Origin of the sequence: Ralstonia sp. RL (assembly GCF_001683835.1) — a bacterium.
Classification (GTDB): domain Bacteria; phylum Pseudomonadota; class Gammaproteobacteria; order Burkholderiales; family Burkholderiaceae; genus Ralstonia; species Ralstonia mannitolilytica.
In genome coordinates, this window is sequence record NZ_LWRX01000059.1 from 111,696 (window position 1) to 165,579 (window position 53,884).

61 protein-coding genes (2 of these 61 only partly in view) are annotated in these 53,884 nt (G+C 67.1%); 36 read left to right on the forward strand and 25 right to left on the reverse strand.

All coding sequences use genetic code 11. The annotated features are described in order from the left end of the window. Positions 1–814: the 5' portion of a M20 family peptidase gene (locus tag A6M56_RS06790; RefSeq protein ID WP_062738119.1), read on the reverse strand. It extends 698 nt beyond the left edge of the window; the window shows 814 of its 1,512 coding nt (coding positions 1–814); its start codon is at positions 812–814; its stop codon lies beyond the left edge, outside the window. Positions 815–1,003: 189 nt separating this feature from the next. Here A6M56_RS06790 and A6M56_RS06795 point away from each other — a divergent pair, with 189 nt between their 5' ends. Both A6M56_RS06795 and A6M56_RS06800 read left to right on the forward strand, forming a co-directional pair. Continuing rightward, on the forward strand, positions 1,004–2,422 hold the full coding sequence (locus A6M56_RS06795; protein WP_045218610.1) for an aminotransferase-like domain-containing protein: 1,419 nt from the start codon (positions 1,004–1,006) through the stop codon (positions 2,420–2,422). A gap of 62 nt (positions 2,423–2,484) precedes the next feature. Beyond that, entirely contained in the window at positions 2,485–2,919 is a 435-nt protein-coding gene (locus A6M56_RS06800) for a DUF3005 domain-containing protein (protein WP_102079264.1), read from the forward strand. Positions 2,920–3,028: 109 nt separating this feature from the next. Here the strand turns inward: A6M56_RS06800 and A6M56_RS06805 are convergent, their stop codons facing one another. The 3 genes from A6M56_RS06805 to A6M56_RS06815 are packed head-to-tail and all read right to left on the reverse strand — an operon-like array spanning position 3,029 to position 5,123. After that, a complete protein-coding gene (locus A6M56_RS06805; protein WP_045218614.1) occupies positions 3,029–3,808 on the reverse strand; it encodes an enoyl-CoA hydratase-related protein in 780 nt (259 codons plus the stop codon). Beyond that, entirely contained in the window at positions 3,805–4,239 is a 435-nt protein-coding gene (locus A6M56_RS06810) for a MarR family winged helix-turn-helix transcriptional regulator (protein ID WP_045218616.1), read from the reverse strand. The genes A6M56_RS06805 and A6M56_RS06810 overlap by 4 nt, the downstream gene beginning before the upstream one ends. Then, on the reverse strand, positions 4,236–5,123 hold the full coding sequence (locus A6M56_RS06815; protein ID WP_062738117.1) for an alpha/beta hydrolase family protein: 888 nt from the start codon (positions 5,121–5,123) through the stop codon (positions 4,236–4,238). The genes A6M56_RS06810 and A6M56_RS06815 overlap by 4 nt, the downstream gene beginning before the upstream one ends. Before the next feature lie 115 nt (positions 5,124–5,238). Here A6M56_RS06815 and A6M56_RS06820 point away from each other — a divergent pair, with 115 nt between their 5' ends. Continuing rightward, a complete protein-coding gene (locus tag A6M56_RS06820) occupies positions 5,239–5,595 on the forward strand; it encodes an ArsR/SmtB family transcription factor (RefSeq protein ID WP_045218620.1) in 357 nt (118 codons plus the stop codon). Continuing rightward, positions 5,579–6,535: an SRPBCC family protein gene (locus A6M56_RS06825; protein ID WP_102079263.1), complete on the forward strand. Its 957-nt coding sequence runs from the start codon at positions 5,579–5,581 to the stop codon at positions 6,533–6,535. The genes A6M56_RS06820 and A6M56_RS06825 overlap by 17 nt, the downstream gene beginning before the upstream one ends. Here A6M56_RS06825 and A6M56_RS06830 read toward each other — a convergent pair. Next, positions 6,525–6,650, reverse strand: coding sequence for a hypothetical protein (locus A6M56_RS06830; RefSeq protein WP_257983856.1), 126 nt, complete (start codon positions 6,648–6,650; stop codon positions 6,525–6,527). The two genes, A6M56_RS06825 and A6M56_RS06830, sit on opposite strands and share 11 nt — an antisense overlap. Then, the gene (locus tag A6M56_RS06835; protein ID WP_045220282.1) at positions 6,647–7,030 is read right to left on the reverse strand and encodes a tautomerase family protein; all 384 of its coding nucleotides are present in this window, start codon (positions 7,028–7,030) and stop codon (positions 6,647–6,649) included. Before A6M56_RS06835 ends, A6M56_RS06830 begins: the two co-directional genes overlap by 4 nt. A gap of 102 nt (positions 7,031–7,132) precedes the next feature. Here A6M56_RS06835 and A6M56_RS06840 point away from each other — a divergent pair, with 102 nt between their 5' ends. Further along, complete coding sequence (locus A6M56_RS06840; RefSeq protein ID WP_045218623.1) at positions 7,133–7,987, forward strand: LysR family transcriptional regulator; 855 nt, start codon at positions 7,133–7,135, stop codon at positions 7,985–7,987. 3 nt (positions 7,988–7,990) lie between these two features. Here A6M56_RS06840 and A6M56_RS06845 read toward each other — a convergent pair whose 3' ends face one another. Continuing rightward, entirely contained in the window at positions 7,991–9,112 is a 1,122-nt protein-coding gene (locus A6M56_RS06845; RefSeq protein WP_045218626.1) for a beta-ketoacyl-ACP synthase III, read from the reverse strand. A 225-nt stretch (positions 9,113–9,337) separates the two neighbouring features. On the opposite strand from A6M56_RS06845, the gene A6M56_RS06850 reads away from it, so the two are divergent. The 4 genes from A6M56_RS06850 to A6M56_RS06865 all read left to right on the forward strand — a co-directional run bounded on the left by A6M56_RS06850 (position 9,338) and on the right by A6M56_RS06865 (position 12,136). Next, positions 9,338–10,012, forward strand: a complete 675-nt coding sequence (locus A6M56_RS06850; protein WP_045218629.1) for a histidine phosphatase family protein — start codon at positions 9,338–9,340, stop codon at positions 10,010–10,012. A gap of 45 nt (positions 10,013–10,057) precedes the next feature. Beyond that, a complete protein-coding gene (locus A6M56_RS06855) occupies positions 10,058–10,822 on the forward strand; it encodes an SDR family oxidoreductase (RefSeq protein WP_045218631.1) in 765 nt (254 codons plus the stop codon). A gap of 36 nt (positions 10,823–10,858) precedes the next feature. Then, the gene (locus A6M56_RS06860; RefSeq protein WP_045218634.1) at positions 10,859–11,761 is read left to right on the forward strand and encodes an MBL fold metallo-hydrolase; all 903 of its coding nucleotides are present in this window, start codon (positions 10,859–10,861) and stop codon (positions 11,759–11,761) included. A 99-nt stretch (positions 11,762–11,860) separates the two neighbouring features. Then, positions 11,861–12,136, forward strand: coding sequence for a CppA family protein (locus A6M56_RS06865; RefSeq protein WP_045218635.1), 276 nt, complete (start codon positions 11,861–11,863; stop codon positions 12,134–12,136). Here the strand turns inward: A6M56_RS06865 and A6M56_RS06870 are convergent. Beyond that, entirely contained in the window at positions 12,133–12,999 is an 867-nt protein-coding gene (locus A6M56_RS06870) for a LysR substrate-binding domain-containing protein (protein ID WP_045220284.1), read from the reverse strand. The genes A6M56_RS06865 and A6M56_RS06870 overlap by 4 nt on opposite strands. Positions 13,000–13,101: 102 nt before the next feature. On the opposite strand from A6M56_RS06870, the gene A6M56_RS06875 reads away from it, so the two are divergent. The 3 genes from A6M56_RS06875 to A6M56_RS06885 all read left to right on the forward strand — a co-directional run bounded on the left by A6M56_RS06875 (position 13,102) and on the right by A6M56_RS06885 (position 15,129). Beyond that, positions 13,102–13,728 carry a LysE family transporter gene (locus A6M56_RS06875; RefSeq protein WP_045218637.1) on the forward strand — a complete coding sequence of 209 codons (627 nt, stop codon included), beginning with the start codon at positions 13,102–13,104 and terminating at the stop codon, positions 13,726–13,728. Between the two features lie 158 nt (positions 13,729–13,886). Continuing rightward, a complete protein-coding gene (locus A6M56_RS06880; RefSeq protein ID WP_102079262.1) occupies positions 13,887–14,447 on the forward strand; it encodes an HdeD family acid-resistance protein in 561 nt (186 codons plus the stop codon). Between the two features lie 13 nt (positions 14,448–14,460). Further along, positions 14,461–15,129: a phosphoribosyltransferase gene (locus A6M56_RS06885; RefSeq protein ID WP_045218641.1), complete on the forward strand. Its 669-nt coding sequence runs from the start codon at positions 14,461–14,463 to the stop codon at positions 15,127–15,129. Positions 15,130–15,143: 14 nt separating this feature from the next. Here the strand turns inward: A6M56_RS06885 and A6M56_RS06890 are convergent, their stop codons facing one another. The 5 genes from A6M56_RS06890 to A6M56_RS06910 all read right to left on the reverse strand — a co-directional run bounded on the left by A6M56_RS06890 (position 15,144) and on the right by A6M56_RS06910 (position 19,709). Further along, positions 15,144–16,370: an MFS transporter gene (locus tag A6M56_RS06890; RefSeq protein ID WP_045218644.1), complete on the reverse strand. Its 1,227-nt coding sequence runs from the start codon at positions 16,368–16,370 to the stop codon at positions 15,144–15,146. A gap of 737 nt (positions 16,371–17,107) precedes the next feature. Beyond that, a complete protein-coding gene (locus A6M56_RS06895; protein WP_102079261.1) occupies positions 17,108–18,133 on the reverse strand; it encodes an AI-2E family transporter in 1,026 nt (341 codons plus the stop codon). After that, positions 18,130–18,792, reverse strand: coding sequence for a DUF1345 domain-containing protein (locus tag A6M56_RS06900; RefSeq protein WP_045218648.1), 663 nt, complete (start codon positions 18,790–18,792; stop codon positions 18,130–18,132). Before A6M56_RS06900 ends, A6M56_RS06895 begins: the two co-directional genes overlap by 4 nt. 86 nt (positions 18,793–18,878) lie before the next feature. Further along, on the reverse strand, positions 18,879–19,184 hold the full coding sequence (locus A6M56_RS06905) for a hypothetical protein (protein ID WP_045220289.1): 306 nt from the start codon (positions 19,182–19,184) through the stop codon (positions 18,879–18,881). Between the two features lie 126 nt (positions 19,185–19,310). Then, positions 19,311–19,709 carry a hypothetical protein gene (locus A6M56_RS06910; RefSeq protein ID WP_045218649.1) on the reverse strand — a complete coding sequence of 133 codons (399 nt, stop codon included), beginning with the start codon at positions 19,707–19,709 and terminating at the stop codon, positions 19,311–19,313. A 445-nt stretch (positions 19,710–20,154) separates the two neighbouring features. On the opposite strand from A6M56_RS06910, the gene A6M56_RS06915 reads away from it, so the two are divergent. Then, a complete protein-coding gene (locus tag A6M56_RS06915; protein WP_164491372.1) occupies positions 20,155–20,322 on the forward strand; it encodes a DUF6726 family protein in 168 nt (55 codons plus the stop codon). Here the strand turns inward: A6M56_RS06915 and A6M56_RS06920 are convergent. Next, complete coding sequence (locus A6M56_RS06920; RefSeq protein WP_045220291.1) at positions 20,312–20,881, reverse strand: GNAT family N-acetyltransferase; 570 nt, start codon at positions 20,879–20,881, stop codon at positions 20,312–20,314. The genes A6M56_RS06915 and A6M56_RS06920 overlap by 11 nt on opposite strands. Positions 20,882–21,034: 153 nt before the next feature. Between A6M56_RS06920 and A6M56_RS06925 the strand changes: the two genes are divergently transcribed. Further along, complete coding sequence (locus A6M56_RS06925) at positions 21,035–22,012, forward strand: DedA family protein/thiosulfate sulfurtransferase GlpE (RefSeq protein ID WP_062738109.1); 978 nt, start codon at positions 21,035–21,037, stop codon at positions 22,010–22,012. A 373-nt stretch (positions 22,013–22,385) separates the two neighbouring features. On the opposite strand, the gene A6M56_RS06930 is transcribed toward A6M56_RS06925, so the two are convergent. From A6M56_RS06930 to fliF, 6 genes are all read right to left on the reverse strand, one after another. Beyond that, on the reverse strand, positions 22,386–23,939 hold the full coding sequence (locus tag A6M56_RS06930; RefSeq protein ID WP_102079260.1) for a flagellar hook-length control protein FliK: 1,554 nt from the start codon (positions 23,937–23,939) through the stop codon (positions 22,386–22,388). 33 nt (positions 23,940–23,972) lie between these two features. Further along, positions 23,973–24,437: a flagellar export protein FliJ gene (gene fliJ, locus A6M56_RS06935; protein ID WP_045218654.1), complete on the reverse strand. Its 465-nt coding sequence runs from the start codon at positions 24,435–24,437 to the stop codon at positions 23,973–23,975. 106 nt (positions 24,438–24,543) lie between these two features. After that, positions 24,544–25,983, reverse strand: coding sequence for a flagellar protein export ATPase FliI (gene fliI, locus A6M56_RS06940; protein WP_045218656.1), 1,440 nt, complete (start codon positions 25,981–25,983; stop codon positions 24,544–24,546). After that, positions 25,973–26,710, reverse strand: coding sequence for a flagellar assembly protein FliH (fliH, locus tag A6M56_RS06945; protein ID WP_045218657.1), 738 nt, complete (start codon positions 26,708–26,710; stop codon positions 25,973–25,975). The genes fliI and fliH overlap by 11 nt, the downstream gene beginning before the upstream one ends. 35 nt (positions 26,711–26,745) lie before the next feature. After that, positions 26,746–27,738 carry a flagellar motor switch protein FliG gene (fliG, locus tag A6M56_RS06950; RefSeq protein WP_045218659.1) on the reverse strand — a complete coding sequence of 331 codons (993 nt, stop codon included), beginning with the start codon at positions 27,736–27,738 and terminating at the stop codon, positions 26,746–26,748. Further along, positions 27,735–29,561, reverse strand: coding sequence for a flagellar basal-body MS-ring/collar protein FliF (fliF, locus tag A6M56_RS06955; RefSeq protein WP_045218661.1), 1,827 nt, complete (start codon positions 29,559–29,561; stop codon positions 27,735–27,737). Before fliF ends, fliG begins: the two co-directional genes overlap by 4 nt. A 234-nt stretch (positions 29,562–29,795) precedes the next feature. Between fliF and fliE the strand changes: the two genes are divergently transcribed. The 3 genes from fliE to A6M56_RS06970 all read left to right on the forward strand — a co-directional run bounded on the left by fliE (position 29,796) and on the right by A6M56_RS06970 (position 31,229). Next, on the forward strand, positions 29,796–30,131 hold the full coding sequence (gene fliE / locus A6M56_RS06960; RefSeq protein ID WP_045218664.1) for a flagellar hook-basal body complex protein FliE: 336 nt from the start codon (positions 29,796–29,798) through the stop codon (positions 30,129–30,131). Positions 30,132–30,300: 169 nt separating this feature from the next. Further along, positions 30,301–30,723, forward strand: coding sequence for an organic hydroperoxide resistance protein (locus tag A6M56_RS06965; RefSeq protein WP_045218667.1), 423 nt, complete (start codon positions 30,301–30,303; stop codon positions 30,721–30,723). Positions 30,724–30,785: 62 nt separating this feature from the next. Further along, entirely contained in the window at positions 30,786–31,229 is a 444-nt protein-coding gene (locus A6M56_RS06970) for a MarR family winged helix-turn-helix transcriptional regulator (protein ID WP_045218669.1), read from the forward strand. A 22-nt stretch (positions 31,230–31,251) separates the two neighbouring features. Here A6M56_RS06970 and A6M56_RS06975 read toward each other — a convergent pair whose 3' ends face one another. The 4 genes from A6M56_RS06975 to A6M56_RS06990 all read right to left on the reverse strand — a co-directional run bounded on the left by A6M56_RS06975 (position 31,252) and on the right by A6M56_RS06990 (position 35,205). Further along, positions 31,252–31,608: a flagellar protein FliT gene (locus A6M56_RS06975; RefSeq protein WP_045218671.1), complete on the reverse strand. Its 357-nt coding sequence runs from the start codon at positions 31,606–31,608 to the stop codon at positions 31,252–31,254. A gap of 53 nt (positions 31,609–31,661) precedes the next feature. Next, on the reverse strand, positions 31,662–32,090 hold the full coding sequence (gene fliS, locus A6M56_RS06980; protein WP_045218673.1) for a flagellar export chaperone FliS: 429 nt from the start codon (positions 32,088–32,090) through the stop codon (positions 31,662–31,664). 50 nt (positions 32,091–32,140) lie between these two features. Further along, positions 32,141–34,192: a flagellar filament capping protein FliD gene (fliD, locus tag A6M56_RS06985; RefSeq protein ID WP_102079259.1), complete on the reverse strand. Its 2,052-nt coding sequence runs from the start codon at positions 34,190–34,192 to the stop codon at positions 32,141–32,143. 185 nt (positions 34,193–34,377) lie between these two features. Next, positions 34,378–35,205 carry a flagellin N-terminal helical domain-containing protein gene (locus A6M56_RS06990; protein WP_045218676.1) on the reverse strand — a complete coding sequence of 276 codons (828 nt, stop codon included), beginning with the start codon at positions 35,203–35,205 and terminating at the stop codon, positions 34,378–34,380. A 408-nt stretch (positions 35,206–35,613) separates the two neighbouring features. Here A6M56_RS06990 and A6M56_RS06995 point away from each other — a divergent pair, with 408 nt between their 5' ends. Then, positions 35,614–36,249 carry a LuxR C-terminal-related transcriptional regulator gene (locus A6M56_RS06995; RefSeq protein WP_045218678.1) on the forward strand — a complete coding sequence of 212 codons (636 nt, stop codon included), beginning with the start codon at positions 35,614–35,616 and terminating at the stop codon, positions 36,247–36,249. A gap of 22 nt (positions 36,250–36,271) precedes the next feature. Here the strand turns inward: A6M56_RS06995 and A6M56_RS07000 are convergent, their stop codons facing one another. Then, on the reverse strand, positions 36,272–38,131 hold the full coding sequence (locus A6M56_RS07000) for a putative bifunctional diguanylate cyclase/phosphodiesterase (RefSeq protein ID WP_373271718.1): 1,860 nt from the start codon (positions 38,129–38,131) through the stop codon (positions 36,272–36,274). A gap of 361 nt (positions 38,132–38,492) precedes the next feature. Here A6M56_RS07000 and fliL point away from each other — a divergent pair, with 361 nt between their 5' ends. The 18 genes from fliL to A6M56_RS07090 all read left to right on the forward strand — a co-directional run. Then, the gene (gene fliL, locus A6M56_RS07005) at positions 38,493–38,993 is read left to right on the forward strand and encodes a flagellar basal body-associated protein FliL (protein WP_045218681.1); all 501 of its coding nucleotides are present in this window, start codon (positions 38,493–38,495) and stop codon (positions 38,991–38,993) included. Position 38,994: 1 nt separating this feature from the next. Further along, on the forward strand, positions 38,995–40,002 hold the full coding sequence (gene fliM, locus A6M56_RS07010; protein WP_045218683.1) for a flagellar motor switch protein FliM: 1,008 nt from the start codon (positions 38,995–38,997) through the stop codon (positions 40,000–40,002). Further along, positions 39,992–40,444: a flagellar motor switch protein FliN gene (gene fliN / locus A6M56_RS07015; RefSeq protein WP_045218685.1), complete on the forward strand. Its 453-nt coding sequence runs from the start codon at positions 39,992–39,994 to the stop codon at positions 40,442–40,444. Before fliM ends, fliN begins: the two co-directional genes overlap by 11 nt. A gap of 68 nt (positions 40,445–40,512) precedes the next feature. Further along, positions 40,513–40,908 carry a flagellar biosynthetic protein FliO gene (gene fliO / locus A6M56_RS07020; RefSeq protein ID WP_062738105.1) on the forward strand — a complete coding sequence of 132 codons (396 nt, stop codon included), beginning with the start codon at positions 40,513–40,515 and terminating at the stop codon, positions 40,906–40,908. Next, positions 40,905–41,654, forward strand: a complete 750-nt coding sequence (fliP, locus tag A6M56_RS07025) for a flagellar type III secretion system pore protein FliP (protein ID WP_045218688.1) — start codon at positions 40,905–40,907, stop codon at positions 41,652–41,654. The genes fliO and fliP overlap by 4 nt, the downstream gene beginning before the upstream one ends. Before the next feature lie 12 nt (positions 41,655–41,666). After that, entirely contained in the window at positions 41,667–41,936 is a 270-nt protein-coding gene (fliQ, locus tag A6M56_RS07030) for a flagellar biosynthesis protein FliQ (protein ID WP_045218690.1), read from the forward strand. Positions 41,937–41,969: 33 nt separating this feature from the next. Next, positions 41,970–42,758 carry a flagellar biosynthetic protein FliR gene (gene fliR, locus A6M56_RS07035; protein WP_045218692.1) on the forward strand — a complete coding sequence of 263 codons (789 nt, stop codon included), beginning with the start codon at positions 41,970–41,972 and terminating at the stop codon, positions 42,756–42,758. A 422-nt stretch (positions 42,759–43,180) separates the two neighbouring features. Next, positions 43,181–43,891 carry a beta-ketoacyl synthase chain length factor gene (locus A6M56_RS07040; RefSeq protein WP_045218695.1) on the forward strand — a complete coding sequence of 237 codons (711 nt, stop codon included), beginning with the start codon at positions 43,181–43,183 and terminating at the stop codon, positions 43,889–43,891. Then, a complete protein-coding gene (locus A6M56_RS07045) occupies positions 43,876–44,682 on the forward strand; it encodes a lysophospholipid acyltransferase family protein (RefSeq protein ID WP_045218698.1) in 807 nt (268 codons plus the stop codon). The genes A6M56_RS07040 and A6M56_RS07045 overlap by 16 nt, the downstream gene beginning before the upstream one ends. After that, positions 44,657–44,914, forward strand: a complete 258-nt coding sequence (locus A6M56_RS07050) for a phosphopantetheine-binding protein (RefSeq protein WP_045220295.1) — start codon at positions 44,657–44,659, stop codon at positions 44,912–44,914. Before A6M56_RS07045 ends, A6M56_RS07050 begins: the two co-directional genes overlap by 26 nt. 44 nt (positions 44,915–44,958) lie before the next feature. After that, positions 44,959–45,204, forward strand: coding sequence for an acyl carrier protein (locus tag A6M56_RS07055; RefSeq protein ID WP_045218700.1), 246 nt, complete (start codon positions 44,959–44,961; stop codon positions 45,202–45,204). Positions 45,205–45,220: 16 nt separating this feature from the next. Further along, positions 45,221–45,850, forward strand: coding sequence for a COG4648 family protein (locus A6M56_RS07060; protein WP_373271717.1), 630 nt, complete (start codon positions 45,221–45,223; stop codon positions 45,848–45,850). Continuing rightward, positions 45,847–47,532 carry an ApeI family dehydratase gene (locus A6M56_RS07065; RefSeq protein WP_102079257.1) on the forward strand — a complete coding sequence of 562 codons (1,686 nt, stop codon included), beginning with the start codon at positions 45,847–45,849 and terminating at the stop codon, positions 47,530–47,532. The genes A6M56_RS07060 and A6M56_RS07065 overlap by 4 nt, the downstream gene beginning before the upstream one ends. After that, positions 47,529–49,241, forward strand: a complete 1,713-nt coding sequence (locus A6M56_RS07070; protein ID WP_102079256.1) for a glycosyltransferase family 2 protein — start codon at positions 47,529–47,531, stop codon at positions 49,239–49,241. The genes A6M56_RS07065 and A6M56_RS07070 overlap by 4 nt, the downstream gene beginning before the upstream one ends. After that, the gene (locus A6M56_RS07075; protein WP_062738255.1) at positions 49,234–50,826 is read left to right on the forward strand and encodes an HAL/PAL/TAL family ammonia-lyase; all 1,593 of its coding nucleotides are present in this window, start codon (positions 49,234–49,236) and stop codon (positions 50,824–50,826) included. The genes A6M56_RS07070 and A6M56_RS07075 overlap by 8 nt, the downstream gene beginning before the upstream one ends. Next, on the forward strand, positions 50,813–51,259 hold the full coding sequence (locus A6M56_RS07080; protein ID WP_102079255.1) for an acyl-CoA thioesterase: 447 nt from the start codon (positions 50,813–50,815) through the stop codon (positions 51,257–51,259). Before A6M56_RS07075 ends, A6M56_RS07080 begins: the two co-directional genes overlap by 14 nt. Beyond that, positions 51,247–51,897 (forward strand): outer membrane lipoprotein carrier protein LolA, encoded by a 651-nt coding sequence (locus tag A6M56_RS07085; RefSeq protein ID WP_045218709.1) that lies wholly within the window; start codon positions 51,247–51,249, stop codon positions 51,895–51,897. The genes A6M56_RS07080 and A6M56_RS07085 overlap by 13 nt, the downstream gene beginning before the upstream one ends. Beyond that, on the forward strand, positions 51,897–53,884 hold the 5' portion of the coding sequence (locus A6M56_RS07090) for an MMPL family transporter (RefSeq protein WP_102079254.1). 436 nt of this gene lie beyond the right edge of the window; the window shows 1,988 of its 2,424 coding nt (coding positions 1–1,988); it begins with the start codon at positions 51,897–51,899; its stop codon lies off the right edge, out of view. Before A6M56_RS07085 ends, A6M56_RS07090 begins: the two co-directional genes overlap by 1 nt.

A 53,884-nucleotide genomic window follows, 5' to 3' on the forward strand; every position in this document is an offset into this window, starting at 1 on the left:
GCGGCGGCATCGACGAATGCCCCGGCGTTGCCGCCACCTTCAGCTGCACCGAGAGAAAACCCTTTTCCGCCACCCCGATCAGCGCGGCCGGCTTGGTCAGGCCCGGCAGCACGCCCTCGGTAATCAGCAGCCCTTCGTCGATCACGAAATCGAGCCGCTCGCCACGCGACTTGAGCAGCGCGGCGATCTGCCGGGCGCCGCGGTCGCCGCCCACTTCCTCGTCGGCGCCAAAGGCCAGGTGGATGGTGCGGCGCGGCTGGAAACCGCCGGCGGCCAGCAGCTCGATGGCTTCCATCTGCGAGATCAGGTTGCCCTTGTCGTCCCACGCGCCGCGGCCCCAGACCATGCCGTCCTTCACCACGCCGGCAAAGGGCGGCTCCGTCCAGTCGCCCTCGGTGCCGGGGGCGATGGGCACGACGTCCTGGTGCGCCATCAGCATGATGGGCTTCAACGACGGGTCGGAGCCCTTCCACGTGTAAAGCAAGGCGAAATCGCCCACGAGTTCGCGCTGGAGCACTGCGTGGGCCCTGGGGTAACGCGCCTGCAGCATGGCGTGCAGCTGGCGGAACTGGTCGGCGTTCAACTGCGCGTCGGTGACGCTGGAGACCGTGCGGGCGCGCACGGCTTCGGCCAGGTGCGCCGCTGCCGCAGCACCGTCCACCGCCACCGGCGTCACGGGCGGCACATCGAGCTGGCGCGAGCCGTGCCGCCACGTATTGACGGCCACGCACAGCGCCAGCACGACCACCACCGCAACCACCGCCAACAGCAGCCGCCCGACCACTGCGCCGCGACGCTTCGTCCATGCATTCATTGGGAATCCGCTCCTCATGGTGAACTGCCCTGCGGGCCTCTTCGCACCGCCTCCGGATGACAAGTATCACTGCAACCCGGTGCAGTGGCCATCACGCCGAGGGGCGGGTTTCCCAGGGTTACAATGCAGCGAACACTTGTGAACAGTCTTGCCGATGTGTTCGGCAGCTTCCGGCAACCCTCCCCCGCCATGAAACTCCAGATCGACGCCACCACCGGCGTGCCCATCGCCGACCAGATCGTGGCCGGCGTGCAGGCGTGGATCCGCGACAACGACGTCCGGCCCGGCGCCAGGCTGCCGTCCATCCGGCACATGGCGGCAGAGTACGGCATCAGCCGCTTCCCGGTGATCGAAGCGTATGACCGGCTCGTGTCGCTGGGCCTGCTGGACTCGCGCCACGGCTCGGGCTTCTACGTGGCCGAAAGCGGGCTGACCGGGCGCGACGGACGCGGCTGGTCAGACCCGCGCCGCGCGGAGGCCGAGTCCAAGCACATCTTCGAGCAGTTCAGCTATCCCGACGGCATGCTCAAGCTCGGCGGTGGTTTCGTGCCGGCCGACTGGCGCGACGTCGATGGCCTCACGCAGGCCATCCGCCAGGTCTCGCGCACGGATACGCACGCCGTCATCGACTACTCCACGCCGCTTGGCAACACCACGCTACGCCACCAGGTCATGATGCGTGCGCGTCAGCTCGGCATCCACGCCGAGCCCGCCAATGTGCTCATCACCGCGGGCACGAGCCAGGCCATCGACCTCGTCATCCGCCACATGCTCAAGCCCGGGGACACCGTCTTCGTGGAAGACCCCGGCTACTACACCGTGTTCGGCCTGCTGCGGCTGCTGGGCGTGAAGCTGGTCGGCATTCCGCGCAAGGCCGACGGGCCGGACGTCGAGGTGGCCGAAGCCATGCTGCGCGAGCATCGCCCCAAGCTGTTCTTCATCAACAGCGTGCTGCAGAACCCCACCGGTTCCACGGTGTCGCCGCCGGTGGCATTCCGGCTGCTGGAACTCGCGCGGCGCCACGGCTTCGTGTTCCTGGAAGACGACATCTTTGCCGACCTGCAGGCCGAGCCGACCGCCCGCCTCGCCACGCTGGACCAGATGGAGCACGTGATCTACGTGGGCGGTTTTTCCAAGACCGTGTCGGCGTCATTGCCGGTCGGCTACCTGATCGCCAAGCGCGAGCTGGTGCACGACCTGACCAACGTGAAGATGCTCACCAGCGTAGGCGGTTCGCGCTTTGCCGAAGCCGTGGTCGCCACGCTGCTGGAGCGAGGCGCGTATCGCAAGTACGTCGAACGGCTGCGCCAGCGCGCGGGGGATTCGGTCATCGCCTCGCTCGATGCGCTGGCCGACGCGGGCTGGGAGGTGTTTCACCATCCGTCGGGCGGCAACTTCCTGTGGGCGCGCGTGCCGCATGTCGACGATTCGCGCGACCTTGCCGCCATGGCGGAAAAGCACGGTGTGACGCTCGCCCCCGGCCACTACTTCCGGCCCAACATGGAGGTGTCGCCGTGGGTGCGCATCAACAGCGCGTATGCCACCGAACCGCGCGCGCTTGCCTTCCTGCGGGAGGCCGGCAAACGGGCGACGCGCAAGCGCCCCTGAATACGCGCGGGCATGACCGTTGCGGCACGGTAGCCGTCCGCCGTCCACTCAGGAGCCCCGTCATGCACTCCGACAAATTCCGCTCTGCCCGCCCGCCGCTGCCCGCAGACAGCACCTACGTCGCCGGCCCGGTACCGACGGACCCGGTGCAGCAGGCTTCACAGCGCATCCGCTCGGTCGATACGGCCGGCACCGAGGCGTCCGACAATACCGTGGATACCGACGGCAAGAGCCTGGAAGCCGCCAAGGACCCATCGCAGTGGCAAGACAACGTCATCTATTCGAACGCGTCGCTCACCAATGCCCACCCGGACGACCCCGACTCGCCCATTGCCGGCATCGACAGCCGGCCCAGTCAGGGGCAGCCGACCGTGGCTGCGGCGGCCGGACACAAGGTCGTGCACAAGGGCGTCGTCGACGAGACGGTGCGCAATGGCACGCGCGCCGCGCGGCGTTTCTCGCTGGAAGACGATGAGGGGGAGCCCCGATCGGAATGACAGCGCCGGCGTGAAGGCGACGATCTGCGGCGGCCACGCAGGGGCGCCTGGCCGTGTGAAAACAAAAAAGGCAGCCGGACCAGGGCTGCCGAAGGAGACACCACCGCGCTCAGTGCGCGACAGCGTTGAAATTGGGCGGCCGCCGATCGACGAACGCCCGGAACGCCTCATGCGCCTCGGGCGATTTCAGGCGCCGCGCAAAGCAGGCGCTCTCCGCGTCCATCTGCTGCTTGAGCAGCTCGGCGTTGCGCATCAGGCGCTTGGTTTCGGTGAGTGCGCCCAGCGGCTGGCGCGCCAGTCGCTCGGCAATCGCCCTCGCCTCGGTGCCGAGCTGGTATAGCGGCACCACGCGGTTGGCCAGGCCCCACGCAAGCGCCGACTGCGCGCTCACCGCATCGCCCAGGGCGAACATCTCGAATGCGCGCACATGACCAAGGCGCGCCGGCATCAGCAGGCTCGATGCAGCCTCCGGCACCAGCGCCAGGTTGACGAACGGCGTGGAGAGCTGCGCGTCGTCGGCCAGCAGCACGAAGTCGCAATGCAGCAGCATCGTTGTGCCGATGCCCACCGCACGCCCCTGCACCGCCGCCACCAGCGGGCGCGTGGCGCGCGCAAGCGCATGCAGAAAGCGGATGACGTTGCGCTCACCGCTGCCGCTGCCGGCGGACACGGCAATCGAAGCAAACTCGCCGATGTCGTTGCCGGCCGAGAACATGTCGCCCTCGGCGCGCAGCAGCACCACGCGGACGGCGCTGTTGTGCTCGGCCGCCTCCAGCGCGTCGGCCAGCGCCCCGTACATCGCATCGGTGATGGCGTTCTTCTTGTCGGCGCGGGCCAGGGTGAGGGTCAAGATGCCATCGGCGTGCTGCCGCTGGATGTGTTCGGTCATTGCTCGTCTCCGGTGGGGAACTTGGTTTGCAGGCTGGCGAGCCAGCGGGCGACAACGTCGATCTCGGCGTCGGTAAAACCTTCGGTCAGGCGCGCGTTCAGTTCGGTCAGGCCCTTGCGCGTTTCGACGAGTGCGGCGCGGCCGGCCGGCGTGAGCCAGAGCTGCCACGCGCGGCCGTCCCTGGCGTCGGGGCGGCGCTCGATGAGGCCGGCGTCGGCGGTGCGGTCCACGAGGCCGCTCATGGCGGAAGGGCCGAGGTCCAGCGCGGCACCGGCTTCGCGCATCAGCGCTCCGTCGTTCTTCTCCAGGAAGAACAGCAGGCCGGACTGGGCAGCGGTCACGCCCTCGCCGGTGCGCGTCTGGATCCAGCGCTGCAGGCGGCGCTGCCCGACGTTGATGAGATAGACGAGGCGGCGATCGGGTGCGGTCATGCGGCTTGCACCTCAGCGCGATGTGCTGCGGCGCGCTCGCTCAGCCAGTCCGCCAGGCCGGGCCAGAGCGTGGCGGAAAACTGCGGGCGGAAGAAGCCCATGTGCCCGACCGGCCCGCCGGCCTGCGCAGGCGCGATCTGCCGGCGCTCGACCCGGGTGTTCGTGAAGTGCATCGTGAGCGCATGGATGGCGGCGGGCGTGGCCCAGGGGTCGTCGTCAAAGCCGTAGACGAGCACTGGATGCGTGACGCGGTTGAAGCGCCCGATGGCGCCGAGCGTCGGGTCGTCGAAGAAATAGCGCGGCATGCTGGCCCAGGCGCCCCACTCGATCGCCACGCCACCCGGGAGGTCTTCGCCCAGGCCCAGGCGCTTGCCGGGCACATAGCCGATCAGCCGGGCAAACAGCGGGCCCACGCCGCGCAGGATGAGCTCGACACGCCAGCGCTCCGCCCGGCTGCGGATGAAGCGCGAGTTGCCCGTATGCGAGGCCACCTGCACAACGCCGGCGACGTCCCAATCCGCACAGCACAGGCCGATGGCGTGGCCGCCGACCGAATGCCCGATCGCCAGTTGCGGCAGCTGCGGATACCGCGCCCGCGCCCAGCGCATCACGCCGTCTGCGTCGAGCAACGCCCAGTCGCGCATGCGGGCGGCAAAGCGACGCAGGCTGCTGGGCCGCGACGCGCCGATGCCTCGGTAGTCGTACGTGATGGCGTGAAAGCCGCGCGATGCCAGGAACGTGGCGAACGCCTGGTAGATGCGCTGCGGCACACCGGTGGCCGGGTGCATGACCACCACGCCCTGCGGTGTTCCGGCCGCCTGCCAGAGCATGGCGCCGAGCGGGTAGCCGTCTCCGGCGGGAATGGTGTGCGGCGTGCCGTCCATCGGATCGATTATTTCGTATGCGAAGTTTTTACTTTGTATGCGAAGTAAATGCCGCCGTCAACCTTCAAACAATGAAGTCCTTGCTTAACTATCCGGGGCCACTATAGTTAACAACATGCTTAACCATGACACTTCTCTCGATCTCGCCTTCCAGGCGCTGGCCGATGGCAACCGGCGCGCGATGCTGGTGCAGCTCGTGCGCGGGCCGGCTTCCGTGAGCGAGCTGGCCGAGCCGCTCGACATCTCGCTGCCGGCCGTGATGCAACACCTGGCGGTGCTGGAAAACTCCGGTCTCGTGCGATCGGAAAAGGTGGGCCGCGTGCGCACGTGCCGTATCGAACCCGGGGCGCTGAGCCTCGCTGAGCAGTGGATCAACCAACGACGCCTGGAGTGGGAGCAGCACTTCGACCGCCTGGGCGCTTACCTCGAAACACTCAAGACCCAAGGAGACACGCATGACGACGACCGTTGACCAGCCCGCAGGCACTGCGCTGCCCCCACTCGTGATGTCGCGCACCTTCCCCGTCTCGCGCGACTGGGTCTTCCAGGCCTGGAGCACCGCTGAACACATCAAGCGCTGGTTCTGCCCGATGCATTTCACGGTGCCCGATGCGACGGTCGAGTTTCGCGTGGGCGGCAAGTTTGACGTGTGCATGCGCTCGCCCGAAGGGCAAGACCACTGGTCGCGCGGGCACTTCCTGGAGATCGCGCCCAACGCGCGCCTGGTCATCGACATGAACGTGGTGGACGCCGACAACCGCCCGCTGATGAACGCCCACACCGTCGTCACGTTTGCCGAAGACTGCGGCGGCACGCGCATGGAGGTCACGCAGACCCACACGCCGCTGGCTCCGATTGCCGAGATGATGATCAAGGGTGCGTCCGAAGGCTGGAAGCAGACGCTGGACAAGCTGGAGCGCGAAGCCGCGCGCGTGCCGTTGGCCGATGGCGTCCAGCGCTCGGTCGTGCATGCGACGTTCACCGTGGAGCGCACGTATGACGCACCGCGCTCGCGCGTCTTCAAGGCGCTCACCGACCCGTCGGCCAAGGCCAAATGGTTTGCCGGCGGCAACGGCTACACGCAGCTCGTGCGCGAAATGGACGCCCGCCCCGGCGGCCGCGAAGTGCTCAAGGGCCGGTGGGACAGCGGTGTGGTGTCCAGCTTCGAGGCCACGTACCACGACGTCATTCCGGACGAGCGCGTCGTCTACTCGTACGTGATGCACCTGGACGATCGCAAGATCTCCGCCTCACTCGCCACGCTCGAGCTGAAGCCCGCCAACGATGGCGCTGGCACACGCCTCGTCATGACCGAGCAAGGCGCCTTCCTCGACGGCTACGACGATGCCGGATCGCGCGAGCGCGGCACGCAGTTCCTGCTCGACATGCTGGGCAATTCGCTCAAGGACTGAGCCTCTGCAATACGTCGCCCGCGATCACCGCCAACGTGAAGGCCGCGCCCACGATCAGCACCGCCGCCCATAGCACGCCGCCCAGGTGCGCCAGAAGCGCCTGGCGCGGCGTCATTTTGCATACTGCGCGAGGCCATGGCCGAACGACCAGTTCTCGGGCAGCACCTCCACGAGGTTGATGAAGACGTCTTCGGGCCGTATGCCAGGCTTGTCGCCCAGCAGCTCGACGATGCGGCGATAGAGCGCCTGCTTCTGCTCAAGATTGCGCGTGTTGTTGGCGGTGATCTGGAGGATCACAACGTCGTCGCTGCGCGCGATGCCGAAGTACGTTGGGCTGACGCTGAAGGTGCTGGCGTCGTGCTCGGTGAGCGTCATGAAGCGGTCGTCCTCCGGCACGTTGAACGTCTCCCGCATCGCGCGATAGACGCCGTCGAAAATGGCCTGGTGATACGCGGCAGGCTTGCCCCGCCGCAACGACACTTGAACGAGAGGCATGGTGGGCTCCGGGGTGAGGATGCGCACAGCATGCTCCGAATTGTTCATTTCAAAAAGCCATCCTAAGATATTTCAGTCATTGCAGTTCTTAATGATTGAACGATGAAGATGCTCGATCTGGAGGCCGTGCAGGCCTTCGTGCTGACGGCCGACCTGAAGAGCTTCACCCGCGCCGCGGAGGCCATGGACTCCACACAATCGGCCGTGAGCTTGAAGATCAAGCGGCTGGAGGATGCGCTCGGCCGTCGCCTGCTGGAGCGCACGCCACGCGTGGTGCGGCTCTCGCAGGATGGGGCTGCCTTCCTGGGCGCGGCGCGCGAGCTCGTCGCAGCGCACGAAGGCGCGCTTGGGGCGTTTGGAGTGGAACGGCGGCGGCTGTCGGTCGGTATCAGCCACCACATCGTTGGCGCGGAGCTGCCGCGCCTGCTGCGCCAGATGGGGTTGGCCGAACCGTCGCTGACGCTGGAGATCCGCATTGCCAGCTCCTGGGAGATCCTCGAGACCTTCGACAACGGCGGCCTGGACGCCGCGATCGTGCTGCGCCACGACAATCGGCGCACCGACGGCGATGTGCTCATGGAAGAGCCGTTCGGCTGGATGGCCGCGCCAGACTTCACGCGGCATGCCGGCGAGCCGATCCGGCTCGCCATGCAGTCGGAATCCTGCCGCGTGCGCCAGATGGCGGTGGCCGCGCTCGATCAGGCAGGCATTGCGTGGCAGGAGGTGTTCATCGGCGGCGGGGTCGCCACCGTGGGGGCCGCCGCTGCGGCGGGCCTGGCCGTCGCGGCGCTGAGCCGCCGGGTGGCGCCGCCCGGCACCGTCGACATGACGGGGCCGCTGGGCTTGCCGCCGCTGCCTGCGCGCAGCGTGGTGCTGCATTCGCGGCTGGCCGACACGGTCGCGACCAAGGCGCTGCGCACGTTTGCCTCCGCGCTGCGCGCCACGGCGGCGCGCTGAGCGTTACTGCTTCTGCACCGCCACGCTGCCGATCGAATAGCCCGCGCCAAACGAGCAGATCATGCCCAGGTCGCCCGTCTTCAAGTCGGCGCGATGACGGTGGAACGCAATGATCGAGCCGGCCGATGCCGTGTTGGCGAATTCATCCAGAATGACCGGCGCCTCGTCGGCCGAGGCATCGTGCCCAAGCAGGCGCTTGCCGATCAGCTGGTTCATCGCCAAGTTGGCCTGATGCAGCCAGAAGCGCCGCACATCCGCGGGCGCATGGCCGAGCGCCTGCAGATGCGCGGCGATGTGCTCGGCCGCCATCGGGCAGACTTCCTTGAAGACCTTGCGGCCCTCCTGGCGGAAGAGCTGGTCGCGGTCGTCGGGGTTGCGGTCTTCGCTGCGTGAGAGGTAGCCGGCGTTGTTGCGGATGTTGTTGGAAAAGCGCGTCGCGCACTGGGTGCCGAGCACACGCCAGGCGTCGGTGGAGCGCGTCTCCTGGGCGCGTTCCACCAGCACGGCCGTGCAGACATCGCCAAAGATGAAATGGCAATCGCGGTCTTTCCAGTCGAGGTGGCCGGAGGTGATCTCGGGGCTCACGACCAGCGCCGCGCGGGCCGTGCCGCTGCGCACCGCGTTGATCGCCTGCTCCAGCCCGAACGTGGCCGACGAACACGCGACGTTCATGTCGAACGCATAGCCGCCCGCGCCAATGCCGTTCTGGATTTCCACGCCCAATGCCGGATACGGCCGCTGGAAGTTCGACGTTGCGCAGATCAGCATGTCGACGTCGGCAGCGTCGCGCCCGGCAGCGGCCAGCGCCTCGCGGGCGGCGGCCACGCCAATTTCTGCCTGCAGCGACAGCACGTCGTCCGGGCGTGGAGCGAGCTTCGGGCGCATGCGCGCCGGGTCCAGCACGCCGGTCTTTTCCACCACGTAGCGCTGGCGGATGCCCGAGGCCTTCTCGATGAATTCGGCGGACGAAGGTTGCAGCGGCGCCAGCTCTCCTGCTGCAATCGCCGCGGCATGCGCGTCGTTGTAGCGCTGCGCGTATGCATTGAACGAGGCGACCAGCTCCTCGTTGGTGATGACCTCCGGCGCAACCCAGAGCCCCGTCCCGCTGATGACAACGTCGTGCATACCCGCTTTTTGTGAAATTTTGGTGGCGGCGACGATAGCACATCGGACCTGCGCGGCGGCCGGTCGCGTCTGGTCGTTTACATCTAACGCCGGGCGCTGCCCTGCCCGTCTCAGTTCAGGCCGTCGGACTATTCATTTTATGCATTACCGGTCATTCAAAGAATAAATTTCAAAAATAGTGCGGGGGCCGCTAATCTGGATCCCCTTCGGTTTTGGCAGACGGCGATGGCGGAGCTCTATCTCGTACGGCATGGACAGGCGTCCTTCGGCGCGGCCGATTATGACCAGCTTTCCGAGCTCGGCCACCAGCAGAGCGTCTGGCTCGGCGAGTACTTCGCGCGGCACGACATCGTATTCGACCGCATCGTCTGCGGGACGCTGCGCCGTCACGAGCAGACCGTCGACGGCATCCTGCGCGGCATGGGCGCGGCCGGCACGGCGTACGAGCAGCATGCCGGCCTGAACGAATACGACTTCCAAGGGCTGTTTGCCGCACTGGGCGAGGACTTTCCCGAGCTGACGAAGCTCGCTTCGGGGTCGATGCGCGACCATTACCGCGCGCTCAAGCAGGTGCTGCATCTGTGGTCGGACGACAAGATCCGCGGGCCGCTGCCCGAGACATGGGCCGCATTCCAGCAGCGCGTGGCCGACGCGCGGGCCGCCATCCAGCGCGGCAGCGGGCAGCGCGTGCTTGCCGTCAGCTCGGGCGGCCCGATTGCCGTGATGGCACAGCAGGTCCTGCAAGCGCCGCCTACGAGCGCCATCGCGCTCAACCTGCAGATCCGCAACAGCAGCGTCTCTCAGTACTTCTTCAATGCGGAATCGTTCCAGCTTGCCACGTTCAACGGCATTCCGCACCTGGACGACCCGCAGCGGCGCGCTTTCCACACTTACGGCTGAACACCTGAACGGCGGCCGACCCGACCACCATTGGAGGAGCACAACATGAGCACCAGCCTGTTCGATCTGACCGGAAAAATCGCGCTCGTCACCGGCGCGAGCCGCGGCATTGGCGAAGAAATCGCCAAGCTGCTCGCCCAGCAAGGCGCCTACGTGATCGTCTCGAGCCGCAAGCTGGCCGACTGCGAGGCCGTGGCCGAGGGCATCCGCGCATCGGGCGGCAAGGCCGAAGCGCTGGCCTGCCACGTCGGGCGCATGGAAGACATCGAGGCGGCCTTCGCGCAGATTCGCAACACGCACGGCCGGCTCGACATCCTGGTCAACAACGCGGCGGCCAACCCCTACTTTGGCCACATTCTCGACACCGACCTCGCGGCCTACGAAAAAACCGTGGAGGTCAACGTGCGCGGCTATTTCTTCATGTCGGTCGAGGCCGGCAAGATGATGCGCGCGCAGGGCGGCGGTGCGATCGTCAACACGGCGTCGGTCAACGCGCTGCGGCCGGGTGACAAGCAAGGCATCTACTCCATCACCAAGGCGGCGGTCGTCAACATGACACGCGCCTTCGCCAAGGAATGCGGGCCGCTGGGCATCCGCGTCAACGCGCTGCTGCCGGGCCTGACCAAGACCAAGTTTGCCGGTGCTCTGTTCGAAGACAAGGCCACGTACGAACGCTGGATCAACGAGATCCCGCTGCGCCGCCATGCCGAGCCCCGCGAGATGGCCGGCACGGTGCTGTATCTCGTCTCCGACGCGGCGAGCTACACCAACGGCGAATGCATCGTCGTCGATGGCGGCATGACGGTCTAAGATGCACGGATTGCACGTGCACCAGGACGCCGCACCATGAATACCGCCATCCAGCGCGCCGACTTCGGCCGCGTGTCCGTCTTCTTTGGCGAGAAGCGCGGGAAGTATCCCGACGGCAACCAGGTCGTCATCCGGGGTGCGGACACACTGGCGGCCTTCGACACGCCGATCGTCTCCAACCACATCGGCCCGGAGTTCGACGCGACGGAACTGGTGGTGATGGGCCACGCGCATGAAGACCACATGGCGGGCCTGCATCGCCTTCCGCACGCCAGCGTGCATGTGAACGAAGCCGACCTGGCTGCAGTGCGCAGCTGGGCGGGCATGGTCGCCCACTACGGCATCGACGAGGCACAGGCCCCGGCGATGCTGGCGAACATCCAGCGGGATTTCTTCTACGCGCCGCGCCCCGATGCACAAGGCTACACAGATGGCGCCACGTGGGGCCTGGGCCGCGCGCAGATCCGCGCGTACCACATGCCGGGGCACACTGCCGGCCATACCGTCCTGGTGGTCGAGCCGGAAGGCGTGGCCTTTATCGGCGACATCGACCTGACCGGCTTCGGCCCTTATTACGGCGATGCCTGCTCCAGCCTGCGCGATTTCCGCCGCAGCCTGGAGCGGCTGCCCGACATTCGGGCCAAGGTGTGGGTGACGTCGCACCACCGCGGCATCTACACCGACCGCGACCATTTCCTGCGCGACCTCGCCGCCTACACCGCCAAGCTCGATGAACGTGAACAGCGCTTGCTGGCGATGCTGCATTCGTCTCCGAAAACATTGGGGCAACTGGTCGAGCAGCGCCTGCTGTATCCGCCGGGCCACGAGGCCCTGTGGGTGGTGAGCGCCGAGACGCGCACGATCTCGCAGCACTTGGCCGAGCTCGGGCGCGATGGCCGCGTGCGGATGGATGACGAGGGGCGCTATCACGCCAATTGAGGGCCCCGATTGCAGGGGCGCGGCACGCGTGCAACGCATCCTTGCAATCCGCGGGTAACTGTATATATTTACAGTAACTGTAAATTTGTACAGCCCATCATGGACGACCTGATCCGCATCGAAAACGAGTATGACCGCCAGACCGTGGCATGGCTGCGTGAGCGCCTGGGCGATCAAGCCTTGTGCGAAGTCGTGATGCGCATGGGCGGGCGCGGGCGGCCGTATGCGTCGGAGGTGTGCCGCACGCTGAGCCTGACGCCGCCGCCGCGCAAACGCGCAACGCGTGCGCGGCCGCTCAACCGGGCCGTGGGCGAGTCGTATCTCGCGACCATCCGCGCCATCCTGGGCGGGTCAAACCGCCACGCGGCAGTCTAGGCGGCCAGCGTCGCCGCTGTTTCCTCGCGCAGCCACGCCAGCCAGGCGCCGGCAGCGCTGTCGGGAGCAATCGGTGCGTCTGCCAGCAGGCAATATGCGGAACCGTCCCGCCGGAACCCCTGGGGCGCCACGAGGCGGCCGTCCTTGAGGTCGTCGCCGGCCATCAGCTTGGACGCGATCGCAACGCCCTGCCCAGCCAGGGCCGCCTGCAGACTCAGGTAGAAGTGTTCATAGCGCGCCTCGGGCAAGCGGCCGCGTGGGCGCGCGAGCCCGCTGACGCGCCACCAGGTCTGCCAGGCGTCGGGGCGCGTAGCGGTATGCAGCAGACGCCGTCGCGCCACGGTGTCGGTTGACGGCGCGTGCACGGGGCCGATCCATTCGTCGCAGATCGGTGCTGCGTGCACATGCGCGGGCCACGCGAAATCGTTGCGGCGCACCGCCACGTCGACGCCGGTGCGCTTGAAATCAATGGGACCGCCGGCGGCAAACAGATGCACCTGCACGTGCGGGTGCCGTGCCTGGAAGCGCGACAGACGGGGGATCAGCCAGCGCATCGCCAGCGTCGGCTCGCAGGAAACCACCAGCGTGGAAGACGCCGCGCGGCGCGCGATCCGGTCGATGCTATCCGTGAGAATCGAGAACGCATCGGCAGCCGCCGCGCGCAACTGCTCGCCGGCCGGCGTAAGGAAGACGGCACGGTTGCGCCGCGCGAACAGCGCCACGCCCAGCGAGTCTTCCAGAAGCCGTATCTGGCGGCTGACAGCTCCATGCGTGACATGCAGTTCCTGCGCGGCACGTACAAAGCTGCCATGCCGCGCGGCGGCTTCGAACACACGCAAGGTATTGAGCGGCGGAAGTGCCATCTGTGAGTTTTCATCACTGAAATACGGCATCATAAATCGATTTTCAGCGATCACCGGCGCGGCCAGAATCTGCGCATCCCGACTCTGCGCAGGCTGCCCAACATGGCCGAACTCGTTGCCGTTGCCGTCATCACACTTCTGGCCGTCATCAGCCCGGGCGCCGACTTCGCCATGGTCACGCGCAACAGCCTGCTGTACGGCCGCCGTGCCGGCGTGCTGTGCGCGCTTGGCATTGCGCTCGGCGTGCAGGTGCACGTGTTCTATACGATGTTCGGTGTGGGGCTGCTGATTGCCCATGCGCCGGCACTGCTCCATGGCATCAAGCTGGTGGGCGCCGCCTATCTGGTGTGGATCGGCTGGAAGACGCTGTCTGCCACGGCACCCTTGCCCGGCGAAAATTCAGCCGGGCCTGCGGCGCCTCGTGCGCTATCCACTGTGGCGGCCCTGCGCCTGGGCTTTTTCACCAACGCGCTGAACCCCAAAACGACGCTCTTCGTCGTCAGCACATACACGCAGTTGGTTCACCCAGGCACGCCGCTGGCCGCGCAGTTCGGCTATGGGCTGTTCATGTCGACGGCGCATGCGGCGTGGTTTGCGCTGGTCGCTACGGTGTTTGCCTCTGGCGCGTTGCGGCGCTCCCTCGTGGCACGGCAGCGGACCGTGGATCGCATCATCGGCATGATCCTCATCGGGCTCGGGTTGGCGCTTGGCCTCGCGCGGCTCGCCTGACGCCGCACCCAGCGTGGGCGCATTGCGACGCCCACTCCACCCGCTGCGCACGCCGCGATTGAGCCTGGCAGCCCGTTGCTCTACCTTGGAAAGACCAGCGATCGCTCGCCGCGCTCCGGCGCGCGGTCGCTTTCTGGTTGGCTTCCGCGGGGCGATTCATGCTGCATACGCTTTCCAGGCTGTGGTGGGTGCTCGCGCTGCGCGGCATGTGTGCGCTGCTGATCGGCGTTGGCGCGTTTGTCGTGCCGGCGGCCACGCTCGCGGCGCTGGTGCTGGCGTTTGGTGCGTATGCGCTGGTCGAAGGGTGTCTGCTGCTGGCCACGTCGTTTGGCAGCCACACACCATCGCATGACCGCTGGCCGCTGGTGCTGCAGGGGCTCCTTGGCGTGGCGGTCGGTGTGCTGACGCTGATCCACCCTGCCGTGACGGCGCTGGGCCTGTTGCTGTACATCGCCGCATGGCTGCTTGCGCACGGTGTACTGCAGATCGTCGTGGCAGTGCGCCTGCGTGAAGAACTCGCCGGCGAGTGGTGGCTGATCCTGGGCGGCATCGCGAGCGTGCTGCTGGCCGGCTGGCTGCTGTGGGGGCCCGAGGCCGGCGTGCTGGCCGTGTTGTGGTGGATCGGCGCATGGGCCATCGTGTGGGGCATCGCGCTGATCCTGGCCGCGCTGCGGGTGCGCAACTGGGGACGCAGCGGATCCGCACGGGCGTTTGCATGACGCCGCGCCCGTCATGTCTGCGCCCTTCCGAGACCGCCTTGACGCCGGCCGGCAATTGGCCGATGCACTGGCCTCGCTCAAGCTGGGCGAGCCGCGCGTCGTGCTGGCGCTGCCCCGTGGCGGCGTGCCCGTCGGCCACGCGATCGCGCGGGCCGTGCAAGCGGTGCTCGGCGTGCTGCTCGTGCGCAAACTCGGGGCGCCGTTGCAGCCGGAACTGGCGCTCGGGGCGCTGGCAGACTGCGGCGCCGGGATGCCGCCCCACGTGGAATGGAATACCGCCCTGCTCCGCACCCTCGCGCCGACGCAAGCGTACCTGGACGCCGTGACGACGCAGGAGCTGGCCGAGATGGAGCGCCGGCGCGCACGCTACGGCGTCACGCCGACGCCCTTGGCGGGCGCGACGGTCATCGTCACGGACGATGGCGTTGCCACCGGCGCGACGGTGCGCGCGGCGCTTGGCGCCGTACGGGTCGCACGCCCCGCACGGCTGGCGCTGGCCGTGCCGGTCGCGCCCGACACCACATGGCAAGCGCTGCGCGCCGAAGTCGATGACGGCGTTTGCCTGATCGCGGCGCCCGACCCGAGCTTTCAGGCCGTCGGCCAGTACTACCGCAATTTCGACCAGACCGAAGACAGTGAAGTGATCGCGCTGCTGGCCGATGCGCGGCAGCGCAACCACTGAGGTTCAGTGCGGATTCAGGCGGCCTGCAGGCGCTTGCGCTCGATGTCCGGCAGGAACACCGTCAGCAGGCCGATCAGCGGCAGGAACGAGCACAGGTGATAGACGTAGTAGATGTCAGTCGCATCGGCCAGCTTGCCGAGCACGGCCGCGCCAATGCCGCCCAGCCCGAACGCAAACCCGAAGAACAGGCCGGACACCATCCCCACCTTGCCCGGGATCAGCTCCTGCGCATACACGAGGATGGCCGAGAACGCCGAGGCCAGCACCAGCCCGATGATCACCGTCAGCACGGCCGTCCAGAACAGGTTGGCGTACGGCAGCAGCAGCGTGAACGGCGCCACACCCAGGATCGACACCCAGATCACCAGCTTGCGGCCGACGCGGTCGCCGATGGGGCCGCCCACGATCGTGCCCACCGCCACCGAGAACAGGAAGAGGAACAGGAACAGCTGCGACGTCTGCGCCGACAGCTGGAACTTGGTGATCAGGTAGAACGTGTAATAGCTGTTCAGGCTGGCGAGGTAGAAGTACTTGGAGAACAGCAGCACCACCAGCAGCGTCATCGCAAACGCCACCTGCCCGCCCGACAGCTTCACGGCCGCATGCGCGCGCGCACCCGCCTTGCGGCCATGGCCAGCCGCACGCTCGCGCTTGTACCAGCCGCCCACGTGGTACAGCACAAAGATGGCGACGAGCGCCGCAATCGAGAACCACGCCAGGCTGTGCTGCCCATACGGCATGATGATGAGCGCGGCCAGCAGCGGCCCCATCGCGCTGCCCACGTTGCCGCCCACCTGGAACAGCGACTGCGCCAGCCCGTGCCGCCCGCCCGACGCCATGCGCGCCACGCGCGACGACTCCGGGTGGAAGATCGACGAACCCGTGCCCACCAGCGCCGCCGCCAGCAGCAGCATCCCGAAGTTGGGCGCCATCGACATCAGCAGCAGCCCCACCAGCGTGAAGCCCATGCCCACCGCCAGCGAATACGGCTTCGGGTGCTTGTCGGTATACAGCCCGACCATCGGCTGCAGCAGCGATGCCGTGATCTGGTACACGAGCGTGATCAGACCGATATGGGCGAAGTCGAGCTGGAAGTTGCTCTTGAGCAGCGGATAGATCGCCAGGATCAACGACTGCATCATGTCGTTGAGGAAGTGCGCGAAGCTGATGGCGCCGATCACGCCAAAGCCGGTCTTGTCAGCCTGCGCGGAGGCGGCTGTGCCGTTTGCGGTGGTTTGCATGATGGATGTGCGGTGAAGAGTGGAAGCGAGACGGCAACGAGGCGTTGCGACCTCGAATCTTGCGCCTAAACGGTGCAGGCGCGTTACCGCACATTCGACAATGATTAGCGCGAACCGGACAATTTATTGTCGGAGCAGAAGCGTCAGGCCTGCGCACGCCGTCTGCTCCGCCAGCACACCGATCGCCCGTAAACCCGCGCCACGCTTGCCTCGGCAGACAGCCAGCCTGTTAGCCGTTTTCGCACACGGGGCTACTCCGTTCGGAGCATGGCCCGTCAGGAGACGCTTTCTATACTCGCCAGCATGGAGCGCTGCACGACGCGTCATGCGCCAGTGCCGACGCCAAGACGGAACCGCTGCGCACGCACATGCCCGCACGGGACTCCGCAAACCGAGCCCGTGACCGGCACGCCACGATGCCGTACATCGGCCACCATGGGAGGGGAGCCATGATGATCCTGCTAACGGGAACGCTTTGCCGCGCGATGGGAGACCTCTTCTATCAGGCCTTGCTCGACGACCGCGTCGTCTGCTGCTTCGTGACCTCTGAAGCGGTGGATGTCACGGGCAGCGGCATGCGCCCTGCCCCCGCGGCATCCTTCCCGTGTACCGACCCTCGGCTCGCTGACGTCTCTCGGTCAGCGGGTTATTGCGCGCCCCTCGTCCCGTAGGGCGCGCCCTTTTCTGCCGATGCCGTCAGCGCGGGGGCGCTGGCGCATCACCCTCTATCGTGCGGATCAGCCGATCAGCCCGGCCTCGGTCAGCTCGCGCTTCAGGTAGGCGTACAAGACAGGCGCGGCAATCACGCCGCCCACGCCAAACACCGCCTCCATCAGGATCAGCGCCAGGATCAGCTCCCAGGCCCGCGCATCGATGCGGCTGCCGATGATGCGTGCGTTCACGAAGTACTCGAGCTTGTGCACCACCACCAGGAAGATCAGCGATGCCACCGCCAGCTCGAGAGACGCCGTCACACTCATCACCACCACGGCGGTGTTCGAGATCAGGTTGCCCGCCACCGGGATCAGCCCTGCGACAAAGGTCAGCAGGACCAGCGACTTGGAATACGGCACGTGCTGCCCGAACAGCGGCACCGCGCCGAGCAGATAGACCGCCGCGAGCGCAGTGTTCAGCGCGGAAATTTTCACCTGCGCAAAGACTACGGCGTCAAAGGCCTCCGCCAGCCGGGCAAGCCGGGTCATCAGCGCGGCCGCAAGCGGCTTGTGGCGCGCCGGGTCGGGCGTGTCCGACCACGCCACCATGGCGCCCAGGATGAGGCCCACGAGCGTCAGCGCACTCGCCCGCAGCCCGTCGATGCCGAGGGTCGATACCTGGTGGCCGTGCTCCTTGAGCATCTCGACCAGGCGTGTGCGCAGCTCCGTCACCGACAGCGGCACATAGTCCGCCACCGCTGCGGGCAGCGATTCCCGCAGGTTGTCGAGCACGTCGGCCACACGCGTGAGCATGCCCTCCAGCCCATGCCCGTGTTCCACCAGGCGACCGATTCCAAGGCCCAGCCCGGCGAGGATGAGCGCTGCCATCAGGACCACGCCGATCACCGCGATGGCCTTCGCCCGCTTTGACATCGCATGCCGCGCGCGCAGCCGGGCTTCAAGCTTGCGCGCAAGCGAATACACCAGGAAGCCCGCAATGGCCGCCGGCAGCAGGTGCAGCCATAGCACCGCCGCAATCATGGCCGCCACCAGCGCGTAGCTGACGGCATCAATGGTGCGGGTATGGGCGTGGGGCGGAAGCATCGTCATGAAAACAGGCCGGCAGCAATGTTGATGGAGAGCGCGAGGATGCTCGTATTGAAAAAGAACGACAGCAGTGATTGCCCAAGCACCGCTCGGCGCATGGCCCGCGAGCGGATACCGATGTCGGCCGTCTGGCTGGCAACGGCGATCGTGAAGGAGAAGTACAAAAAGTCCCAGTAATTCGGCTCAAGTTCGCGGTCGGGAAACAGCAGCGGCGGCTGATGCGGCGTCCGGTAATACAGATGCGCGTAGTGCACGGTGAACATCATCGGCACCATCAGCCATGCGCCGACCACCGTCACGCCGGTCAGCGCGTAATGCGACGCCTGCGCCTGCCCCGCTGACTTTGCCGTCGCCAGCTCAAACGCAATGGCCACCATGCTGGCGACCACGCCAAGACATACCACGGCCAAGACCGCGGCCGCGCGCTCGTCTTCGCGCCGGGCCACCGCCCGGATGCGGCGCGGATCGGCGCGCAGCATCATCACCGAAATCAGGATCAGATACGACCACACGGCGACATCCCAACCGAGCAGCATGCGTGCCAGCCAGCCTTGCGCGGGCAGCATCGCACCGGCTACGGCGCCCAGCGCGAGCGCCGTGAGCAGACGCGGCCGGGTCGCGGCAAACCGGGAGATTTCAGAAGACGGGTCTTGCGGGTTCACGTGACCTCTCGCGCGCGTTCATGCGGTGTTTGCAGCCGGCACGGCGCCGGCCGATGAGGCGACATGGTAGCCGCTTCAGCCGCACATCAGGAGGGCGCGAGCATCGACGCAAACGAGCGGTTGCAGCGTTCCTGGAGGCGCTCGTGCGTATTGAGCTGGTCTGCCGTGACGGTCGCGTCCGGGTAGACCCGACACATGCCGATCAGGGCGGTCTGCAGCGAGCTCTGTGAGCCGGCCTGGAACTGGAAGCGTTCGAGCACGGTGTCATCGGCGTCACGCACGGTGATCTGGAACGGGCCTGGCGTGACGGTGGCGCAGCCCGCCAGCAAGGCGGCGGCCACAGCCAGGGCGATGTGTGGCAACAAGCGAATCGCAGGGCGTGAACGGATCATCATGGGGTCCTGATTACGATGGTAGTCAGACGCGGCCCGGGCGGCCGGGTTCGCAATCACCATGCAAGCGGGCCGCCAAACAAAAACGCCCGCTGGAAGCGGGCGTTCTTGCTGTAGGAGCCGGGCTCAGGCCACGGCGCCGTCGGTGTACGGGTTGAACTTGTCACCGACCTTGGCACCTTCGGTGTACGTGTCGAACTTGCCGGCACGGGCGAGCGCGCCTTCCGTGTACGGATCGAACTTGCTCCCGGCCTTGGCGCCTTCGGTGTAGGTGTCGAACTTGCCGGTGCGGGCCAGGGCGCCCTGGGTGTACGGGTCGAACTTGTCGCCGACCTTGGCGCCTTCGGTGTACGGGTCGAACTTGCTGCCAGCCTTGGCGCCGTCTGAGTACACGTCAAAACGCTGGCTCACCTGCGAGGCGCCTTGCGTGTACACGTCAAACTTGTCTGCCGCCAGGGCGGGCACGCTGGCCAGGGCCATCAGGGCGGCGGTCAGGGCGACGATCGGGGTGCGTTGGGCGTTCATGATGTCTTCTCCAAGAGGGGGCGCAGCGCGTCGGGCAGTGTCTGGTATCCGGACTTTTTCGCTGCGGCGCCGCATTCGATGAAGCCATCGTAGGCGAGCCTGTTGCGACAATAAATGTCGCGACAGGCAATTTATTGTTGCGATATGTGAAATTGCGGGAAAACCCGCATCAACACTGGTTTAGCGGCCTGCGGCAAGGGATCATCCGCGAATTTGCGCAAACAGAAGATGTGACTTTTTCGTTGAAAGTCAGCGTTGTGCGATGGGCGAACGCGAGGAGCGGGCTGTTTTTTTCGCGTTGCGCAATGGCACCGCGGCGCACGGACCGCAACGTCCGGAGACACTCGCACACAGGCTGGGGGCGCACACCTGTGTCACACTGCGCGACATTCTGCGCCGTGCACGCTCGCCGGCCGCTTCATGCTCGCCTTTGGACCGACCGACGATGAAACGCCTCCTCCTGGCCATGACTGTTCTGGGCGCCGCACTGCTCTCGGGCTGCGGTGTCGTTGCCGCGCCGTGCCGCGTGGCTTCGGCGGGGCTCAAGATGGTGCCGCTGGTCGGTCACGTGGCCGCCGCGCCGACGGATGCGTGCGCGGACATCATTGACTAGGCGGCGGATCTTCCAGCGTGCGCTGCATCAGCAGGCAGTCGAGCCAGCGCCCGAACTTGTAACCCACCGCCTGCAGCACGCCCACCTCCCGAAAGCCGCAGCGCGCGTGCAGCCTGGCCGAGCCCGCATTCTCAAGGCCGCCGCCCACGACGGCCACCATCTGCTTGAAACCGCGCGCCTGGCATTCTGCGATGAGCGCCTGTAGCAGCAACGTCCCCACGCCCCGCCCCTGCGCGTCGGTGTGCAGGTAGATCGAATCCTCCACCGTGTGGCGATACGCGGGCCGCGCGCGATGAGGGCCGGCGTAGGCATAGCCAAGCACCTCCCCGCCGGCCGCCTCGGCGACGATGTACGGCATGCCGGCATCGTGCAGCGTCTGATAGCGGCGCGTCATCTCGGCCGCGTCGGGCGGATCGATCTCGAAGCTCGCCGTGCCGGTGCGAACGTGATGCGCGTAGATGGCGACGATGGCGGGCAGATCGGCCGTGGTGGCGGCGCGGATCCGGATGGCGCCGTTGTGCGCGGCGGGGGAAACGTCGGAGGGCTGTGCAGAAGACATGACAGTCGGCAGGTGCGCGAAAACCTGCATTGTCGCGCCAAATTCGTCCCAACCCCACGAGACCCGGCACGACACGGCGACATGGCTATCGGACAGCGCCGGAATGCGGTAACTTGGCGGACGCACTTGCCTTTGCCGCGCGCCCTCCCCGTCATGCACGACCTGTTCCCCCTGATCGCCGAATACGGCGCGTTTGCCGTGTTCCTCAATGTGCTGCTGACGCAGGCCGGCGCGCCGCTGCCCGCCGTGCCGACATTGCTGGTGGCCGGGGCGCTCACGTTTCAAGGGCCGCTGTACCTGATCGAACTGGCGCCGGCGGCCGTCTCGGGCGCGCTGCTCGGCGACGGGCTGTGGTACTTCGCCGGCAGGCGTTACGGACGGCATGTGATGGCGCTGCTGTGCCGCGTGTCGTTGTCGCCCGATTCGTGCGTGCGGCGCACGCGCACGCAGTTCGAGCGCTGGGGTGCGCCGTTGCTGCTGGTGTCGAAGTTCATTCCGGGGCTGTCGACGGTGTCGTCCGCGCTGCTGGGCACGATGCGCACGCCGTTCAGCACGTTCGCGCTGTACAACCTGGCCGGCTCGGCGGTGTGGGCGGTGATCTGGCTGATGCTCGGGCGCATCGCGCATGACAGTATCGATCAGGCGCTGCGGCAGCTCGACATCCTGGGCACGCGTGCGATCGTGCTGATCGTCGTGCTGGCAGCGATCTACGTGGCGGTGCGCTGGCTGCAGCGCTGGCGTTTTCGCAAGATGCTGGAGATGGTGCGCATCTCTCCGGATGAGTTGCATGCGCTGATCGAATCGGGCGCCGCGCCGGTCATCATCGACGTGCGGGCCGACAGCTCGCGCCAGCTGCAGCCGCAGCGCATTCCCGGTGCGATGCTGTACGACATGTCGAGCAACGACCATCCCATCGAGATCGACGGCCCCGATCGCGAGATCATCGTCTACTGCGCGTGCCCCAATGAGGCGTCTGCCGTCATGCTGGCGCGCACGCTGATGAGCCGCGGCTTCAAGCGCGTGCGGCCGCTGCACGGCGGCATCGATGCGTGGGTCGAGCGCGGATACGGCGTGGAGCACGTGGTCTCGGTGTCGCCCGCCACGCTGCAGACGGCCGAAGCTCGCGCATGAGCTTGCGGACCAGGCCACCCTTGGTCAACCCATCAAAACGCGACCGGCAAAAACAAAAAGCGCACCTCGTCAGTGCGCTTTCCCGTAAGTACGGCAAACATGCGATGCGCCAGCCCCCCGGCTCGGACACACCGCATCGGTCCGTTATGCATCCGCCGTGGGCGGATGTGGCGAAGTGATCCCCGTTTGATCCCGTCTTCGCCGGTCGGACTTGACCCCCTTGTTATTCTTTCCAACGCTCCCGGCCGCTGTTCATCCATGGATGCACGACCGGCTCGCGTTGTGATTTCCCGCCCTTCTTTCTGCTTTGTCGCCTTGCGGCCGGCCGTTGGTACGGCACTTCATAGCGGTAACGGCAGGAGCGCGTAAAACTTTAGGCAAACGTATCGATCGCGCCATCGTGGGCGGACGCGCGCCGCGGCACCGTCGCCACCGTGTCCGAACGCTCGGGCGTGGCGCCGCTGCCGAACCGGCTGCCGTTGCCCCCGTTACCCGAACCATTGCCTTGCGCCGACGACCCCTGCGAGGCGCCCTGCTGCTGGCTGAAGTCTCCCGTGCTGACGGACGTCTGCGCGAGTTGCATCCCACCCTGGTGCATGGCATCGCGCAGGCGCGGCATGGCGTCTTGCACAAGTTCGGCGACGGCCTGGTGCTGGCACACGAAGCTGGCGTTCACCGCCCCGTTGTCGACTTCCAGCTTGACATGCAGACCGCCCAGCTCGGCCGGGTTCAGTTGCAGTTCCGCCGAGGACTGGCGGTGCACCTGCATGAACGCGAGCTGACTTGCCATGGTGTGCGGCCAGGCTGCATCGCCAAAGGTGGGCAGTGCGTGCGCTTGCGCCGGCGTGATCGACGCAGCCGCGGCGGCACCGGTGGCGCCCGCACCGCCGACGGCAAAGGTCGGAGCGGCAGCGCTGGCGTCGCCATGGGCGCGCGTCAGGATGCCCTCGAACTGCGCGCCTGCACCGGATGTATCGGCTTGCGTGCCTGCGCTGTCGGCGCCGGTACCGTTACCGCCGGTGCGATTGGTGACATCGGCCACGCTGGCGGCGGTTGACCCGGCGGCGCCATGCGCGCTTGCGTCGCTGCGGCGCGGCAGGCCATGTTCGGCGCCTGCGTTCTGGGCCTGTGACGTGCTGCCCAGTTGGCGCACGCCGGGCGGCGTGTTGTCGCCGACGGCGCGTGTGCGGGCCAGTGTCTGTGCGAGCGCATGGCCGTCGGGCAATGCAGCAGTGGGCGCGGTGGGCGCATTGGACACGGCCGTCGCGTTCGCGTTGGCATCGTTGGGCGCCTGTGCCGCCGCCTGGGACGCCGCTGCGTCAGTATCCGCGCCTTGCGTATTGGTGGCAGCCGCGTTCAGCGCGGCGAGCGTGGCGGCATCGTTCGTGGCCGGTTTGCCTGCCGGCTGCGTCATCGCGTCGGCATGGGCGTCGCTGGCCGAGGGCGCCGCGGTGGGCAACGCCGGCACCTGCGCGGCAGCTGCCTGCTGCGCGGCCTGGCGGGCGGCTTCGATCTGGGCGGCCAGTTGCGCGGCCGGGTCGACAACGGTCTGCTGCGCAGCGGTGTCGAGATCCTCGGCAGCCGCGGGCTTGGCGTTGGGCACATTAGCGGTGCTGCTGGCGGGCGTGGTTTCAACCTGCGCGCCAGGGGTGCGTTCCACCGGTCCGGCATCCTGGTCGTCACGCGCAGCGTTGGCGCGGGCAGCATCCTTGCGCGCGATATCGGCGCGTCGGCCGGCGTCATCGGCGGCGGACTGCGCCGTCGCGCGGCGGCGCTCGGCTTCCTGCGTCACGCGATCCGACAGCAGGTTGCCGAACGTATCGGCGCCGGACGACGCGGCCGATGCCTTGACGGCAGGCGCGTTGCCGGCCGAAAGCATGGCGCCCAGGTCTTTGACAGCGGCGTTGGGGGTGGCACTCAAGCCCACGGGAACTCCGTCTTCACGTTCGGTGATTCAGTTTCAGTTGCCGCCCTGCGCAGCGCGCATGCGGATCAGTTTGGCGGCGTGCTCGTCGTTTTCGCGCTGCGCGCGACGCTCCTGGTGCAGGCGCTGCTCTTCGAGATGGCGCTGCCGCAGTACATCGAACGACTGTTCACGGCGCTGCTTCTCGAGCCAGTTCGCGCGGCTCGCTTCAAGCTGGCGCTCCAGCGCGCTGATAGTGCCCTTCTGCTGATGCACCGCGCTGCCGAGCCGATCGATGAACGCGGCGTAGTTGCGCAGGCGCGTGGCATCGATGCCGCCCTCGGCCGTTGCCAGCATCTGCTGGTGGTAGTTCAGGCGATAGTCGGCCAGCAGGGCCAGCTTTTGCGTGGCGGCCTCGCGCGTGTTCATCAGGCGCCCGACTTCCTGGGTGGCTTTCTCGGTGTCCTTTTGGGCCAGTTCCAGCACGGTTTCGAGGCGGAACGGCGCAGTTCCAGTGGTCATCCTTCAACCTCCTGCTTTCCATGACATGAATCCATCGGCCGGTGGCCCGCGGCCTTGAGCCCGGGCTTGCACAACGCTGGCAGCTTCACAGTGTCAAGCGCCGGGCTCATGCGAGCACCCCCAGCATCTTCTGCAGCGTGTGCTCGCGGCTTTCGTTCTCGAACATGCCCTGCTGCAGGAAGGCTTCCATGTCGGGGTAGCGGGCGATGGCCTGGTCGGTGACCGGGTCGCTGCCGCGCGCATACGCACCGACGGCAATCAGGTCGCGGTTGCGCTGGTAGCGTGCATAGAGCTGCTTGAAGCGGCGGGCCGCGTCGAGCTCCTCGCGCGGCACGATGGCCGACATCACGCGGCTGATCGACTGTTCGATGTCGATGGCCGGGTAGTGGCCCTGCTCCGCCAGCTTGCGCGAGAGCACGAAGTGGCCGTCCAGAATGGCGCGCGCCGCATCGGCAATCGGATCCTGCTGGTCATCGCCTTCGGCCAGCACGGTGTAGAACGCGGTGATGGAGCCGCCGCGGCCGTTGGCATCGACCATGCCGTTGCCGGCACGCTCGACCAGCGCCGGCAGCTTGGCAAAGGCCGAGGGCGGATAGCCCTTGGTGGCCGGCGGCTCGCCGATGGCCAGGGCGATTTCGCGCTGGGCCATCGCATAACGCGTGAGCGAATCGACGATCAGCAGCACGTTGCAGCCGCGGTCGCGGAAGTATTCGGCAATCGTGTGGGCGTAAGCGGCGCCCTGCAGGCGCATCAGCGGCGAGGTGTCGGCCGGCGCAGCCACCACGGCTGAACGTGCCAGGCCTTCGTCGCCAAGAATCTCGTCGATGAATTCCTTCACTTCGCGGCCGCGCTCGCCGATCAGGCCCACTACCACCACGTCGGCCTGCGTGTAGCGGGCCATCATGCCCAGCAACACGCTCTTGCCCACGCCGGAGCCGGCAAACAGGCCCAGGCGCTGGCCCTGGCCAACGGTGAGCAGACCATTGATGGCGCGCACGCCCACGTCGAGCACATGCTCGATCGGCTTGCGCTTGAGCGGGTTCAGCGGCGCGGGGTTCAGCGTACCCCAGGCGAGTTCTTCATGCGTGCCGAGCGGCCCCTTGCCATCGAGCGGCTCGCCGTTGGCATCGACCACGCGGCCGAGCAGGCGTGGGCCGACGGGCAGGAACTTGCTATGCGAAATCGTCGGGTCGGCGGCGTCTGCGGGCAGGCGCTGCGGCTCCAGCGGGAAAACGCGCGCGCCGGGCACCACGCCCACCAGATCGGTTTGCGGCATCAGGAAGGCGCGCTCTTCGGCAAACCCGACCACTTCGGCCAGCACGTGGCGGCCATGCGGCAACTCCACGCGGCAGGCACTGCCGACCGGCAGCTTCAGGCCGACGGCCTCCATGACGAGCCCCGCCACGCGCGTGAGCTTGCCGCACGTCACCACCGGGCGCGCCAGGCGGGCACGCTGCGCGGTCTGGCGCAGATGCGTCTGCCACAGCCGCACATGGGCGTTGTTGGCGGCAGGCTGGTCCGATGGCTGCACGGTCTCAGGCGACATGGAGCGCGCCTCCGGCCACGCGTTCGGCTTCGATACGCTCGCTGGCAAGCCAGGCGGTGTCGCGGGCGAGCGCGCGGGTCAGTTCCGCCCACCGCGTCTGCAGCGTGGCATCGGTTTCGCCAAAGCGGGTCTGCACACGGCAGCCGCCGCGCTCGATCGCGGCATCCACGATGAGGGTCCAGCCCGCGGCGTCCAGTTCGGCGCCCAGCGTCTGACGGATCAGCTCTGCATCGTCCGCATGCACGCGCAGCATGGCCGGTGCCGGTGCGGTGGACGCATCGCCCAGGACCTCGCGCACCAGCGGCAGGATGCGCTCGGGCTGCGCATGCAGCGCGCCGCGCACGAACTGCTGCGCAAGCTGCAGCGCCAGGTCGACGAGTTCCTGGGCCACGCTGCCGTTCAGCTCGTCCACGGCTTCACGCACCGATTGCATGAGCGCGGCGATCTGCCTGGCGTCTTCTTCGCCCTGGCGGCGGCCCTGCTCAAAGCCATCCTGAAAGCCTTGTGCAAAGCCGTCGCGCCGGCCCTCGTCGCGGGCGTTGGCGAGTTCGGCATCGAGCGCGGCCTGCCATTCCTCTTCGGAAATGGGCGGCTCTTCCGGCTCGGGCGGGGGCGGGGGCGGTGCCGCCTCAAGCGCTGCCCGCTCCGCCTCACGCACGAAGTCGGTCGGCTCCCAAGGCTGGTACTCGACCAGCGTGTCGCGCGGAATGATCGGCGGGCGCGGCATCTCAGCGCTCCGTCAGCACATGGCGGCCGGCGTGCTCAGACATAAGCGTCCTCCGCCTTGCGGCCGATGGTGATCTCGCCTTCGTCGGCCAGGCGGCGCGCAATGACGAGGATTTCCTTCTGCTGCGCCTCCACCTCCGACACCTTGACGGGGCCCAGCACTTCCAGCTCTTCCTTGAGCATCATGCCGGCGCGCTGCGACATGTTGGCGAACACCTTGTCGCGGAACTCCTGCTTGGCACCCTTGAGCGCGACCACCAGCATCTCCTGGCCGACTTCGCGCAGCAGCGTCTGCAGGCTGCGGTTGTCCAGGTCGATGAGGTTGTCGAAGACGAACATCTTCTCGACGATGGCGTCGGCCAGCTCGGGGTCGCGCGAACGCACGCCCTCGATCACGGAAGACTCCACCGCGCTCGGCACCAGGTTGAGGATTTCCGCCGCCGTGAGCACGCCGCCCATCGCACTCTTCTTGCGATGGTCGTTGCCCTGCAGCAGCTTGGTCAGCACGTCGTTCAGCTCGCGCAGGGCGCTGGGCTGGATGCCGTCGAGCGTGGCGATGCGCAGGATCGTGTCGTTGCGCAGGCGCTCGGTGAAATAGGTCAGGATCTCCGATGCCTGGTCGCGGTCCAGGTGCACGAGGATGGTCGCAATGATCTGCGGGTGCTCGTTTCGGATCAGCTCCGCCACCGACGATGCATCCATCCACTTCAGGCCTTCGATGCCGCTGGTATCGCCGCCCGAGAGGATGCGGTCGATGATGTTGGCGGCGCGATCGTCGCCCAGGGCCTTGCGGAAGACGGTGCGGATGTACTCGTTGGAATCGACGTCCAGCGGCAGGTCTTCGGCTTCGACGAAGAACGCGTCAAAGGCGTCGAGGACACGGTCGCGCGACACGTTCTTCAGCGCTGCCATGGTCGCGCCGAGCTTCTGCACCTCGCGCGGGCCCAGGTGCTTGAGCACCTCGGCGGCTTCGTTTTCACCCAGCGACATCAGCAGGATGGCGCTGCGTTGGAGTCCTTCGGCGCTCATTCGTTACTCACCCATTGCTTGATGACGGCCGCGACCGCGCGCGGGTTGCTCTGCGCGACGCGGCGCATGGTCTCGAGCTTCTTCTCGAAGTCGGCATTCTTGAGCTGCGGCAGGCTCTCGGGCACATCCTCGCCGTCTTCGGCATTGGCTGCCGGGCCTTCGAGCTCGGGCCCGGCGGGTGCCGCGGCGCCCGTGATGATCGGCGCGTTGGGGTCTTCGCCTTCGCGACCAACGAAGGTAGGCGTGACGGGCTCCTCCTTCTTGCCGATCGAGCGGATCAGCGGCCGGATCACCGCGAACACCAGGATCAGGAAGCCGATGGCAAGCGCCCCGTACTTCGCGGCCTGGATGCCGTACTGGATCATCTCCGGCTGCTTCCAGAGCGGCAGGTCGTCCTTGGCCGCCGGCAGCGTGCCCGAGAACTGGCTGTTGACCACGTTGACGGAATCACCGCGCTTGGCGTCAAAACCCACGGCATCCTTGACCAGCGCGTTGAGCTTGGTCATCTCGGCTTCGGTCAGCGGCTTCCAGGTCTTGCCGTCGACGCGATAGTTGACCACCACGGCCACCGACAGGCGGCGCACGGTACCCACCGCGGCGCGCGTGCGACGCACGGTCTTGTCGACTTCGTAGTTGGTCGTCGTGTCACGCGTACTGGATGTCACGCCGTTGGAGGTGGCCGCATTCGCGTTGGCGACGGCCGGCTGCTGCGGCTGGCCGTTCGGACCGGTGGCTCCGGGCTGCGAAGCCGATGCCGGTGCGGGCGCGGTCGGCAGCATGCGCGGCGCGGTCGGCGGCTGGTTCGACAGCGCGCCGGGCACGCCGCCTTGGGCGTCGGCCTTGTTCTGCGTCGATTCTGCGGTATGCGTGCTGCGCACGGCGGCTGTCGCCGGATCCTGGTTCGGCCGGTACGTTTCCGCCATCTGCTCGGTGCTGTCGAGGTCGACGTCGGCCGTCACCTGCGCGCGCACGTTGTCTTCACCCACCACCGGGCCGAGGATGGCTTCGATGCGCTTGATGTAGCCCTGCTCGATCTCGCGCACGTAGTTCAGCTGCGTCGGGTCGAGCCCCGAGGCGTTGTCCTGGAAGGCGGTGGAAAGCAGGCGGCCCGACTGGTCGACCACGGTCACGTTGGCCAGCGGCAGGTTCGGCACGCTGCTCGAAACGAGGTGGCCGATCGCCTGCACCTGCGAGCGGTCGAGCATGCGGCCCGGATACAGCTTGAGCAGCACCGACGCGCTCGGCTTGGCCTGCTCGCGCACAAAAACGGACGGCTTGGACAGCGCCAGGTGCACGCGGGCGGACTGCACCTCCTGCATGGCCTGGATGGTGCGGGCCAGTTCGCCCTCGAGGGCGCGCTGGTAATTGACCTGCTCGGCAAACTGGCTGGTGCCGAACTTCTGGTTTTCCATCAGCTCGAAGCCAGCCAGGCCGCCCTTGGGCAGCCCCTGCGACGCCAGCTTCAGGCGCGTCTCGTGCACGTTAGCTTCGGGCACCATGATGGCGGTGCCGCCATCGGCAAAGCGGTACGGCACGTTCATCTGCTGCAGCGCGGCGATGATGGCCCCGCCATCGCTGTCGCTCACGTTGCTGAACAGGACACGGTAGTCGGGCGCGCGGCTCCACAGCATTGCGGCAGCGATCACGGCCACCAGCGCGGCGGCGCCGATCATCATGAGCAGACGCGGCGACAGACGGCCGAGCGGACCGAGAGCGCCAAGCGCGCCCGCGTTCTGGCGCGCTATCGCGCCATGGCCCCCCGCCGGCATATCGACCGTACCGAGCGTGTCGGCGACAGCAACCGAATCGGCTGTCGTTGGCATCCAAAATCTCCTGACTGACTGCGTTACAGCGGCTGCGCCGAACAACGGGCAGAACTCCGTGATTGGCATTATCGGCAGCCGCTGTGCAAACAAATCGCCAAGAAGAAGGCCTTTTCCCTCTCATTTGGGCGCTTGGGACGGCGCACCCCGCTGCTACCTTTGCTGCACCGTGGCGCAATGGCGACCAAGCAGAAGAGCCGTCGTACGCCACCCGCAAAGGGGAGTTTTCTTCACATGAATATGACGAACGCCAATTCCGTGGTGTCGCTGATGAACAGCGTGCTGGCGCCGACCGGCCAGGTCGGCGGCATCGGCTCGGGCGCCGGCGGCGACGATGCCAAGGTCAGCGTGGATTTCGGGGCGGTGCTCAAGTCGTCGCTGGACAAGGTCGACGCCTCGCAGCAGAAGGCGGAATCCATCTCGCGCAGCTTTGAGATGGGCAACAACGACGTCGACCTGCACGACGTGATGCTGTCGCTGCAAAAGGCCAATATCGACCTGCAGACGGCGGTGCAGGTGCGCAACAAGCTGGTGTCTGCCTACCAGAGCATCATGAGCATGTCGATCTGACGGCACTTCCCCGCGGACGCTGCGGGGAACCTGTTCGATTCTGCTTGCCATTTATATCGTGCGCAATATAATTGCGTCATCGATTTATGATCGATGCCCCGGCCGACGCGTTGCCGACCGGGTTTCCCGCAAAAGGCAAAAGGCAAAAGGCAAGCAATAGGACTCGACCATGAAGACGCTCTATCAAACCCAGGTCACCGCAGAAGGCGGCCGCGCCGGCCACGTGCGCAGCGCAGACGGCACGCTGGATCTTGCGCTCTCGCTGCCGCGCGAACTCGGCGGCGCGGGCGGCGCGGCCACCAACCCGGAGCAGTTGTTCGCCGCGGGCTATGCCGCGTGTTTTGAAAACGCGGTGCTGCACGTGGCACGCCTGAGGCAGGTCAAGCTCGCGTCCACGGCGGTCACGGCCACGGTCGGCATCGGCCCGCGTGAAGACGGTGGCTTTGCGCTCACCGTGGCACTGGTGGCAACGCTGGGTGGCGTGGACCAGGCGACGGCCGAAGCGCTTGTGGCCGCGGCGCATGGCGTGTGCCCCTACTCGCATGCCGTCCGTGGCAATATTGACGTTCAATTGACTACGGTCGCGCGCTGAGCCCCGTGTGGGCCGATGCGGCACTCGCCGCTCGGGCGCCGGACCGTCCCCGGGAGTCTTCCGTGAACGACGTGCTGGCGCTCGATCAGCAACTGTGCTTTCCCCTGTACGCGGCAGGTCATCTGCTGACGCGTCTCTACCGCCCGCTGCTCGACGAGCTGGGGCTGACCTATCCGCAATACCTGGTGATGATGGCGTGCTGGCAGCAGGCGCCCTGCGCCGTCGGCGATCTCGGCCGGACGCTGTATCTGGACACGGGCACGCTGACGCCGCTGCTCAAGCGGTTGGAGGAACAGGGCCTCGTGACGCGCACGCGCGATCGTGACGATCAGCGCCGCGTGGTCATCGAGCTGACCGACTCGGGGCGTGCTCTGCGCGAGCGCGCCGCCAAGGTGCCGGAGGCCCTGGCGTGCCGGATTCCGCTGGAGCGTGATGAGATCGGCGCGACGCGCAACGTGCTGCGCAAGCTGCTCGATGCGCTGGCGGCGGCGGACGACCGCAGCTGAGGCGGCGCCGCCCTCTTGCGGCTCAGTACCGCGCCATGTTGCCGTAGGCGTTGCTTGCGTTGGTGCTGCGGCGTGCCGTATCGATCCGCTTCTGCAGACGCTCGAGGCGCGGATACACCATCGCGCGCACGCGGGCGTCGTCTTCCAGGATGCGCACCAGGAGGGCGCGCTTGCGTTCGATGCCGGCATGCGCCAGCGGCGGATGCGGCTCGGAGCGGCGCAGCGCATCGACATAGATGGCGCTCTCGCGCTCGAGCGTGCTGACGACTTCCCAGTTGCCCACCTCGGCGGCGCTGACCATTTCGGCGGTCAGGCGCGCGATGGCTTCGTAGCAGGCGAACAGACTGTCGCTGTCCTTGATGGGGATGTTGCGGTGCATGTTGGCTCCAGTTGGGCCGGATTCAGTCAAAGTTCGCCTGGCTCAAATGATGTTCAGCTGACCACGCTCAGGTGGCTCGCGCCTGCCGTGGCAGCTGGCTTGCCGATGGCAAGCCACGCGTCCTGCAGCGGTACGAGCAGCTTGTCGACCTCGGCGAGGATGGCCACGTCGCTGTTGGCGTTGGCCACCAGCAGGCGGCGCAGCATGTAGTCGTACAGGCTGTTGAGCTGGGTCGCGATCTCACCGCCGCGCTGGTGGTCCAGGCTCGCCTGCAGCCCCTGCCCGATGATCGAGATGGCCTTGTCGATCGCGCGCAGTTTGGCCGGCACGTCACCCCGTTCGATGGCGGCGGTGGCCATGTTGATGGCCGCTCGCGCGCCCTCGAACAGCATGGCGATCAGCCGATGCGGATTGGCGTCCACCACAGAGGTTTCAATGCCGACTTGCGCGTAGGCACCGATGGCTCGGCGTGCTGCGTACATGGAGTTTTCCTGGTCTGTTCTTGTAAGCGGTTCAGACAGTACTTACGGCGTCAGTTGTTGCTGCTTGAGGTCTGTTTTTGCAATGCGGCCAACTGCGTCGTCAGATAGTTGCTGGTGTTGGTCATGCTGGCCACCAGCGCCGACAGCGCGTTGAACTGCGAGTAGTACAGCGCCTGCTTGGCATCGAGCTGGCGCTGCATGGCCGTGATGCGGCCGGCGATGGAGCTGAGCGAGCTGTTGATGGCATCGGTCTCGTTCTGCACCAGGCCCGTGGTCGAGAGCAGGTTCGTCGCCACGGTATTGAGCTGCGCTGCATAGCCGCGCTGCACCGTGACGCTGCCGCGGCTGCCCAGCGCCCCGCCCGTCACCTGCACCGTGAGCCCGTCCACCGCGGTGCCCGTGGCACCGTACAGGTTCTGGCCGGAACCGACCGCCGCCACGCCGTTGATGGTGCCCTGCACGTCCTGGCCCGTCACGGCGGTCGGGCTGCCGCCGACCAGCGACGACGCGCCGTTGCCCGAGATCGAGATGCTCGAGTTGGAACCGTACTGGCTATTGGTGAAGGTCAGCACGCCGCTGGCATCCGCCGATACCGACACGTTGATCTTCGCGTTCTGCAGCGCGGCCGAACCGTTGATCTGCGACTGGATCTGCGCGGCCAGGCTCGATGCGGTGTAGCTGCCGGCCGGCACCGTGATGTTGGTGGCGATGCCGCTGACCGTGACCGACAGGCTGTCGTTCACGCCCGCGGTGATGGTCGTATTGGCCGCCGCCGAGCCCTTCAGCGACCCTTGCGTGGCCAGCTGCGACACGGTGACGGCATACGTGCCCGACTTCGTGCTGTCGGCGAACTTCGGCACGCTCAGTTGTGCGTCCGTACTGGTGCCCGCGCCTGCAAACAGGCCGGCCACCTGGCTGGGCGACGCGGCAATCGCGTTGGCCAGCTTGGTGTTGTCGATCGACAGCGTGCCGTCCGAACCCATCGTCACGCCGATGCTGCCCAGCGACTGGTACGCGCCATTGCCGATGGCCTGGCCCAGCACGTCGGTGATCTGGTTGATGAGCGCCTTGGTGCTGACATCTCCGGCCAGCGGGCCATTGTTGGCGCTGTTGGCGGTATCGATGTTCGTCAGCGAGTTCAGGGAAACGCGCAGCGCGTTGTAGCCCTTGACGAAATTGACCACGGCGTTCGTGGTAGCCGTCGGGTCGTTGGCCACCGTCACGGTGGTGCTGCCCGTCTTGGACAGCGTAAACGACGTGCCGTCCACCACGTTCGACAGCGTATTGGTCGGGCTCTGCACGGTGATGCCGTTGATCGTGGCCAGGGCGTTCTGGCCCGTGGTCACCTCGGTCATGTTCTGCGTGCCGGCCGGGTCTTGCGAGAGCAGCGACTGCAGCGTCGCATCGCCCGACACCGAGATCTTCATCTCGGAGTTCGAGCCGCCCGCCGTGGAGGTCAGCACCAGGCGGTACGGGTTGCCGCTGCCGTCGTTGACGATGCTGGCCGACACACCGAGGTTGGCCGAGTTGATCGCGTCGCGGATGCCGGAGAGCGTGTTGTTCGAGGAGTCGATCGTGATCGAGCCGCCCGGCAGGTTGCCGTTCTGCGTGAACGTGGCGCCCGAATACTTGCCGTTGGCAAACGTGCCGCCCGACACCGAGCCGAACGAGAACGAAATCGTGGTCGACGACCCGCTGCCGATGGCCGAGGTGGCGGAAGCCTGCCCCTGCGCGGCGAGCACCTGCGACTGCGCGAGCTGCGTCACGTTGACGGCGTACGAGCCGGCCGGCGCCGAACCCGTGAGCGAGGCACTGAGGATGGAGGCGTCGTAGCCGCTCGCCTTCATCGCGCTGAAGTTCGACACCGAGCTCAGTCCCGCCATGGCCGTCTGGAATGTCGCCAGCGAGCTCTTGAGGTTGCCCACCGCCGAGAGCTGCGTCTGGTAAGACGTCTGCTGGTTCTGCAGCAGGGTCAGCGGCTGGCTTTCCACCTTCATCAGGCTGGTGACCAACGTATTGACGTCGATGCTCGTCCCGATACCGGGAATCGAGATCGGCGGGACGTAGTTGTTGCTCGAGGAACTGCTGGTCGTGGTCGCCATGATCGGATCGGTCAGCGTATGCGTTGGCGGGAGTCCTTCCTCACAACGGCAGCGCTCGCCACTTCTTTAGCGGAGGTGGGCCACTCTTCACAATTGGATCAGCAAAACGAAAGGCCGGCGCCCCCCTCGAGGAGCGCCGGCCTTCGACCCGGCCGCAACGCGCCGGGCTGACATCCGCCTGCCGATTAACCCTTGAGCAGGTTCAGGATGCTGTTCGGTGCCGAGTTGGCTTGCGCCAGCATCGCCGTACCGGCTTGCTGCAGGATGTTCTGACGCGTCATGTTCGACGTTTCTGCAGCGTAGTCGGTGTCGACCATGGCCGACTTGGCAGCCGACAGGGCGGTGTTGTTCGACGTCAGCGTGTTGATGGTCGAGGTCAAGCCGCTTTGCTGGGCACCCAGGCTGGCGCGCGCCGACTTCAGGGCGGTCAGGTCGGTGTCGATTGCCGTTTGCGCGGCCGTTGCGTTGGCAGCGCTCGTCACGCTGGTGCCGGCGCCCGTGAACGAACCGTATGCCGACAGGTTGACGTTGGTGATGGTCGCGCTGTCCGTCGTGGCGTTCTGGCCGTACTGGAACGTCACCGAAGCAACCGTGCCGTCGAACAGCTTGTTGCCGTTGTAGTTGGCGTTGGTCGCGATGTTCTTGTTGGCCGTGGCCAGCTGCTGGTATTCCTTGTCCAGGTTGGCCTGGTCAGCTGCCGACAGACCGCCGTTGTTGGCTTCCACAGCCAGTTGGCGCATACGTTGCAGGTTGTTTTCGACTTGACCCAGGTACGAGTCGGCCGTCTGCAGGTACGACTGTGCGTTGTTGGCGTTCTGGATACCTTGCGTTTGCGAGTTCAGCGTGGTCGTCAGGCTCGAAGCGACAGCGTACGCAGCAGCATCGTCCTTGGCGCTGTTCACGCGCAGGCCGGTGGACAGGCGCTGCAGAGACGTTTGCAGCGCGGATTGCGATTGCGACAGCGCTTGCTGCGTTTGCAGGGACGAAATGTTGGTATTGAGGCTGAGGGACATGACGGCTCCTAAGTTTCCCGTTGGTTTGTTGCCCGATTGGCGGCTTGTTCCGGCTGTGCCGGGCAACGTGACCTGCAACTTGAAGGGGATCAGGTCTGCGTTGTACTCAGGTTATCGGTGGCCGTCGAAGAAAGTTTAGGGTCGCCTTGACAAAATTGTGCGCTGGCGGCGGTCCGGGTTTCGGGCGCCCGTTTTTTTGAGCCGGCCCGCCAACAGCAGCAGCGCGCCTGCTTCTTGCCGTACAGGGCCTCGGCTATACTCGTCCGATAAATCACGGCGCCGCATCCCTCCATACAAAGAGCGCCACTTCGCACAGATGGGGAGTTGCAATCCCCGCCCAGGCGCTCCAGTGGCCTGCCGGCGGTCATAAGAGCTCGAAGCGAGCCTGTTTGACCCGCAACACCCACCATGCTCAATGTCCTGATCGTCGAACCGCACGACATTGCCCGTGTCGGCCTGCGCCAGATCCTCAAGGATTCGCGCCTGGCACGTCAGATCGAGGCCGTGCCGGACCTGCGCGACGCCAACAACGACGTGCTCGCCCAGCGCGAGTGGGACGTCATGCTGTTTTCGGTGGAATCGGCCACCGGAGACGAGTTCCAGACCATCAAGATGGTCCGCCAGCAACACGCCCGCCTGGCCGTGCTCGCGCTGGGCCGCCATCCCGAAGCGCTGCTCGCGGTGCGCGCCCTCAAGGCCGGCGCCGCCGGCTATCTGCCGATGGATGCCAGCCAGCCGCAATTGCTGGCCGCGGTCAACGCCATCTCCAAGGGCAAGAAGTACCTGCCCTCCGACCTCGTGGAAGTGCTGGCCGACAACCTGAACGTCGACTGGGACAAGCCCCGCCACGACATCCTCTCCGACCGTGAATTCCAGACGCTGCGCATGCTCGGCTCGGGCCGCACGCTGAGCGAGATTGCCCAGGCGCTGCAGATCAGCGCCAAGACGGTCAGCGTGTACCGCGGGCGCGTGCTCTCCAAGATGAAGCTGCGCAACAACGCGGAGCTGACGATGTACGTCGTCAGCAACGGCCTCCAGCTCTAGGCCCCGGGGCCCACGCAAGGGTTCAAGACGGATAGAACCTCGGGATGCACGCGCCGTAGCGCCGGGCGTTCTCGCGCACGAGGTCTTGCACGGCCGCCGGTTCCAGCGGGCGCGTGAGCAGGTAGCCCTGGAACTCGTCGCAACCGGCTTCGCGCAGGAATTCAAGCTGACCCTCGGTCTCCACGCCTTCGGCCACAGTCTTCATTCCCATGGCCTGCGCCATCATGATGATGGCCCGCGTGATGGCCGCACGCTCGGCCACGTGCGGCAGGTCCTGCACGAAGGAGCGGTCGATCTTCAGTGTGTCGATCGGGAAGCGGTGCAGGTACGACAGCGAGGAGTAGCCCGTACCGAAATCGTCCAGCGCCAGCGATACGCCCATCGCCCGCAGCTCGGTCAGCAGCGCGTGCAGTGACGGGTCATCCCGGATGAGGATGCCTTCGGTCATCTCCAGCTCGACCGCGTTGCCCGGCAGGCCGCTGGTGGACAGCGCGCTGCGCACCATCGCGCTCAACTGGCCGGAGCTGAATGCCTGGCCCGACAGGTTGATCGACATGCGCAGGTGCGGCAGGCCGATGCGGCGCCAGCGCGCGAGCTGGTCGCACGCCGCGCGCAGGATCCAGCGGTCGATCTCGACGACGAGGCCGGTTTCCTCCGCATCCTGTATGAACTGCCCGGGCATCATGCGGCCGAAGTCGGCGGAGTTCCAGCGGATCAGCGCTTCCACGCTGACGATGCGGCCGGTCCTGACGTCCACGCGCGGCTGGTAGTCGGCATAGAACTCGTTGCGGTCGCTCGCGCGGCGCAGGCCCGATTCGATGCGAAAACGCCGCGAGACGCGGTCGTCGAGGTCGCGCGTGAAGGTCTGGAAGTTGTTGCGGCCGCGCTCCTTCGCCAGGTACATGGCGGCGTCGGCCTTGCGCAGCAGGGTGTTGGCGTCGTCGCCGTCGTGCGGTGCCACCGCAATGCCGATCGACACGCCCAGGTACAGTTCCTGCCCTTCAATATGGAAGGGCGCGCTGATGGCAGAGAGGATCCGCTCGGCCACGCGCCGCGTGCCGAGGCCGTCCAGCGCTTCGAGCATGACGACGAATTCGTCGCCCCCGAGACGCGCCACGGTGTCGGCTTCGCGCGCGCACGCCTGTAGCCGGGCCGCGACCTCGCGCAGCAGCATGTCGCCAAACTGGTGGCCGAGGGTGTCGTTGACGTTCTTGAAGCGGTCCAGGTCGAGGAACATGACCGAGACCCGCGTGCGGTTGCGCTGGGCCAGCGCCAGTGCGTGCTCCAGCCGGTCTTCCAGCGCCGAGCGGTTGAGCAGCCCCGTGAGTGTGTCGTGCGTGGCCAGATGCCGGATACGCTGCTGCGCCTCGCGGATCTGCGTGATATCGACCAGCGACACGAGCACCGAATACGGCGGCACGGGCGGTCCGGCCAGCCCGGCGCTGACCGTCCGGCCGCCATCGGCATACAGCGGCGTCCAGTTGCTCGACACCCACACGGTGCGCCCGTTCAGGCAATGCAGCCCAAAGATCTGGTTCAGCTGCGGCTGGCCGTCGGCCATGACTTCGCGGTCCGGCCAGTCGGCGGCGTGGATGGACGCCTCGAACTCGTCCACCGCCGAGTGCACCACCTCGGGCAGCGCGCGGCCAACCAGCTCGGCCACCGGCAAGCCCAGCAGCCGTGCGGCGCTGGGGTTGGCGTAGGTGACGCGGCGCTCGGCATCGCAGACGAGGATGCCCTCGGTCAGCGCATTGACCATCGAAAGCAGGTCCAGCTTCGGGCAGAACCCTTGCGGCTCGCCACGCGCAGGGCAGCCGTCCGGCAGTCCGTCAGCATCGGCAGACGAGTGATCGGCGCGGATGGAGAAAGGCAAGGGATTCACGACGACTTCCGGCAGGACAACGCAGTATGGGCGGGCCGCAACATCGGCACCTTCTGCCCACTACAACGGCACGCCCCGGCAAATCTTTCGGGCCAGCGTCACTTTTGTGACACGCGCGCCGTGCTGGGCGGCGCGAACATCGCATGGCGTCGTCGCCTCGTGCATTTTAAGTGGACTAAAAATCACTTATACGAAGGGACAGCCTGCGCCGGGGACACTGCAAACCCGCGAGATAGCCCGGATTGACCGCCTTTCTTGCCGGAATGAGCTGGACGCAGGTGAGGAAGAATGCCACTCGAGAACCCGACTCTGCATGTTCGCGAGCGGGCAAGACCACCCCCCTAGCTCTCGAGTGATCCCCATGGCCGAAGCCGCTGCCGCCAATACCGCACCCGCTCCCGCGCCCGCCAAGGGCGGCGCGACCAAGCTCCTGTTGATCATCCTGATCGTGCTTGTCCTCGTCGGCATGGGCGGCGCGGCCGCATGGTTCTTCCTGGGCGGCGGCAGCCACGCCGCTTCGGCCAGCGCGCCGGCCAAGCCGAAGGAGCCCGTGTTCGTCGCCATGGAGACGATCACCGTCAACCTGCAGCCCGAAGAAGGCAGCGACCGTTACCTGCAGATCGGCATCACGTTCAAGAGCTTCGACAAGCATGCCGAAAACGACATCAAGGCTTACACGCCCGAGCTGCGCAGCCGCATCCTGACGCTGCTGGCCAGCAAGACGCCGGCGGAGCTGTATCCGGCCGAAGGCAAGACCAAGCTCGCCCGGGACATCGTCGAGCAGTGCGAGCAGGTCTACAAGGCCGTCGGGAAGGAATCGCCGGTGGCGGACGTCCTGTTCACCAACTTTGTGATCCAGTGACATGCTCAAGGAAGAGTTTCTCTCCCAGGAGGAGATCGATGCGCTCCTCAAGGGCGTCTCCGACGAGGTAGACGAGGAACCTGCCGAGGCCGACCCTGCAGGTGTACGGGTCTACAACCTGGGCTCGCAGGAGCGCATCGTGCGTGGGCGCATGCCCACGCTGGAAATCATCAACGAACGCTTTGCGCGCAACTGGCGCATCGGGCTGTTCAACTTCATGCGGCGCAACGCGGAAATCTCCGTCGGGCCGGTGAAGGTGCAGAAGTACAGCGAGTTCATCCGCAACCTGGTGGTGCCGACGTCGCTGAACCTCGTGCACGTCAAGCCGCTGCGCGGTACGGCGCTGTTCGTGTTCGACCCCAACCTGATCTTCCTGGTGGTCGACAACCTGTTCGGCGGCGACGGGCGCTACCACATGCGCGTGGAAGGCCGCGACTTCACCGACGTCGAGCAGCGCATCATCCAGCGCATGCTGCAGCTCGTCTTCGAGCACTACGCCAAGGCGTGGCAACCGGTCTACCCGATCGATTTCGAATTCCTGCGCATGGAGATGCACACCGAGTTCGCCAACGTGGCCACGCCCAACGAGGTGGTGGTGACCACGAGCTTCAGCATCGAGCTGGGCAGCAATGGCGGCGACGTGCACATCTGCATGCCCTACACCATGATCGAGCCGATCCGCGACCGGCTCACGTCCGCCATCCAGGGCGAGGCGCTGGAAGTGGACAAGCGCTGGCTGCGGCTGCTGTCGCAGCAGGTGCAGACCGCCGAGGTGGAACTGATTGCCGACCTTGCCACGGCCCGGGTGCAGGTCTCGGACATCCTGAACATGAAAGTGGGCGACGTGATCCCGCTCGAACTGGATGATTTCGTGACCGCCAAGGTAGACGGCGTGCCCGTCATGGAATGCAACTACGGCACCTTCAACGGCCAATACGCGCTGCGGGTCAACCGCATGCTGAACATGAGCGGCAGCGAGCCTGCCACGGAGTCCGACGATGACAACTGAACCGACCATGAACGCCGACGACAACGTCGATGTCGAGATGACGATGGAAGAGGCCATGGCCCTGGAAGCGGCCCAGCGTGCCGCGGCCAGCCCGCCGGCCAGCGCACCCGCCGCGGCCCCCGGCGGCCCGAGCCCGGTCTTCAAGCCGCTGACCCCGGATGGCCTGGGCGCCGCCCAGCGCAACGACATCGACATGATCCTGGACATCCCCGTGCAGCTGACGGTGGAGCTGGGCCGCACCAAGGTGCCCATCAAGAACCTGCTCCAGCTGGCGCAGGGCTCGGTGGTGGAACTCGATGCACTGGCCGGCGAGCCGATGGACGTGCTCGTCAACGGCTACCTGATCGCCCAGGGCGAGGTGGTGGTGGTCAACGAGAAGTTCGGCATCCGCCTGACCGACATCATCACGCCGTCCGAACGCATCCGTAAGTTGAACCGTTAAGCCGCACCAGCGCGCCGTCAATCGGCACCCTGACAGCAACCAATGCTCCCCCCGGGCAAGGTGTTGAAATGAACCATGCAGTGGATTGGGCCCGCACCCTAGGCGGGCTGTTTGTAGTATTGGCGATGATCGTGGCGGCCGGCTGGCTGATACGGCGCCTGCAGCAGCGCGCGGGCATGGGCCCCGGCGGCCGTCGCACCCAGGTCATCACCGTGGTTGCGCAGCAGATGCTGGGCGCACGCGAGAAAGTGGTGGTCCTCGACGTGGAAGGCACGTGGCTCGTGCTGGGCGTCACGCAGCAGCACGTGCAGACGCTGCATACGCTGCCGCGCCCGGCGCAAGCGTCCACGGATGCACCGGACGACCATGCCGGCGACGGCACGCCCGGCACCGGCAAGCCGCCGCGCTTTGCCGACGCATTGTCCATCCAGCTCAAGCGCCACCTGACGGGGAAGCCGGAATGACCGTGCGCGCCGTCCTTCGTTGCCTCGCCGCAGCGGTGCTGCTCGGCGCGGCGCCCGCCGTGTTCGCGCAGGCCCAGCCCGGCCTGCCGCTGCTGACCGGCACGGCCGGCGGCCAGAGCTATTCGCTGCCGGTCCAGACGCTGATCTTCCTGACGTCGCTCGGCTTCCTGCCGGCCATCATCCTGATGATGAGCAGCTTCACGCGCATCATCATCGTGCTGTCCTTGCTGCGCCACGCACTGGGCACGCAGACCACGCCGCCCAACCAGGTGCTGATCGGGCTGGCGCTGTTCCTCACGTTCTTCGTCATGTCGCCCGTGCTCGACAAGGTCTACACCGACGCCTACGTGCCGCTGCGCGACAACAAGATCACCGTGGAGCAGGCCATGGACACGGCGGCCACGCCGCTGCGCCAGTTCATGCTCAAGCAGACCCGCGAGCCCGACCTCGCGCTCTTCGTGAAGATGGGCAACATGCCGCCGATCGCCACGCCGGAGCAGACGCCGATGCGCGCGCTCATCCCCGCCTTCGTCACGAGCGAGCTCAAAAGCGCATTCCAGATCGGGTTTGCCATCTTCATCCCGTTCCTGGTGATCGACATCGTGGTGGCGGCCGTGCTGATGTCGATGGGGATGATGATGGTCACGCCGTCGATCTTCTCGCTGCCGTTCAAGATCATGCTGTTCGTGCTGGTGGATGGCTGGCACCTGCTGCTGGGCTCGCTGGCCCAGAGCTTTGTGCAATAAGGAGGCACCGCCATGACACCCGAGTACGTTCTGAACATGGCCCGCCAGGCCATGCAGGTGGCCATGATGGTGGGCGCGCCGATGCTGCTGGTCTCGCTCGTCGTCGGCCTGCTGGTGGCCGTCTTCCAGGCGGCCACGCAGCTGAACGAGCAGACGCTGTCGTTCATCCCCAAGCTGCTGGCAGTGGCTGCCACCATGGTTCTGGCAGGCCCCTGGATCCTGGGCGTGATCGTCGATTACACGCGCGACCTGCTCACGAACATCCCGAACTACGTGAACTGACGCAGCCGCGCTGACGTCGCCGCCGCATCCGCCATGATCCAATTCACCGCCGCCCAGCTCAACGGCTGGATCGCCATGTACTGGTGGCCGCTGGTGCGCGTGCTGGCGTTCATTGCGATCGCGCCGCCGTTTGCCAACAGCGAAGTGCCGACGTCGATCAAGGTGGCGTTTGGCGTGGTGATCACGGTCGCGCTGGCGCCCATGCTCCCGGTGCCGGCGGGCGTGTCGGTCGGCTCGTACGAGGGGCTGTGGCTCACGCTGCTGCAGGTGGCGATCGGGCTGTCGCTCGGGTTTTGCGTGCAGCTCGTGTTTTCGGCCATCAGCGGCGCGGGCGAGTTGATGTCGATCCAGATGGGCCTGGGCTTCGCCTCGCTGCTGGACCCGCAGCAGACCGAGAGCAGCATGCTGCTGGGCCGCTTCATCGGCCTCACCGCCCTCACCGCATTCATTGCCGGCGACGGCCACCTGGTGCTGATGCATGCGCTGTTCGACAGCTTTACCGCCCTGCCCGTCTCGGCCGCGCCGCTGGCCAATCCGGGCTGGCAGACGCTGGCCGGCGCAGGAACGATGGTCTTTGCGCTGGCCGTGCGCATCGCCCTGCCGATCATCGCGATCATGATGGTCGTCAACCTCGCGTTTGCCGTGCTGTCGCGCACGGCGCAGGCGCTCAACCCGTTTGCCGTGGGCATTTCCGCCACGGTGGTGGTGGGCCTGATGCTCGTGATGGTGATGATGACCTCGCTGGCGCCCGTGGTGGAGCGCTCCGTCATGGACGCGCTGGAACTCGGTGGACGGGCATTTGGGCAGTTCGGGGCCCGCTGAGCATGCCCGCATCCCGGCTGCTTCAAAAAGACTAAAACGATCGTTTCATATCACCCCAATCGCGCGGAGCGGAATCATTTGGCAGCAACGGCGCCCGATTAAATGGCGCCGTAATGCGGCGGCGTGTTTTTACCGCGCCTGGGCGTTTGCCGCATTCGTCGCTTCTGTCATACGAAATCCCGCATGTGGTTGTTTTCCTAAGGGATTTTTCAGTATGATTCGGCCCGGGGTTGGGGAATAGCAAGCGTTCCGAAAGACAAATACCGGCCGGCATAACGGCCCGCGCGCTCACCCAGATCAATCGACAACAACGAGAGCGAATCGGGTCAAGGCAAACGTCGCGTGCATGCGCGATCCGCCAACCCCGCGCCGGGCGCCGCGCAGCATGCGGCCACGGCGGTGCTCCGCACGCGAACACCGATATGCCCGATTTGCACTGGACAATCCCGGTTGCTCGCTGGTCCTGCTGGCCTGCCATTGGTTCTGATTCGGCATCGTCTCCTGACATCGGTTTTATTGAGCCGATGGTCCGGCGCCGCCTGAGTTCGCTCTCAAAAAGCGCGCTCAAGGTCGCACACGATTGCGTGTCGGATGTGCCGAACGCGCGCATCGTGTTTGCCTCGCGCCATGGCGAGCTGCGCCGCACGGCCGGCATCCTGGCCGACATCGAAGACGGCCAGCCCGTCTCCCCCACCGCCTTCAGCCTGTCCGTACTCAATGCCATGACGGGCGTCTTCGGCATTGCACGCGGCGACGTTTCCGCGGCAATAGCCGTATCCGCCGGGCCCGCCACGCTTGGGCTGGGGTTGCTGGAGGCGCATGCGCAATACGTCTCGGACCCGAGTGCGCCGGTATTGCTCGTCTATGCCGATGAGCCGGCCGATGCGCGCTTCGGCACCGTGGCCGATGACGTGGACGCGTGCGCGCTCGCCATCCTCCTCGATGCCGCGGCGCCGGCCTCACTGGTGTGCTCGCATGGGTGTGCAGGCGCGTTGCCAGCGCCCGCAGGCGACATGGCCACGCAAAGCCGGGCAGTGCTGCATTGCCTGGAATCCCGCAGTTCCAGCGCCTGGCAACATGCCGGCGGCGCCTGGGCATGGCAATGGCGCGAGGGTGCATGGCAACCGCACTGACCACCCGCGTGAACACGGCCTGGCGCCTGGCGGCCACGGGGCTGGCCTTCACCGTCTTCGGCATCTGCGGACTGCTGTTCTCGATCGTCGTGTTTCCGCTCGCGTGGCTGTGGCCGCACCGGGCGTCGCGCCAGCGTACTGTCACCCTGGTCATCCACTGGTTTTTCCGCGCGCTGGTGCGGGCGCTGCAATGGCTTGGCGTGATGAAGCTCGACGTTCACGGCGCCGAGCAGCTGCGCAACGGCGGCCCGGCCATCGTGGTGGCCAACCACCCGACCTACCTTGACGTCATGGTGCTGCTGGCGCTGACGCCGCGCGCCTGCTGCGTGGTCAAGCATGCGCACTGGGGCAACCCGTGCTTCTGGGGCATCGTGCGCGCCGCCGAATACATCAGCAACGCCGATCCGGCCGAGCTTGTCGAAGCCGGCGCGCGGCAACTGGCCGCCGGCTACACGATGATCATCTTCCCGGAAGGCACGCGCAGCCCGGCCAAGGACCGCCTGCACCCGTTCTCGCGCGGCTTTGCGCACATGGCGCTCAATGTGGGCGCGCCCATCCTGCCAGTGCTGATGGACTGCGACCCGCCTGCCTTCACCAAGACCATGCGCTGGTACGACGTGCCGCCGCGCGCCTTCTGCATGAAGGTGGCCGTCCTGCCGGCCGTCAGCGCCGCACGGTACGTGCCCCCCGGCGCGCCGACGATGCTCGCGGCCCGGGCTCTCACCAACGGCATCGAAACCCACATCACCGACCACCTTCTGCAATATGGATTCCTTGAAGCTCGAAATTAAGCAGCTCCTGATCGAGGCGCTCGATCTGGAAGACATGACGCCCGCCGACATCGACGACGATGCACCGCTGTTCGACACGAACGGCATCGGTCTGGATTCCATTGACGCATTGGAAATCGGCATCGTATTGCGCAAGCGTTATCAATTGACGATTGCCGCCAACGACGAACACACACGCGAGCATTTTCGCTCGGTCAATACGCTGGCCGCACTGGTCAAGAGCCAACAATAATCCGCCGGGCATTGGCAACGGCAGATACAGGGAGAGAAAACACCATGACGGACACCGAGATCCTCGAACGCATCCGCGCCATTTTCAAAGAGAACTTCGACATTGCGCCGGAGCGCGTCACGCCCGAAGCGCATCTGTTTGAAGAGCTCGACCTGGACAGCATCGACGCGGTCGACCTGGCCATCAAGCTGCAGGAAATGACCGGCCGGCGCATCAAGCCGGAAGAGTTCAAGACCGTGCGCACGGTGGGTGACGTCATCGGCGCGGTCGAATCGCTGCTGGCGGCATAAGCCGATGCAAGCGCGGATGCAGACGCAACCGGCGCGCCAATCTGCAGCACTGCCCCACCGGACGCGCGCCGCTGCCCAGACGGCGCTGAAGGTCGCATACCCGCTCGTGTTGATCGGGGCCTGGCACTTCGGCACGCCGCGCTATGCGGGCGTCGCGCTGCTGGCGCTGCTCTGGCTGCAGCGGTGGATCGGCGCGGGCAGCGTGTCGTCGCTGCTGCGCCAGCTCACGCCGCTCGATTGGCTGATCGCCGGCACGCTCACGTGCACGTCGGCCGCGGTGGCCATTACCGACAGCGAGCGGCTGCTGCGCCTGTATCCGGCGCTGGTCAACGCGGGGCTGCTGCTGAGCTTTGCAGCCACGCTGCGCTCCGGCCCTTCCATGATCGAGAAATTCGCGCGCATGCGCCTGCCCCATCTGCAGCCGCGTGCCGTTCGTTATACCCGGCGCGTCACGCAGGTCTGGTGCGGCTTCTTTGCGCTCAACGGGCTGATGGCCGTCGTGGCCGCGCTGACGTGGTCGCGCGGCGCGTGGGCGCTGTACAACGGCGTCATCGCGTACGTGCTGGTGGGTGGCCTCATCGCGGCCGAGGCGGCGTTCCGTCATTGGGTCGTGCGCCCGCATGCGCCGCCATCGGAGGCTGCATGACTCCGCTCCATGCCTTGTTGTCGGCCGCGCGGCCCGACGATGCCCTGGTGTGCGTCGATGGCGGGCAACACATTGCCCATGGCGCCTTCCGTGCCCGCGTGGCCGCCTGGGCCGCCGCATTTGCCGCGCAGCCGGCTGCGCGCGTGGCGCTGTGCGTGGAAGACCCGTTCGCCTTTGCCTGCGCGCTGTTCGCGCTGTTCGCTTGCGGCAGGCACGTCGTGATTCCGGCCAGTGCCGCACCGGCCTACCTGGAGTCGCTCGCCGGTGCCTACGATGCGCTCGTCACCGATGCAGACCTCGCGGCCATCGGCCCGCACGCCGGCCCCCTCGCGTTCGATGCAGTCGACCGGCATGCGCCCATCACGCTGTACACGTCCGGCAGCACCGGCACGCCCAAACCGATCCAGAAGACGCTCGCGCAGTTCGACGCCGAAGTCGTGACCCTCGAGCAGCAATGGGGCATGCAGATCGGTACCGGCGCCGTGATGGCCAGCGTGCCGCATCACCATATCTATGGGCTGCTGTTCCGCGTGTTCTGGCCGCTGGCGGCCGGGCGTGCGTTCAGCCGGCAGACCGTCTCGGAGCCGGCTGCGCTGCAGCGCGCCCTTGCGGAGCAGCCGGTGGCGGCGTTGGTTTCGAGCCCGGCGCAACTGGCCCGTTGGCCCCAGCTGCCCGGCTTTGAGGGGCTGCCGCCCATGCCGGCGGTGTTCTCGTCCGGTGGGCCGCTGGATGCCGCAGCCGCCGCGGCCTTTGCCACTGCACACGGCAGCGCGCCCATCGAAGTGTTCGGCAGCACCGAGACCGGCGGCATCGCCTGGCGCCGCCAGGATCAGTCCCTCGCATGGCAGCCGTTTGCCAGCGTTGCCATCCGGCAGGAAGCCGACGGCGCGCTGGCCGTACGCTCACCGCATCTGCCGCACGACGATTGGCACCGCACCGACGACGCCATCGCCTTTGACGACAGCGGCCGCTTCATCCTGCGCGGCCGGCTCGATCGCGTCGTCAAGGTAGACGGCAAGCGCGTCTCGCTCCCCGAGATGGAGGACTGGCTCGGCACGCATCTGTTCGTGGCAAGGGCTGCCGCCGCGCTGCTGGCAGGGGCATCGCGCGAACGGCTGGGCGCACTGGTGGCGCTCACGCCGGCGGGCGTGGAAGCCCTGCGTACGCAGGGCCGCGTGGCGCTGGCAAAGACCTTGCGCCGTCACCTGTCTGCCTACACCGAGCCCACCCTGATCCCGCGCCGCTGGCGCTTCTGCATGGCACTGCCGGTGGATGCACGCGGCAAGCTGCCGGCGTCCGCCGTGGCTGCCGCGTTCCGCCCGGGCGCCGAAGGTTTCGAAACGCTCGCACACGTGAGCGACGCCGAGGGCGACCACTACGAACTGCGCGTCAGCCCGTCGTTGATCCACTTCGAGGGGCACTTCCCCGGCCTGCCGATCCTGCCCGGCGTGGTGCTGATCGACTGGGCCATACGCCTGGCAGCGGCCCGCAATCCGGCGGTGCGCGCGGTCACCTCGGTCGATCAGCTGAAGTTCATGGCGCCGGTGCCCCCGGGCGCGGTGGTGTCACTGCGTCTTGCGCACGAGCCGGAGCGCTGCCGCGTGCGTTTTACCGCCCGTCTGGGCGCGCGGGAGTGCGCGTCGGGCGCATTCGTCCATCAGGCCCATCGGGAGGCCGCGTGAACCCGCGCACCGCCATCGTCATCCCTATCTACAACCACAAGGACGCCATCGGCAACACGGTTGCGCACCTGGCGGTGCATGGGCTGCCGATCTTCATCGTCGATGACGGCAGCGATGCGGCCACGCAAGCCGTGCTGACCGCGCTGGCCCGGCAGTATGCATCGCAGGTCACGCTGCTGCGCCTGCCCGTGAACGGCGGCAAGGGCGCCGCCGTGATGGCCGGCCTGCGCGCCGCGTACGCCGCCGGCTACACGCACGCGCTGCAGATCGATGCCGACGGCCAGCACGATGCGGCCGACGTGCCGCGCTTCCTGGCCGCGGCCGCAGCCTCGCCCGACGCCGTCATCCTCGGCAGCCCCGTTTACGACGACAGCGTGCCCAAGGCGCGCCTTTACGGACGCTACGTCACGCACGTGTGGGTATGGATCGAGACGCTGTCGTTCGACATCCGCGACTCGATGTGCGGCTTCCGCATCTACCCGCTGGCGCTGGCCTGCAAGCTGATCGACGACGTGGCGCTGCCCACGCGCATGGATTTCGACATCGAGATCCTTGTACGCCTGCACTGGCGCCGCGCGCGCATCGTCACGCTGCCCACGCGCGTGACGTACGAGCCGGGCGGCCTGTCGCACTTCGATGTCCTGTGGGACAACGTCCGCATCAGCAAAAGCCACACGCGCCTGGTGGCCGGCATGCTGGCGCGCCTGCCCGTGCTGCTGGCGGGCAAGTTCCTGCCGCGCTGGCGCCATCCCGCCGCCTCCGGCGCACAGCAAGGCTGGTGGCGCATGGCCGAGCGCGGCAGCCGGTTGGGCATGCAGTTCCTGGCGCTGAGCTGCCGCGTGTTCGGCACGCGCTTCACCTCGCTGTGGCTGTACCCGATCGTTGCGTACTTCCTGCTGACGGGGCGCACCGCGCGGGAGGCCTCGCGGCAGTATTTCGCGCGGCTGCATGCGTCGATGCCGAGCGCGGGCCTGCCGCAGCCGGGATGGCTGACCTCGTATCGCCACATGATCGCGTTTGCGCAATCGGGGCTCGACAAGCTCGCCGCGTGGTCGGGCCAGGTCAAGAGCGAGCGCGTGCGCTTCGATGACCCGTCCGCGTTCGAGGCGCTCGTCGCCAGCGGGCGTGGCGCGCTCGTGATCGGCGCACACCTGGGCAACCTCGAGATGACGCGCGCGCTGGCCGCCCGCAACGGCCACGCCAAGGTGACGGCGGTCGTCTACACCGAGCATGCACAGCGCTTCAACCACGTACTGGCGCAGGCGCATCCCGATGTCGTCTCGCACCTGATGCAGGTGACGGATTTCGGCCCCGCTACGGCCATGCTGATGCAGGAACGCATCGACGCAGGCGAGCTGCTCGTCATCGTGGGCGACCGCGTGCCGGCGCACGAATCCGGCCGCACGGTGCAGGCGCGCTTCCTCGGTGCATCGGCGCAGTTTGCGCAGGGGCCGTACGTGCTCGCGCACGCGCTCGGTTGCCCGGTCTATCTGTTTTTCTGCCTGAAGCACGGGCAGAACCACACGCTGTATTTCGAGCCGTTCGCCGAGCGCATCGAGCTGCCGCGCGCCGAGCGTGCACGCCATCTTGGCGCCCTGGCCCAACGCTACGCCGAGCGGCTGGAGCACTACTGCCGCAAGGCCCCTTTCCAATGGTTCAACTTCTTCGATTTTTGGGCGAGCCCCAAGAAGGATGCCGCCCATGGCTGAACACGATCTGAACGTACCCGCGCCAGCGCACGCGGCGGCCGGCGAGCACCCCGTTGTGATCGGCAACCGCCGCCTGACGATCGAAGACGTGGTCGCCATTGCGCATGGCCGGCAGCCGGTGCGGCTGAATGCCGATGCCGCCTGGCGCGATCGGATCGAGCGCGGCGCGCGATTCCTGCGTGAACGGCTGGCCGACGGCGCGACCATCTATGGCGTCAACACCGGCTATGGCGATGCCTGCCAGGTGAGCGTGCCGATGGCGCTGGTCGAGGCGCTGCCGCTGCAGCTCACGCGCTACCACGGCTGCGGCATGGGCCGCCATCTCGAGCCCGCCGAAACGCTGGCCGTGGTGGCCGCCCGGCTGAACTCGCTCGCGCACGGTTATTCCGGCGTGCGCTACGTGCTGCTGCAGCGCCTGGCCGACCTGATCAACCATCGCATCCTGCCGCGCATTCCCGCCGAGGGCTCGGTGGGCGCGAGCGGAGACCTGACGCCGCTGTCATACGTGGCCGCCGCACTCGTTGGCGAGCGCGAGGTGCTCTTCAACGGCCAACTGCAGCCCGCCGCCGGCGTATGGCAGCAGTTGGGCCATCCGCCTATCACGCTGGCCCCGAAGGAGGGGCTGGCGCTCATGAACGGCACGGCGGTGATGACAGGCCTCGCATGCCTGGCCTACACGCGGGCCGAGCAGCTGGTGCGCCTGTCGTCCCGGCTGACGGCCCTGGCCACCGTGGCGCTGGACGGCCGCGCGGCGCACTTCCACCCGACCATCTTTGCGGCCAAGCCGCATGCCGGTCAGGCAGAGGTCGCCGCCTGGATTCGCGCCGACCTGGCCGACTGGGACGACACCTCCGCGCACCGGGTGCAAGACCGCTACTCGATCCGCTGTGCGCCGCACGTCATCGGGGTCGCACGCGATGCGCAGTCGTGGATCCGCCGCGACATCGAGAACGAACTCAACAGCGCCAACGACAACCCCCTGATCGACCCGGATGCACAGGAGGTCCTGCACGGCGGCAACTTCTACGGCGGCCACATCGCGTTTGCGATGGACGCCCTCAAGACGGCCGTTGCCAACCTGGCCGACCTGATGGACCGCCAGATGGCGCTGCTGGTGGACGACAAGTTCAACAACGGCCTGCCGCGCAACCTGTCGGGCGCCACGGCAGAACGTGCGCCGATCAACCACGGCTTCAAGGCCGTGCAGATCTCGTCGTCGGCATGGACGGCCGAGGCGCTCAAGCACACCATGCCGGCCAGCGTGTTCTCGCGCTCCACGGAGGCGCACAACCAGGACAAGGTCAGCATGGGCACGATTGCCGCGCGCGACTGCCTGCGTGTGCTGGAGCTGACGGAGCAGGTGGCGGCCGCGCACACGCTCGCGGCGGTGCAGGCCGTGCGGCTGCGCTGCCGCCTCAATCCATCGACGCAGGTGCCCGCTCCGGTGCAAGCCTTCATCGACCGCGTGGGCGCGCAGTCGGGGTTCGTGGAAGAAGACCGCCCGCTCGAAGCCGAGCTGCGCGCGCTCACGCTCGCCATCGAGCGCGGCGAACTTATCGAAGGGGACGCCCATGACCGCCCGTGACCTGCCGCCCGGCCATCCACCGCTCGCCGCCAGCGCCCGCGTGGAGGTACCCTTTCACGACGTCGACGCCATGGACGTCTGCTGGCACGGCCACTACCTGAAGTACTTCGAAATCGGCCGTGCCGCGCTGCTGCGCCGCTTCCACCATGACTACCGCGACATGCGCGAGTCGGGCTTCCTGTGGCCCGTGGTGGAGGCGCACCTGAAGTACATCAAGCCGGCCACTTACGGCCAGCAGATCGAGGTGTGCGCCACGCTGGTCGAATACGAGAACCGGCTGAAGATCGCCTACGAGATCGTCGACTGCGCGTCGGGCACACGCCTGACCAAGGGCTACACCACGCAGGTGGCGGTGTGCGCGCGTACCGGTGAGCTGCAGTTCGTGTCGCCGCCTGTGTTGATTGAACGTGTGGAGCGTGCATGGCTGGGCTGAACGACACCATGCGCGCGTGCCTGGCCGCCCTGGCCCTGGCCATGAGCGCGCTCGCTGGCGCGGCCCCAAGCGAGGCGCCGCAGGAAAGCGCACTCGTCTCGCAAGTGGCGGCGCAGCTCGCACAAGCCCGGGGCGTGCGCGCGCAGTTCGTGCAGACGCAGACCCTGCAAGCCCTGCAGAAGCCGCTGGTGAGCAGCGGCACGCTGCTGTTCGTGCGCGACCAGGGCGCGATCTGGCGCATCGAGCAGCCGACGCGCATGACGTACGTGATGACCGACGCCGGCGTCACCACGCTCGATGCCAACGACAAGCCGATGGCACGCGGCACCCGCAACGCCGCCGGCGTGGCACAGGTGTCGCGGATGATGCGCGCGATGCTGGCGGGCGACCTGTCGGCGCTGTACTCGCAGTTCAGCGTCAACGCACAGGGCAACGCCAGCCGCTGGCAACTGAAGCTCACGCCGGCCCAGCCGCAGTTGGCGCAAGCGCTGCGCGGGCTCGACCTGGCCGGCGACACCTATGTGCGCAGCATTCGCATCCGCTCGGCCAATGGCGATGAAACGCGCATCGACTTCACCGGCAGCACGCGCGTGGACGCGCCCTCCGCGGCCGAACGCACCCTGTTGGGGGCGCCCTGATGGCGCAAGAGCTGGCGCTGCGCACTTCGAGCCCGTCCGCCTGGGCCGTTCGTCTCGGCTGGCTGGCGGCCGTGCTGATCGCGCTGGTCTACTGCGGCGTGCGCCTGCACGGCGGCGCCGCGCTGCAGACGAACCTGCTCGCGCTGCTGCCCGCCACGGAAGTCGACCCCGTCGCCGAGAAAGCCGTCGACACGCTTGCCGCATCGCTGGGCGATCGCACGGTCTTCCTCGTCAGCAGCCGCAACGCCATGCACGCCAAGGCGGCGGCGCTGCAGCTCGGTGCCGACCTCAAGCGCAGCACGGCGTTTCGCAACGTCATCGCCGAGTTGCCGCCGTTCGATGCGGGCCAGATCACGCGGTTCTACCTGCCCTATCGGTTCGGGCTGCTCGCGCCCGGCGATCGCGCCGCGCTGGATGCCGGCGGCACGGCCTTGCCGGCGCTGCTCGCGCAGCGGCTCTATGCACCGGTGGAAACCGGCCTCAGCGCACCGCTGGCCGACGATCCGTTCGGCTGGCTTGGCCATTGGCTGGCCGATCTGCCGTTGGCCACCACGCGGCTCGAACTCGAAGACAACTTCCTCCTCGCCCGGCACGGCGGCACGACGAGCGTGCTCGTCACCACCACGCTCGGGGCCTCTGCTTACGACGCACAAACGCAGGCCGAGGTGCGCGCCGCCGTCGCCCAGGCGGAGCAGTCGCTGGCGGACACCTTCCCGGATGTGACGCTCGCGCGCACCGGCGCCGTGTTCTACGCGGCCGCGGCGCGCCATGCGTCGGAGCAGGAGCTGCATCGCATCGGCATCGTCTCGGCCCTCGGCATTGCGGTGCTGATGCTGTGGGTGTTCCGCTCGCCGCGCTTTCTGGTGCTCGGGTTTGTGTCGACCGGTATCGGCATCGTGTTCGCGCTGGCGGCCACGCTGCTGGTCTTCGGCAAGCTGCATCTGCTCACGCTGGTATTCGGTGCCAGCCTGATCGGCGAGGCGGTGGACTACTCCATCCAGTATTTTGTCGGCCATCTCGGTGCCGAGGCCGGACACGATGCGCGGCGCAGCGCGCGCAACGTCCGCCCGGCGCTGGTCGTTGCGCTGGCCACCAGCCTGCTGGGCTACGCGATCCTTGTCGGCGTGCCGTTTCCGGCGCTGCGCCAGATTGCATGCTTTGCCATCGCGGGAATCGGGGCCGCGTTCCTGTCGGTGGTTTCGCTGCTGCCGGCGCTGCTGGCGAATGCGCCGCGGCAGTCGCAGCGGTCTTACCGCGGCGCGGCACGCTGGCTGTCCGGCTGGCAGACCGCGCTTGCCCACCGCGGCACGTGGCTGTGCCTGGCCCTCGTTGCCGCAGCCGCGGTGCCCGGCTGGCTGCGCCTGACCAGTGACGACGACATCCACCTGCTGATCCAGCGCGACCCCGAGCTTGCACGGCAGGAAGCCGTGGTGCGCGAGGCCATTGGCGTGGAAAACAACACGCAGTTCTTTGTCGTGAAGGGCGATTCTGCCGAGCAGGTCCTGCAGCGTGCCGAGGCCCTGCAGCGCCGGCTGGAAGGGCCCGTTGCGGGCGCGGCGCTCAAGGGCGTGCAGTCCATCACGCAGTTCGTGCCGTCAGCGCGCCGGCAGGCTGAAGACCGTTCCCGCCTGGCCCAGCGCGTCTTTGCCGACCCGCAAGCCCTGCGTGCCACGCTCACCGATGCCGGTTTCCGCCCCGACATCGCCGCAGGCTACATCCACGCGTTCGAGCGTGCCACCGGCAGCCCGCTCACGGTGGATGCGTGGCTGGCCACGCCGTGGTCGCAGCCGTACCGCCACCTGTGGCTCGGCCAGGTGGCAAGCCCGGAGGCGCCTGCGGTCTTCGCCGCGATCGTCATTCCGGTCGGAGCCATGGCGTCGCAACTGCCGGCGCTGGCTGCGCTGGCCGATGCCGATGCCGGCATCCGCTTCGTCGACAAGCCGGCCAGCGTGGCACGGCTGTTTGCCGCGTACCGCGTGGACAGCGG

Coding starts and splice junctions, on each gene's coding strand:
- A6M56_RS06795 (WP_045218610.1), top strand. CDS start 1,004: ATGAAACTCCAGATCGACGCCACCACCGGCGTGCCCATCGCCGACCAG.
- A6M56_RS06800 (WP_102079264.1), top strand. CDS start 2,485: ATGCACTCCGACAAATTCCGCTCTGCCCGCCCGCCGCTGCCCGCAGAC.
- A6M56_RS06805 (WP_045218614.1), bottom strand. CDS start 3,808: ATGACCGAACACATCCAGCGGCAGCACGCCGATGGCATCTTGACCCTC.
- A6M56_RS06810 (WP_045218616.1), bottom strand. CDS start 4,239: ATGACCGCACCCGATCGCCGCCTCGTCTATCTCATCAACGTCGGGCAG.
- A6M56_RS06815 (WP_062738117.1), bottom strand. CDS start 5,123: ATGGACGGCACGCCGCACACCATTCCCGCCGGAGACGGCTACCCGCTC.
- A6M56_RS06820 (WP_045218620.1), top strand. CDS start 5,239: ATGCTTAACCATGACACTTCTCTCGATCTCGCCTTCCAGGCGCTGGCC.
- A6M56_RS06825 (WP_102079263.1), top strand. CDS start 5,579: ATGACGACGACCGTTGACCAGCCCGCAGGCACTGCGCTGCCCCCACTC.
- A6M56_RS06830 (WP_257983856.1), bottom strand. CDS start 6,650: ATGACGCCGCGCCAGGCGCTTCTGGCGCACCTGGGCGGCGTGCTATGG.
- A6M56_RS06835 (WP_045220282.1), bottom strand. CDS start 7,030: ATGCCTCTCGTTCAAGTGTCGTTGCGGCGGGGCAAGCCTGCCGCGTAT.
- A6M56_RS06840 (WP_045218623.1), top strand. CDS start 7,133: ATGAAGATGCTCGATCTGGAGGCCGTGCAGGCCTTCGTGCTGACGGCC.
- A6M56_RS06845 (WP_045218626.1), bottom strand. CDS start 9,112: ATGCACGACGTTGTCATCAGCGGGACGGGGCTCTGGGTTGCGCCGGAG.
- A6M56_RS06850 (WP_045218629.1), top strand. CDS start 9,338: ATGGCGGAGCTCTATCTCGTACGGCATGGACAGGCGTCCTTCGGCGCG.
- A6M56_RS06855 (WP_045218631.1), top strand. CDS start 10,058: ATGAGCACCAGCCTGTTCGATCTGACCGGAAAAATCGCGCTCGTCACC.
- A6M56_RS06860 (WP_045218634.1), top strand. CDS start 10,859: ATGAATACCGCCATCCAGCGCGCCGACTTCGGCCGCGTGTCCGTCTTC.
- A6M56_RS06865 (WP_045218635.1), top strand. CDS start 11,861: ATGGACGACCTGATCCGCATCGAAAACGAGTATGACCGCCAGACCGTG.
- A6M56_RS06870 (WP_045220284.1), bottom strand. CDS start 12,999: ATGGCACTTCCGCCGCTCAATACCTTGCGTGTGTTCGAAGCCGCCGCG.
- A6M56_RS06875 (WP_045218637.1), top strand. CDS start 13,102: ATGGCCGAACTCGTTGCCGTTGCCGTCATCACACTTCTGGCCGTCATC.
- A6M56_RS06880 (WP_102079262.1), top strand. CDS start 13,887: ATGCTGCATACGCTTTCCAGGCTGTGGTGGGTGCTCGCGCTGCGCGGC.
- A6M56_RS06885 (WP_045218641.1), top strand. CDS start 14,461: ATGTCTGCGCCCTTCCGAGACCGCCTTGACGCCGGCCGGCAATTGGCC.
- A6M56_RS06890 (WP_045218644.1), bottom strand. CDS start 16,370: ATGCAAACCACCGCAAACGGCACAGCCGCCTCCGCGCAGGCTGACAAG.
- A6M56_RS06895 (WP_102079261.1), bottom strand. CDS start 18,133: ATGACGATGCTTCCGCCCCACGCCCATACCCGCACCATTGATGCCGTC.
- A6M56_RS06905 (WP_045220289.1), bottom strand. CDS start 19,184: ATGATCCGTTCACGCCCTGCGATTCGCTTGTTGCCACACATCGCCCTG.
- A6M56_RS06910 (WP_045218649.1), bottom strand. CDS start 19,709: ATGAACGCCCAACGCACCCCGATCGTCGCCCTGACCGCCGCCCTGATG.
- A6M56_RS06915 (WP_164491372.1), top strand. CDS start 20,155: ATGAAACGCCTCCTCCTGGCCATGACTGTTCTGGGCGCCGCACTGCTC.
- A6M56_RS06920 (WP_045220291.1), bottom strand. CDS start 20,881: ATGTCTTCTGCACAGCCCTCCGACGTTTCCCCCGCCGCGCACAACGGC.
- A6M56_RS06925 (WP_062738109.1), top strand. CDS start 21,035: ATGCACGACCTGTTCCCCCTGATCGCCGAATACGGCGCGTTTGCCGTG.
- fliJ (WP_045218654.1), bottom strand. CDS start 24,437: ATGACCACTGGAACTGCGCCGTTCCGCCTCGAAACCGTGCTGGAACTG.
- fliI (WP_045218656.1), bottom strand. CDS start 25,983: ATGTCGCCTGAGACCGTGCAGCCATCGGACCAGCCTGCCGCCAACAAC.
- fliH (WP_045218657.1), bottom strand. CDS start 26,710: ATGCCGCGCCCGCCGATCATTCCGCGCGACACGCTGGTCGAGTACCAG.
- fliG (WP_045218659.1), bottom strand. CDS start 27,738: ATGAGCGCCGAAGGACTCCAACGCAGCGCCATCCTGCTGATGTCGCTG.
- fliF (WP_045218661.1), bottom strand. CDS start 29,561: ATGCCAACGACAGCCGATTCGGTTGCTGTCGCCGACACGCTCGGTACG.
- fliE (WP_045218664.1), top strand. CDS start 29,796: ATGAATATGACGAACGCCAATTCCGTGGTGTCGCTGATGAACAGCGTG.
- A6M56_RS06965 (WP_045218667.1), top strand. CDS start 30,301: ATGAAGACGCTCTATCAAACCCAGGTCACCGCAGAAGGCGGCCGCGCC.
- A6M56_RS06975 (WP_045218671.1), bottom strand. CDS start 31,608: ATGCACCGCAACATCCCCATCAAGGACAGCGACAGTCTGTTCGCCTGC.
- fliS (WP_045218673.1), bottom strand. CDS start 32,090: ATGTACGCAGCACGCCGAGCCATCGGTGCCTACGCGCAAGTCGGCATT.
- fliD (WP_102079259.1), bottom strand. CDS start 34,192: ATGGCGACCACGACCAGCAGTTCCTCGAGCAACAACTACGTCCCGCCG.
- A6M56_RS06990 (WP_045218676.1), bottom strand. CDS start 35,205: ATGTCCCTCAGCCTCAATACCAACATTTCGTCCCTGCAAACGCAGCAA.
- A6M56_RS06995 (WP_045218678.1), top strand. CDS start 35,614: ATGCTCAATGTCCTGATCGTCGAACCGCACGACATTGCCCGTGTCGGC.
- fliL (WP_045218681.1), top strand. CDS start 38,493: ATGGCCGAAGCCGCTGCCGCCAATACCGCACCCGCTCCCGCGCCCGCC.
- fliM (WP_045218683.1), top strand. CDS start 38,995: ATGCTCAAGGAAGAGTTTCTCTCCCAGGAGGAGATCGATGCGCTCCTC.
- fliN (WP_045218685.1), top strand. CDS start 39,992: ATGACAACTGAACCGACCATGAACGCCGACGACAACGTCGATGTCGAG.
- fliO (WP_062738105.1), top strand. CDS start 40,513: ATGAACCATGCAGTGGATTGGGCCCGCACCCTAGGCGGGCTGTTTGTA.
- fliP (WP_045218688.1), top strand. CDS start 40,905: ATGACCGTGCGCGCCGTCCTTCGTTGCCTCGCCGCAGCGGTGCTGCTC.
- fliQ (WP_045218690.1), top strand. CDS start 41,667: ATGACACCCGAGTACGTTCTGAACATGGCCCGCCAGGCCATGCAGGTG.
- fliR (WP_045218692.1), top strand. CDS start 41,970: ATGATCCAATTCACCGCCGCCCAGCTCAACGGCTGGATCGCCATGTAC.
- A6M56_RS07040 (WP_045218695.1), top strand. CDS start 43,181: ATGCCCGATTTGCACTGGACAATCCCGGTTGCTCGCTGGTCCTGCTGG.
- A6M56_RS07045 (WP_045218698.1), top strand. CDS start 43,876: ATGGCAACCGCACTGACCACCCGCGTGAACACGGCCTGGCGCCTGGCG.
- A6M56_RS07050 (WP_045220295.1), top strand. CDS start 44,657: ATGGATTCCTTGAAGCTCGAAATTAAGCAGCTCCTGATCGAGGCGCTC.
- A6M56_RS07055 (WP_045218700.1), top strand. CDS start 44,959: ATGACGGACACCGAGATCCTCGAACGCATCCGCGCCATTTTCAAAGAG.
- A6M56_RS07060 (WP_373271717.1), top strand. CDS start 45,221: ATGCAGACGCAACCGGCGCGCCAATCTGCAGCACTGCCCCACCGGACG.
- A6M56_RS07065 (WP_102079257.1), top strand. CDS start 45,847: ATGACTCCGCTCCATGCCTTGTTGTCGGCCGCGCGGCCCGACGATGCC.
- A6M56_RS07075 (WP_062738255.1), top strand. CDS start 49,234: ATGGCTGAACACGATCTGAACGTACCCGCGCCAGCGCACGCGGCGGCC.
- A6M56_RS07080 (WP_102079255.1), top strand. CDS start 50,813: ATGACCGCCCGTGACCTGCCGCCCGGCCATCCACCGCTCGCCGCCAGC.
- A6M56_RS07085 (WP_045218709.1), top strand. CDS start 51,247: ATGGCTGGGCTGAACGACACCATGCGCGCGTGCCTGGCCGCCCTGGCC.